This window comes from Pseudomonas protegens, assembly GCF_003732485.1.
GTDB classification, from domain to species: Bacteria; Pseudomonadota; Gammaproteobacteria; order Pseudomonadales; family Pseudomonadaceae; genus Aquipseudomonas; species Aquipseudomonas protegens_B.
Map to the genome: position 1 here is coordinate 106,335 of NZ_MOAK01000013.1, position 52,682 is coordinate 159,016.

42 protein-coding genes and 1 pseudogene are annotated in these 52,682 nt (G+C 63.0%); 28 read left to right on the top strand and 15 right to left on the bottom strand.

All coding sequences use genetic code 11. The features are described 5' to 3' along the window. From rlmB to BLX41_RS01055, 10 genes are all read left to right on the top strand, one after another. The coding region (gene rlmB, locus BLX41_RS01010) for a 23S rRNA (guanosine(2251)-2'-O)-methyltransferase RlmB (protein WP_259744293.1) at positions 1–648 on the top strand (648 nt) is incomplete at its 5' end. Positions 649–896: 248 nt separating this feature from the next. Then, positions 897–1,322 (top strand): 30S ribosomal protein S6, encoded by a 426-nt coding sequence (rpsF, locus tag BLX41_RS01015; RefSeq protein ID WP_011058949.1) that lies wholly within the window; start codon positions 897–899, stop codon positions 1,320–1,322. 28 nt (positions 1,323–1,350) lie between these two features. Continuing rightward, positions 1,351–1,581, top strand: a complete 231-nt coding sequence (gene rpsR / locus BLX41_RS01020; protein ID WP_002551829.1) for a 30S ribosomal protein S18 — start codon at positions 1,351–1,353, stop codon at positions 1,579–1,581. A 36-nt stretch (positions 1,582–1,617) separates the two neighbouring features. After that, positions 1,618–2,511, top strand: coding sequence for a hypothetical protein (locus BLX41_RS01025; RefSeq protein WP_123723404.1), 894 nt, complete (start codon positions 1,618–1,620; stop codon positions 2,509–2,511). Between the two features lie 19 nt (positions 2,512–2,530). Beyond that, positions 2,531–2,977, top strand: coding sequence for a 50S ribosomal protein L9 (gene rplI / locus BLX41_RS01030; protein WP_020299422.1), 447 nt, complete (start codon positions 2,531–2,533; stop codon positions 2,975–2,977). Positions 2,978–3,101: 124 nt separating this feature from the next. Further along, positions 3,102–4,499, top strand: a complete 1,398-nt coding sequence (gene dnaB / locus BLX41_RS01035) for a replicative DNA helicase (RefSeq protein WP_053277211.1) — start codon at positions 3,102–3,104, stop codon at positions 4,497–4,499. 182 nt (positions 4,500–4,681) lie between these two features. Continuing rightward, entirely contained in the window at positions 4,682–6,979 is a 2,298-nt protein-coding gene (locus tag BLX41_RS01040; RefSeq protein WP_123723405.1) for a YgiQ family radical SAM protein, read from the top strand. Between the two features lie 313 nt (positions 6,980–7,292). Next, positions 7,293–10,568, top strand: a complete 3,276-nt coding sequence (locus BLX41_RS01045) for a transglutaminase family protein (protein WP_123723406.1) — start codon at positions 7,293–7,295, stop codon at positions 10,566–10,568. 87 nt (positions 10,569–10,655) lie between these two features. Continuing rightward, complete coding sequence (locus tag BLX41_RS01050) at positions 10,656–13,142, top strand: circularly permuted type 2 ATP-grasp protein (protein ID WP_123723407.1); 2,487 nt, start codon at positions 10,656–10,658, stop codon at positions 13,140–13,142. After that, complete coding sequence (locus BLX41_RS01055; protein ID WP_123723408.1) at positions 13,142–14,032, top strand: transglutaminase family protein; 891 nt, start codon at positions 13,142–13,144, stop codon at positions 14,030–14,032. Before BLX41_RS01050 ends, BLX41_RS01055 begins: the two co-directional genes overlap by 1 nt. A gap of 210 nt (positions 14,033–14,242) precedes the next feature. Here BLX41_RS01055 and BLX41_RS01070 read toward each other — a convergent pair whose 3' ends face one another. Together BLX41_RS01070 and BLX41_RS01075 are read right to left on the bottom strand one after the other, a co-directional pair. Further along, entirely contained in the window at positions 14,243–14,422 is a 180-nt protein-coding gene (locus BLX41_RS01070; RefSeq protein WP_123723409.1) for a hypothetical protein, read from the bottom strand. A 68-nt stretch (positions 14,423–14,490) separates the two neighbouring features. Continuing rightward, the gene (locus BLX41_RS01075; protein WP_123723410.1) at positions 14,491–15,078 is read right to left on the bottom strand and encodes an LOG family protein; all 588 of its coding nucleotides are present in this window, start codon (positions 15,076–15,078) and stop codon (positions 14,491–14,493) included. A 352-nt stretch (positions 15,079–15,430) separates the two neighbouring features. Here BLX41_RS01075 and azu point away from each other — a divergent pair, with 352 nt between their 5' ends. Continuing rightward, positions 15,431–15,877, top strand: coding sequence for an azurin (gene azu / locus BLX41_RS01080; RefSeq protein WP_011058960.1), 447 nt, complete (start codon positions 15,431–15,433; stop codon positions 15,875–15,877). Between the two features lie 154 nt (positions 15,878–16,031). Here the strand turns inward: azu and nadE are convergent, their stop codons facing one another. The 3 genes from nadE to BLX41_RS01095 all read right to left on the bottom strand — a co-directional run bounded on the left by nadE (position 16,032) and on the right by BLX41_RS01095 (position 19,181). Further along, complete coding sequence (nadE, locus tag BLX41_RS01085) at positions 16,032–16,859, bottom strand: ammonia-dependent NAD(+) synthetase (protein ID WP_123723411.1); 828 nt, start codon at positions 16,857–16,859, stop codon at positions 16,032–16,034. Positions 16,860–16,862: 3 nt separating this feature from the next. Beyond that, positions 16,863–18,077, bottom strand: a complete 1,215-nt coding sequence (gene pncB / locus BLX41_RS01090; RefSeq protein WP_123723412.1) for a nicotinate phosphoribosyltransferase — start codon at positions 18,075–18,077, stop codon at positions 16,863–16,865. Positions 18,078–18,278: 201 nt separating this feature from the next. Next, positions 18,279–19,181, bottom strand: a complete 903-nt coding sequence (locus BLX41_RS01095; protein WP_123723413.1) for a LysR family transcriptional regulator — start codon at positions 19,179–19,181, stop codon at positions 18,279–18,281. 171 nt (positions 19,182–19,352) lie between these two features. Here BLX41_RS01095 and amaB point away from each other — a divergent pair, with 171 nt between their 5' ends. The 9 genes from amaB to BLX41_RS01145 all read left to right on the top strand — a co-directional run bounded on the left by amaB (position 19,353) and on the right by BLX41_RS01145 (position 30,375). Then, positions 19,353–20,843, top strand: a complete 1,491-nt coding sequence (gene amaB / locus BLX41_RS01100; RefSeq protein WP_123723414.1) for an L-piperidine-6-carboxylate dehydrogenase — start codon at positions 19,353–19,355, stop codon at positions 20,841–20,843. Positions 20,844–20,930: 87 nt separating this feature from the next. Beyond that, entirely contained in the window at positions 20,931–22,214 is a 1,284-nt protein-coding gene (amaA, locus tag BLX41_RS01105) for an L-pipecolate oxidase (RefSeq protein ID WP_123723415.1), read from the top strand. 364 nt (positions 22,215–22,578) lie between these two features. Further along, positions 22,579–23,715 (top strand): branched-chain amino acid ABC transporter substrate-binding protein, encoded by a 1,137-nt coding sequence (locus BLX41_RS01110; protein WP_123723416.1) that lies wholly within the window; start codon positions 22,579–22,581, stop codon positions 23,713–23,715. Positions 23,716–23,876: 161 nt separating this feature from the next. Then, the gene (locus tag BLX41_RS01115; protein WP_011058967.1) at positions 23,877–24,791 is read left to right on the top strand and encodes an ABC transporter permease subunit; all 915 of its coding nucleotides are present in this window, start codon (positions 23,877–23,879) and stop codon (positions 24,789–24,791) included. A 2-nt stretch (positions 24,792–24,793) separates the two neighbouring features. Further along, a complete protein-coding gene (gene livM / locus BLX41_RS01120; RefSeq protein WP_123723417.1) occupies positions 24,794–26,089 on the top strand; it encodes a high-affinity branched-chain amino acid ABC transporter permease LivM in 1,296 nt (431 codons plus the stop codon). Continuing rightward, entirely contained in the window at positions 26,086–26,958 is an 873-nt protein-coding gene (locus BLX41_RS01125) for an ATP-binding cassette domain-containing protein (RefSeq protein ID WP_123723418.1), read from the top strand. Before livM ends, BLX41_RS01125 begins: the two co-directional genes overlap by 4 nt. Next, positions 26,955–27,671 (top strand): ABC transporter ATP-binding protein, encoded by a 717-nt coding sequence (locus tag BLX41_RS01130; protein ID WP_123723419.1) that lies wholly within the window; start codon positions 26,955–26,957, stop codon positions 27,669–27,671. The genes BLX41_RS01125 and BLX41_RS01130 overlap by 4 nt, the downstream gene beginning before the upstream one ends. Before the next feature lie 874 nt (positions 27,672–28,545). Then, positions 28,546–29,313 (top strand): SDR family oxidoreductase, encoded by a 768-nt coding sequence (locus tag BLX41_RS01140; RefSeq protein WP_123723420.1) that lies wholly within the window; start codon positions 28,546–28,548, stop codon positions 29,311–29,313. Positions 29,314–29,469: 156 nt separating this feature from the next. Beyond that, positions 29,470–30,375, top strand: coding sequence for a cation diffusion facilitator family transporter (locus BLX41_RS01145; protein WP_123723421.1), 906 nt, complete (start codon positions 29,470–29,472; stop codon positions 30,373–30,375). 73 nt (positions 30,376–30,448) lie between these two features. Here the strand turns inward: BLX41_RS01145 and BLX41_RS01150 are convergent, their stop codons facing one another. From BLX41_RS01150 to BLX41_RS01180, 7 genes are all read right to left on the bottom strand, one after another. Further along, positions 30,449–31,588: an AGE family epimerase/isomerase gene (locus BLX41_RS01150; RefSeq protein WP_123723422.1), complete on the bottom strand. Its 1,140-nt coding sequence runs from the start codon at positions 31,586–31,588 to the stop codon at positions 30,449–30,451. 218 nt (positions 31,589–31,806) lie between these two features. Further along, on the bottom strand, positions 31,807–32,379 hold the full coding sequence (locus BLX41_RS01155; RefSeq protein ID WP_123723423.1) for a HupE/UreJ family protein: 573 nt from the start codon (positions 32,377–32,379) through the stop codon (positions 31,807–31,809). 37 nt (positions 32,380–32,416) lie between these two features. Further along, positions 32,417–33,031, bottom strand: a complete 615-nt coding sequence (gene ureG, locus BLX41_RS01160; RefSeq protein ID WP_123723424.1) for an urease accessory protein UreG — start codon at positions 33,029–33,031, stop codon at positions 32,417–32,419. 9 nt (positions 33,032–33,040) lie between these two features. Continuing rightward, entirely contained in the window at positions 33,041–33,715 is a 675-nt protein-coding gene (locus tag BLX41_RS01165) for an urease accessory protein UreF (protein WP_123723425.1), read from the bottom strand. Continuing rightward, entirely contained in the window at positions 33,712–34,212 is a 501-nt protein-coding gene (ureE, locus tag BLX41_RS01170; protein ID WP_102862939.1) for an urease accessory protein UreE, read from the bottom strand. The genes BLX41_RS01165 and ureE overlap by 4 nt, the downstream gene beginning before the upstream one ends. Positions 34,213–34,494: 282 nt before the next feature. Further along, on the bottom strand, positions 34,495–35,127 hold the full coding sequence (locus BLX41_RS01175) for a TetR family transcriptional regulator (protein ID WP_123723426.1): 633 nt from the start codon (positions 35,125–35,127) through the stop codon (positions 34,495–34,497). Between the two features lie 168 nt (positions 35,128–35,295). Further along, complete coding sequence (locus BLX41_RS01180) at positions 35,296–35,763, bottom strand: hypothetical protein (RefSeq protein WP_123723427.1); 468 nt, start codon at positions 35,761–35,763, stop codon at positions 35,296–35,298. Positions 35,764–36,147: 384 nt separating this feature from the next. Here BLX41_RS01180 and BLX41_RS01185 point away from each other — a divergent pair, with 384 nt between their 5' ends. After that, entirely contained in the window at positions 36,148–38,223 is a 2,076-nt protein-coding gene (locus tag BLX41_RS01185; RefSeq protein ID WP_123723428.1) for an AsmA family protein, read from the top strand. Positions 38,224–38,290: 67 nt separating this feature from the next. Here the strand turns inward: BLX41_RS01185 and BLX41_RS01190 are convergent, their stop codons facing one another. Both BLX41_RS01190 and BLX41_RS01195 read right to left on the bottom strand, forming a co-directional pair. Further along, positions 38,291–38,821, bottom strand: coding sequence for a ferritin-like domain-containing protein (locus BLX41_RS01190; protein ID WP_123723429.1), 531 nt, complete (start codon positions 38,819–38,821; stop codon positions 38,291–38,293). Between the two features lie 122 nt (positions 38,822–38,943). Beyond that, positions 38,944–39,867: a LysR substrate-binding domain-containing protein gene (locus tag BLX41_RS01195; RefSeq protein ID WP_185073324.1), complete on the bottom strand. Its 924-nt coding sequence runs from the start codon at positions 39,865–39,867 to the stop codon at positions 38,944–38,946. 125 nt (positions 39,868–39,992) lie between these two features. Between BLX41_RS01195 and BLX41_RS01200 the strand changes: the two genes are divergently transcribed. The 3 genes and pseudogenes from BLX41_RS01200 (at position 39,993) to BLX41_RS01210 (ending at position 41,749) form a co-directional block, all read left to right on the top strand. Beyond that, the gene (locus tag BLX41_RS01200; RefSeq protein WP_123723430.1) at positions 39,993–40,631 is read left to right on the top strand and encodes an FMN-dependent NADH-azoreductase; all 639 of its coding nucleotides are present in this window, start codon (positions 39,993–39,995) and stop codon (positions 40,629–40,631) included. Positions 40,632–40,658: 27 nt separating this feature from the next. Next, positions 40,659–40,739, top strand: a pseudogene (locus BLX41_RS01205) (QacE family quaternary ammonium compound efflux SMR transporter); the annotation flags it as partial. A gap of 119 nt (positions 40,740–40,858) precedes the next feature. Further along, positions 40,859–41,749: an esterase/lipase family protein gene (locus tag BLX41_RS01210; protein ID WP_123723431.1), complete on the top strand. Its 891-nt coding sequence runs from the start codon at positions 40,859–40,861 to the stop codon at positions 41,747–41,749. 3 nt (positions 41,750–41,752) lie between these two features. Here BLX41_RS01210 and BLX41_RS01215 read toward each other — a convergent pair whose 3' ends face one another. Then, the gene (locus BLX41_RS01215) at positions 41,753–42,658 is read right to left on the bottom strand and encodes a DMT family transporter (protein ID WP_123723432.1); all 906 of its coding nucleotides are present in this window, start codon (positions 42,656–42,658) and stop codon (positions 41,753–41,755) included. Positions 42,659–42,754: 96 nt separating this feature from the next. Here BLX41_RS01215 and BLX41_RS01220 point away from each other — a divergent pair, with 96 nt between their 5' ends. The 4 genes from BLX41_RS01220 to BLX41_RS01235 form a co-directional block, all read left to right on the top strand. Beyond that, positions 42,755–43,543 (top strand): AraC family transcriptional regulator, encoded by a 789-nt coding sequence (locus BLX41_RS01220; protein ID WP_123723433.1) that lies wholly within the window; start codon positions 42,755–42,757, stop codon positions 43,541–43,543. Between the two features lie 71 nt (positions 43,544–43,614). Further along, positions 43,615–43,914 (top strand): PsiF family protein, encoded by a 300-nt coding sequence (locus BLX41_RS01225; protein WP_025130517.1) that lies wholly within the window; start codon positions 43,615–43,617, stop codon positions 43,912–43,914. A 243-nt stretch (positions 43,915–44,157) separates the two neighbouring features. Beyond that, positions 44,158–45,861, top strand: coding sequence for a ShlB/FhaC/HecB family hemolysin secretion/activation protein (locus BLX41_RS01230; RefSeq protein WP_123723434.1), 1,704 nt, complete (start codon positions 44,158–44,160; stop codon positions 45,859–45,861). A 35-nt stretch (positions 45,862–45,896) separates the two neighbouring features. After that, positions 45,897–52,682: two-partner secretion domain-containing protein (locus BLX41_RS01235; RefSeq protein WP_259744294.1), on the top strand; the 6,786-nt coding region annotated here is incomplete at its 3' end.

Genomic DNA, 52,682 nt, shown 5'->3' on the forward strand with positions numbered 1-52,682 from the left:
CTGGTGGATCTGGCTGCGCAGAACCGTGTGTCGGTCGGCCAGGCCGAGCGTCGTGAGATGGACGCCTGGGTTGAAGGTGTGCATCAGGGGGTGGTGGCAGAAGTCAGCCCAAGCCAGGTGTGGGGCGAAGCCATGCTCGACGAGCTGCTGGATCGCACCGAAGGTGCGCCACTGTTGCTGGTGTTGGATGGCGTGACCGATCCGCACAACCTCGGCGCCTGCCTGCGTACCGCCGATGCGGCGGGTGCCCTGGCGGTGCTGGTGCCCAAGGACAAGTCGGCCACTCTGACCCCGACCGTGCGCAAAGTGGCTTGCGGCGCCGCGGAAGTGATTCCGCTGGTGGCTGTGACCAACCTGGCGCGGACCCTGGAAAAGCTTCAGCAGCGCGGCCTGTGGATCGTCGGTACCGCCGGCGAGGCTGAGCAGGAGTTGTACGATCAGGATCTGACTGGCCCGACCATCATCATCATGGGGGCCGAAGGCAAGGGCATGCGTCGCCTGACTCGCGAGCACTGCGACTATCTGGTGCGCCTGCCAATGGCCGGCAGCGTCAGCAGCCTCAACGTCTCCGTGGCCACGGGCGTCTGCCTGTTCGAAGCCATGCGTCAGCGCGGCGCAAAAGCCAAGGCCGTCGCCAAGAAAGCCTGACCTATCCCGTAGGAGCCGGCTTGCCGGCGAACCACGCCCTGCCGTCCATTGCCGGCTCGTTGGCTCCTGCAGGTGATTGTTCAAATAATCACCAATTGCCTTGCGCCGCTGTTCCCCCTTCTCTACAATTGCGCCCCTTGCCGTGACGGCAGGCGCATATGTGCCTATCTGTGGCAAGACACACCAGTGTCATTCACTCCTTGTCTGACCGCTTATAGGCGGCAGGCTACAACCCGTAAGGAGCATTCATGCGTCATTACGAAATCATCTTTTTGGTCCACCCGGATCAAAGCGAGCAAGTCGGCGGCATGGTTGAGCGTTACACCAAGCTGATCGAAGAAGACGGCGGCAAAATCCACCGTCTGGAAGACTGGGGCCGTCGTCAACTGGCCTACGCAATCAACAATGTTCACAAGGCTCACTACGTGATGCTGAACGTTGAGTGCACCGGTAAAGCCCTGGCTGAGCTGGAAGACAACTTCCGTTACAACGATGCTGTGATCCGTAACCTGGTCATCCGTCGCGAAGAAGCCATCACTGGCCAATCCGAGATGCTCAAGGCTGAAGAAAACCGCAGTGAGCGCCGTGAGCGTCGTGACCGTCCTGAGCATGCTGACAGCGCCGATGGCGATGACAGCGACAACAGCGACGCCAGCGATAACGCTGACGAGTAATCCACGGACCTTTTGAGGAGCCAATTACATGGCACGTTTCTTCCGTCGTCGTAAATTCTGCCGCTTCACCGCTGAAGACGTGAAAGAGATCGATTACAAAGATCTCAACACTCTGAAAGCCTACGTATCCGAGACCGGCAAAATCGTTCCAAGCCGCATCACCGGTACCAAAGCTCGTTATCAGCGTCAGCTGGCCACCGCTATCAAGCGCGCCCGCTTCCTGGCCCTGCTGGCCTACACCGACAGCCACGGCCGCTGAGATCGGGCAGTCGACAAGTAGTAAGGGATTGAATGCATGCGCGCCTTAGCTGAGTTCATCATGCGCGGTCGTATGCAGGCCACTCTGGTAGTGGCTGGCTGTTCGGCATTGCCGTTGTTGTATTGGTTGGGTGCTGCCGCGGGGAGCCTGGTGCTTCTGCGGCGCGGGTTGAAGGATGCCCTTGGTGTCCTCGCTCTGGGAATGCTGCCGGCTTTGTTCTGGTGGCTGGCGTTCGATGACCCGCGAGCATTTCTGGTGCTGGTGGGGTCTTCGAGTCTTGCGTTGGTTTTGCGCGCAAGCGAGTCCTGGAGCCGCGTGCTGCTGGTCAGCATAGCGATGGGATTGGTGTTTGCTGGAGTCCTGGGTGCGGCTTTCCGCCCTCAGATCGAAGCGTTGTCGCAGGAATTGATAAAGATCCTGCCGATGGCCTTGGGTGAGGTCTACCAGCAGTTATCGGTTGAAGAGCGAGCTCGTCTTGCCACGCTGATTGCACCGATCCTGACCGGCCTGATAGCGGCCTTGTTGCAAGCCATCAGCGTGCTGAGCCTGATTCTTGGGCGTTACTGGCAGGCTGTGTTGTATAACCCGGGTGGTTTTGGTCGCGAGTTTCGCGCCATCAGAATCCCTCTTGGGCCAGCGATGTTGCTGCTGGCGTGCATGTTGGTGGGGCCGAATTTCGGACCTCAACTGGCCATGCTCACGCCGATGTGCAGTGTCCCGCTGGCTTTTGCCGGGCTGGCCCTGATTCACGGGCTGGTGGCGCAAGGGCGACTGGCCAGATTCTGGCTGGTGGGGTTGTACGTCACGCTGTTGCCGTTCATGCAGCTGATCTATCCGTTGCTCGTGGTCCTGGCCATTGTCGACAGTCTGGTTGATTTTCGCGGTCGTTTGGCGCCGAAAGACGCCGATAGCGCGAACGGTGAAGGTTAAAAGTTAAGAGGATTTTCACATGCAACTGATCCTTCTGGAAAAAGTCGCCAACCTGGGCAACCTGGGCGACAAAGTGAACGTTAAGGCTGGTTACGGCCGTAACTACCTGCTGCCTTACGGCAAAGCCACCGCTGCTACCGCTGCCAACCTGGCTGCGTTCGAAGAGCGTCGTGCTGAGCTGGAAAAACTGGCTGCAGACCGTAAAGCTTCGGCTGAAAGCCGCGCTGCCCAACTGGCCGAGCTGGAAGTGACCATCACTGCCACCGCCGGTGACGAAGGCAAGCTGTTCGGTTCGATCGGCACCCACGACATCGCTGATGCACTGACCGCCTCCGGCGTTGAAGTTGCAAAAAGCGAAGTTCGTCTGCCGAACGGCACCATCCGCAACGTAGGTGAATTCGACGTAGCCGTGCACCTGCACGCTGAAGTTGAAGCAACCGTACGCGTTGTCGTGGTGGCTGCTTAAGCAGTACCAAATCGTCTGGCACCTTGTGTGGCTGACGGTTAACATCGGGCACGATCCTGTTTACAGGTCGTGCCCTTTGTCTTTCTGCTGATCCTGATTTTCACCCCCCGAATTCCAAGTGGCCATGAACGATATCTCCGCTCCCGAGCAATACGATCTGCAAACCGCTGCCCTGAAGGTGCCGCCGCACTCCATCGAGGCCGAACAGGCCGTGCTCGGTGGTCTGATGCTGGACAACAACGCCTGGGAACGCGTGTTGGATCAAGTGTCCGACGGCGATTTCTATCGGCATGACCACCGTTTGATCTTCCGCGCCATCGCCAAGCTGGCCGACCAGAACATGCCGATCGACGTGGTCACCCTGTCCGAGCAGCTGGACAAGGAAGGTCAGACTTCCCAAGTCGGCGGCCTGGGCTACCTCGGCGAGTTGGCGAAGAACACCCCGTCGGTGGCCAACATCAAGGCCTATGCGCAGATCGTTCGCCAAAGGGCGACCCTGCGCCAGCTGATCGGTATCAGTACCGAGATCGCTGACAGTGCCTTCAACCCTGAAGGCCGCACCGCCGAAGAGATCCTCGATGAGGCCGAACGGCAGATCTTCCAGATCGCCGAGGCGCGGCCCAAGACCGGCGGCCCGGTAGGGGTCAACGAGTTGCTGACCAAGGCCATCGACCGTATCGATACCCTGTTCAACACCGATAACGCCATCACCGGCCTGTCCACCGGTTACACCGATCTCGACGAGAAGACCAGCGGCCTGCAACCGGCCGACTTGATCATCGTCGCCGGCCGTCCGTCCATGGGTAAGACCACCTTCGCCATGAACCTGGTGGAAAACGCCGTACTGCGCAGCGAGAAGGCGGTGCTGGTGTACTCCCTGGAGATGCCAGGCGAATCGCTGATCATGCGTATGCTGTCCTCCCTGGGCCGCATCGATCAGACCAAGGTCCGTTCCGGTCAGTTGGAAGACGACGACTGGCCCCGCCTGACCTCGGCGGTCAACCTGCTCAACGACCGCAAGCTGTTCATTGATGACACTGCGGGCATCAGTCCCTCGGAAATGCGCGCGCGGACCCGGCGCCTGGTGCGTGAACACGGCGACATCGGCCTGATCATGATCGACTACCTGCAACTGATGCAGATTCCGGGCTCCAGCGGTGACAACCGGACCAACGAGATTTCCGAGATCTCCCGATCCCTGAAAGCCCTGGCCAAGGAATTCAACTGCCCGGTAGTGGCCTTGTCCCAGCTCAACCGCTCCCTGGAGCAACGTCCCAACAAGCGTCCGGTGAACTCCGACTTGCGGGAATCCGGAGCGATCGAGCAGGACGCCGACGTCATCATGTTCGTGTACCGGGACGAGGTGTATCACCCCGAGACCGAGCACAAGGGCATTGCCGAGATCATCATTGGCAAGCAGCGGAACGGCCCGATCGGCTTTATCCGCCTGGCCTTCATCGGCAAGTACACCCGCTTCGAGAACCTTGCTCCGGGCAGCTACAACTTCGACGACGACGAATAACCCGTCCGTCCGCCGGCCATCCGCTTGCCGGCGCCCTGCAGGAGCCGGCAAGCCGGCGACTCGGGCCACAACGAATTCCGACCATTACGGTCGGAATTGGTTATTTTTTGTGCTATATTCCGCGCCCGCGAATTTCCCTGTGAATCAACGCGTCCCTATCCAAGCCAACACCGGTCATCGACATGCAAGCAGCCAAGCCGTTATTTGACTATCCCAAGTACTGGGCCGAATGTTTCGGGCCGGCACCATTCCTGCCCATGAGCAGGGAGGAGATGGATCAGCTCGGCTGGGATTCCTGCGACATCATCATCGTCACCGGTGATGCGTACGTCGATCACCCGTCGTTCGGCATGGCGATCATCGGCCGGCTGCTGGAGTCCCAGGGCTTTCGCGTCGGGATCATCGCCCAGCCCAACTGGCAATCCAAAGACGACTTCATGAAGCTCGGCGAGCCGAACCTGTTTTTCGGTGTCGCCGCCGGCAACATGGACTCGATGATCAACCGCTACACCGCCGACAAGAAGATCCGCTCCGACGACGCCTATACCCCGGGCGGCCTGGCGGGCAAGCGTCCGGACCGTGCCAGCCTGGTCTACAGCCAGCGTTGCAAGGAAGCCTACAAGAACGTGCCGATCGTCCTTGGCGGCATCGAGGCGTCTCTGCGTCGCATCGCCCACTACGACTACTGGCAGGACCGGGTGCGCAACTCGATCCTGATCGACGCCAGTGCCGATATCCTGCTCTACGGCAACGCCGAGCGAGCCATTGTCGAAGTCGCCCAGCGTTTGTCCTACGGCCACAAGATCGAAGACATCACCGACGTGCGCGGCACCGCCTTCATCCGCCGCGACACGCCCAAGGACTGGTACGAAGTGGACTCCACCCGTATCGACCGCCCGGGCAAGATCGACAAGATCATCAACCCCTACGTCAACACCCAGGACACTCAGGCCTGCGCCATCGAGCAGGAGAAGGGCCCGGTTGAAGATCCAAGCGAAGCCAAGGTGGTGCAGATCCTTGCCAGTCCGCGGATGACCCGGGACAAGACCGTGATCCGCCTGCCGTCCATGGAGAAGGTGCGCAACGACCCGGTCCTGTACGCTCACGCCAACCGCGTGCTGCACCTGGAAACCAACCCGGGCAACGCCCGCGCCCTGGTGCAGAAACATGGCGAAGTGGACGTGTGGTTCAACCCGCCGCCCATTCCCATGACCACCGAGGAAATGGACTACGTGTTCGGCATGCCTTATCAGCGCATTCCGCACCCGGCCTATGGCAAGGAAAAGATCCCGGCCTACGACATGATCCGCTTCTCGGTGAACATCATGCGTGGCTGCTTCGGTGGCTGTACCTTCTGCTCCATCACCGAGCACGAAGGGCGGATCATCCAGAACCGTTCCGAAGAGTCGATCATTCGCGAGATCGAAGAAATCCGCGACAAGGTTCCCGGCTTTACCGGGGTGATCTCCGACCTCGGCGGCCCGACCGCGAACATGTACCGCATCGCCTGCAAGAGCCCGGAAATCGAATCCGCGTGCCGCAAGCCGTCCTGCGTGTTCCCCGGCATCTGCCCGAACCTGAACACCGACCATTCGTCGTTGATCCAGCTGTATCGCAGTGCTCGCGCCCTGCCTGGGGTGAAGAAGATCCTCATCGCTTCCGGCCTGCGTTATGACCTGGCGGTGGAATCGCCGGAGTACGTCAAGGAGCTGGTGACCCACCACGTGGGTGGCTACCTGAAGATTGCCCCGGAACACACCGAGGAAGGTCCGCTCAATCAGATGATGAAGCCGGGCATTGGTACCTATGACCGGTTCAAGCGGATGTTCGAGAAGTACTCCAAGGAAGCGGGCAAGGAGCAGTACCTGATTCCGTACTTCATCGCCGCGCACCCGGGTACCACCGACGAAGACATGATGAACCTGGCTCTGTGGCTCAAGGGCAACGGTTTCCGCGCCGACCAGGTGCAGGCGTTCTATCCGTCGCCGATGGCCACCGCCACCGCCATGTACCACTCGGGCAAGAACCCGCTGCGCAAGGTCACCTACAAGAGCGACGGCGTGACCATCGTCAAGAGCGAGGAGCAGCGTCGCCTGCACAAGGCATTCCTGCGCTACCACGATCCGAAGGGCTGGCCGATGCTGCGCGAGGCCTTGCTGCGCATGGGCCGTGGCGACCTGATCGGCCCGGGCAAGAATCAGCTGATTCCGACCCATCAGCCGGCCACCGACAGCTACCAGAGCGCCCGCCGCAAGAACTCGACACCGACCGGCAGCCACAAGGTGGCCAAGGAAACCAAGATCCTTACCCAGCACACCGGCCTGCCGCCGCGTGGCAGTGACGGTGGCAATGCCTGGGACAAGCGTGAGCAGGCCAAGGCCGCCGCCTTCGCCCGCAACAAACAGGCCGCCAAGGAGCGTGCCGATGCGGCCAAGGGCAAAGGCAAGAAGCCAACCCGCAAGCCGGTGGTACCGCGCTAGACAACAGAACGCCAGCTCCTCGGAGCTGGCGTTTTGCTTTGGCTCTCGATAGCGGCGGGAGTCGGATCTTGTTGGCGCTCCGCTGTCAGCGTTGCCGCATTGAGCTAGCGCTCCATTAACAGTGAATGCGAGCGCGGCAGCTTCGGGCCATGCCGTCTGGCACATTTCTGTGCAGTGAGCTGCACAGGGATGCACCGGTTGCGCGGTTTTGGTGCTGTACTGCCCTGAGTCGTTGAACAACCCCCCCGGACTTGGGCCCTGGCACAAGTCTTGCGCGGGTTCATCCACCGCTCAGGCTCGCAGGAGGCACGCCGTGTCGATTCATGTCGCATTGCACCATGTCACGCACTATCGCTACGACCGCGCCGTCGAACTTGGCCCGCAGATCGTCCGCCTGCGCCCGGCTGCCCACAGCCGCACGCGAATCCTCTCCTATGCGCTGAAGGTCCAGCCCGAGCAGCATTTCATCAACTGGCAGCAGGACCCCCAGGGCAATTACCTGGCGCGCCTGGTCTTTGCGGAGAAAACCACCGAGCTGCGGATCGAAGTGGATCTGCTGGCAGAGATGGCGGTGTTCAATCCGTTCGATTTCTTCCTTGAGCCTTACGCGCAGAAGATCCCTTTTGCCTACGCCGCCGATGAGCAGCGTGAGCTGGCGCCCTACCTGGAAACTCTGCCCGTGACGCCGAAGTTCCAGGCCTATCTGGACGGTATCTCACGTACGCCGTTGCCAGCGGTGGACTTCCTGGTGGCGTTGAATCAGCGGCTCAGCGCAGACATCGCTTACCTGATTCGCCTGGAGCCGGGGGTGCAGAGCCCGGAGCAGACCCTGGTCAATGCCTCCGGCTCCTGCCGCGATTCGGCCTGGCTGCTGGTGCAGCTATTGCGCCACTTGGGACTGGCGGCGCGCTTCGTCTCCGGCTACCTGATCCAGCTCACGGCCGACGTCAAATCCCTGGATGGTCCTTCGGGCACCGAGGTGGACTTCACTGACCTGCATGCCTGGTGCGAGGTCTACCTGCCCGGAGCCGGCTGGATTGGCCTGGACGCCACCTCGGGACTGTTTGCCGGAGAGGGTCACATTCCGCTGGCCTGCAGCCCCGATCCCTCTTCAGCAGCGCCCATCACGGGCCTGGTGGAACCTTGCGAGTGTCAGTTCAGCCATGAAATGAGTGTGGAACGGATCTGGGAAGCGCCCCGGGTCACCAAGCCTTACACCGACGAGCAGTGGCTGGCTATCCAGGCCCTGGGCCGGCAGATCGATGTGGACCTGCTGGAAGGCGATGTGCGCCTGACCATGGGTGGCGAGCCGACCTTCGTGGCTATTGACGACCCCGACGGCGCCGAGTGGAACACCGCCGCCCTGGGAGCGAACAAGCGGCGTTTGGCCGGTGAGCTGTTCCAGCGCCTGCGCCAGCGCTACGGGCCTCAGGGGCTGGTGCACTTCGGCCAGGGCAAGTGGTACCCGGGGGAGCAATTGCCGCGCTGGTCGCTGAACTGCCATTGGCGACGTGACGGCGTGCCGATCTGGCACAACCGCGCCTTGATTGCCGATGAACACGAGGACTACGGCGCTGACGCACCACTGGCCGGACGCTTTCTCGCCAGTGTCGCCGAGCGTCTGAAGCTGCCGGGGCGCTTCGTGTTTCCCGCCTATGAAGACCACTTCTACTATCTGTGGCGCGAGGGCAGCCTGCCCCTCAATGTCAGTGCCGAAGACTCGCGGCTGGAGGATGCCCTGGAGCGCCAGCGGTTGCGCAAGGTGTTCAGCCAGGGTCTGGACAAGGTCATTGGCCAGGTGCTGCCCCTGGCCCGTAGCGCCAAGGGCGATCAATGGCAGAGCGGCCGCTGGTACCTGCGGGACAGTCATTGCCGGCTGGTGCCCGGGGATTCACCCCTGGGGTATCGCCTGCCCCTGGCGTCCCAACCCTGGGTGACGGCGGCGGAGTACCCCTTCATTCACCCCAGCGATCCGAACCAGGATTTCCCTGAGCTGCCGGACCCGGCGCAGCTCGCAGAAATCCCTGAACCGGCGGTTCTGGATGAGCGCGTGCCAGGGATCGATCAGTCTGCGGACTGGCTGACCCGTACCGCGCTCTGCGCCGAGGCGCGAGAGGGACGGCTGTACCTGTTCATGCCGCCCCTGGAACGACTCGAGGATTACCTGCAACTGGTCAGCGTGATCGAAGCCACGGCGGCAGAGCTGCATTGTCCGGTGCTGCTGGAGGGCTACGAGCCGCCGGCGGACCCGCGCTTGTGCAACTTCCGGGTGACGCCGGACCCGGGCGTGATCGAGGTCAACGTGCAGCCTTCGGTCAGTTGGGACGAGTTGGTGGAGCGCACCGAGTTCCTGTACGAGCAGGCCCGGCAGACCCGCCTGACCAGTGAGAAGTTCATGATCGACGGGCGCCACACCGGCACCGGCGGCGGCAACCATTTCGTCCTCGGTGGCGCGACGCCGGCGGATTCGCCGTTCCTGCGCCGCCCCGACCTGCTGCGTAGCCTGATCAGTTACTGGCACAATCATCCGTCGTTGTCCTACCTGTTTTCCGGGTTGTTCATCGGTCCCACCTCTCAGGCTCCCAGGGTCGACGAGGCGCGCAACGACTCGCTTTACGAACTGGAAATTGCCTTTGCACAGATACCCGCGCCGGGCGAGGAATGCCCGCCGTGGCGGGTGGACCGCCTGCTGCGCAATCTGCTGATCGACGTCACCGGCAATACCCATCGCGCCGAGTTCTGCATCGACAAGCTCTATTCGCCGGACGGCGCCACCGGGCGTCTCGGGCTGCTGGAGCTGCGGGCCTTTGAAATGCCGCCCCATGGGCGCATGAGCCTGGTCCAGCAGTTGCTGCTGCGGGCGCTGGTGGCGCGGTTCTGGCGCGAGCCATATGCCCCGGCCAAGCTGGCGCGTTGGGGCACCGAGCTGCACGATCGCTTCCTGCTGCCGCATTTCATCGAGCAGGATTTCGCCGATGTGCTGGTAGAGCTCAATGCCGCCGGATATCCGCTGCGGGCCGAGTGGTTTGCCCCGCACCTGGAGTTTCGCTTTCCCAAGGTCGGCGATTACGCGGTCAGCGGTATCGAGCTGGAGTTGCGTCAGGCCCTGGAGCCCTGGCATGTGCTGGGGGAAGAGGGCGGAGCCGGGGGCACGGTGCGCTATGTCGACTCTTCTCTGGAGCGTTTGCAGGTCAAGGTCAGCGGGCTGACGCCGCAGCGCCATGTGCTGACCTGCAACGGTGTGGCGGTTCCCTTGCAGCCCACCGGGCGGGTAGGGGAGTTTGTCGCCGGAGTGCGCTATCGCGCCTGGCAGCCGGCCAACTGCCTGCAACCCGGCATCCCGGTACACGCACCGCTGGTGTTCGATCTGCTGGACAGTTGGATGCAGCGCTCCCTGGGGGGCTGCCAATACCATGTGGCCCATCCTGGGGGACGCAACTACGACAGTCTGCCGGTCAATGCCAATGAAGCGGAAAGTCGGCGCATGGCGCGTTTCTTTCGCCTCGGACACAGCCCCGGTAGCCTCGCGGTGCCGCCTTTGATCATCAATGACGAGCTGCCCATGACCCTGGATTTGCGACGCTTCTAATCCACCTGCGACGCCCGTGATATAGCCATATCCGGGCGTCGGGGCTGTGGGTTAATCTGACTTTCCCTGCCGTCTGCCGAGTGTTCCATGCCTGACTTGCTAGACCGTTACCCGCTGACGGCGGGTACCTACCATGAGCTGCTGGATGACCAGGGTGCGGTCCGGGCGCACTGGCAGCGCCTGCTTGAACAACTGCAACGCAGCAGCCCCGCGCAACTGGCCCAGCGCCAGGCGCTGCTGACCCGGCAGATCCACGAGAACGGTGTCACCTACAACGTCTATGCCGACCCCAAGGGCGCGGACCGGCCCTGGGAGCTGGATTTGCTGCCCCATGTGATCCCGGTGGAGGAGTGGCAACTGTTGTCCGCCGGAATCGCCCAGCGGGCGCGCCTGCTCAATGCCGTACTGGCGGACCTGTACGGCCCGCAGCGACTGATCAGCGAAGGGCTGTTGCCCGCTGAACTGGTGTTCGGGCACAACAATTTTCTCTGGCCATGCCAGGGCATCCAGCCGCCCGAGCAGACCTTTCTGCACCTCTATGCAGTGGACCTGGCGCGCACCCCCGATGGTCGTTGGTGGGTCACTGCCGATCGTACCCAGGCGCCGTCCGGGGCCGGCTACGCCCTGGAAAATCGCATGATCGTGTCTCGGGCCTTTCCGGATCTGTACCGCGACCTGCAAGTGCAGCATCTGGCCGGCTTCTTCCGTGCCCTGCAGGAAACCCTGGCCCGGCAGGCGCCCCGGGATGCCGAAGCACCGCTGATCGTGCTGTTGACGCCTGGGCGTTTCAACGAGAGTTATTTCGAACATCTGTACCTGGCGCGTCAGCTGGGTTACCCGCTGGTGGAGGGCGGCGACCTGACGGTGCGCGATGCCACGGTCTATCTCAAGACCCTCAGCGGCCTGCGCCGGGTGCACGCCATCATGCGTCGCCTGGATGATGATTTCTGTGACCCCCTGGAGCTGCGTACCGATTCCGCCCTGGGGGTGCCCGGCCTGCTGGATGCGGTGCGCCAAGGCCGGGTGCTGGTGGCCAATGCCCTGGGCAGCGGGGTGCTGGAGTCCCCAGGGCTGCTGGGCTTCCTGCCGAAAATCAGCCAGTTCCTGCTGGGGGAGGAATTGCTCCTGCCTTCCATCGCCACCTGGTGGTGTGGCGAGGCGCCCGTGCTGCAACAGGCCCTGGAGAAGCTTCCGGAACTGCTGATCAAGCCGGCGTTTCCATCTCAGAGTTTCACCCCGGTGCTGGGGCGCGACCTGAGTCCCGAACAGCGCGCCAGCCTCGCCGAGCGTATGTGTGCGCGCCCCTATGCCTATGTGGCCCAGGAGTTACCGCAACTGTCCCAGGCGCCGGTCTGGCAGGCCGAGGACGGTCGCTTGCAGCCACGGGCCATCGGCATGCGGGTGTACGCGGTGGCCAGCGACGACGGCTATCGGGTGCTGCCTGGAGGCCTGACCCGGGTCGCCGCCGATGCCGACGCCGAAGTGGTGTCGATGCAGCGCGGTGGCGCCAGCAAGGACACTTGGGTGCTGGGGGAGCGCGCCCCCAGCGGCGAGCAATGGAAAGCCCAGCGCACCATTGGTGTCTATGACTTGGTCCGTCGTGATCCCTACTTGCCGTCGCGGGTGGTGGAGAACCTGTTCTGGTTCGGTCGTTATTGTGAGCGCTGTGACGACAGCGCACGGCTGCTGCGGATCATGCTGGCCCGTTACGTCGATGGCGACGATCCGCGAGCCTTGCTGGCCGCGGTGGACCTGGGGGAAAGCCTGATGCTGCTGCCGGATGAGGGCGAGCTGCCCGAGCGTCTGCTGGCGGCCCTGCTGGGGGAGGACTGGTCGTTCAGCCTGCGCTCCAACTTGCAGCGCCTGCAGTGGGCCGCCTCCCAGGTGCGCGGCAAGCTGTCCCGGGAAAACTGGCAGGCCCTGGTGGAACTGCAACGCGAAGCCCAGGAGCTGGATACCGCGGAGCCGGACTTCGGCGAGCTGCTGGATTTTCTCAACCGTCTGGTGATGTCCCTGGCGGCGCTCTCGGGGTTCGCCCTGGACGACATGACCCGGGACGAGGGTTGGCGCTTCCTGATGATTGGCCGGCGCATCGAGCGCCTGCAATTTCTCAGCAGCAGCCTGGCGGCCTTCCTGCGGGGCACTGCGGTTTTCGATCAGGCTGGCCTGGAGTGGCTGCTGGAGCTGGGCAACAGCAGCATCACCTATCGCTCCCGTTACCTGGCGGTGGCGCAGTTGATCCCGGTCCTCGACCTGTTGCTGCTGGATGAGCAGAACCCCCATGCGGTGCTGTTCCAGCTCAAGCTGGTGACCCGTACCCTCAAGCGCCTCAACGATGACTTCGGCGTGCCCCGTGAGGTGGCGTTGCCGAGGCTGGTGGAGCGCCTGGCCCATTTCGACCTGGGCTGCCTGGAGAACTCGCTGTTTGGCGAGGCCAGCGTGAGAGCGGCCGTGTCAGGGCTGGCGGACCTGCTGCAAGAAATCGCCGAGGTCAGTGGCCAGGTGTCCGATCGCCTGGCCTTGCGGCATTTCGCCCATGTGGATGATGTCAGCCAGCAAACGGTGTCGGTGTAATGAGCGCGCGCTACCAGATTTTCCACGATACCCATTATCGCTACGACAGCCCGGTGTCCCTGGCCCAGCAGTTGGCGCACCTGTGGCCCCGGGCTTGCGCCTGGCAACAGTGCAGCGAGCGGCAGTTGCTGATCACTCCCGAGCCCACCACCCGCCGTGACGAGCAGGATGTGTTTGGTAACCCTTTGACTCGTCTGGCCTTCGAGCGGCCCCATGATGAACTGCAGGTCAACGCCCAGCTTAGTGTCGAGGTGCTGGATCGGCCGCATTTGGACTTTGCCGCGTCCATGGCCTGGGATGTCGCCCGGGGAGCCTTGACCTACAGCGGTCGGCCGTTGCCGGTGGCATTGCTGGAGGCCAGCCGCTATCGCTTCGAATCACCCTATGTGCATCTCAAGCAGCGCTTCGTCGAGTTTTCCGAAAGTTGCTTTGCTCCGGGACGGCCACTGTTGCAGGGCGTCCAGGCCTTGATGGAGAAGATCTTCAGCGAGTTCACCTTCGATGCCGAAGCGACCCAAGTGGCGACACCTTTGGTGGAAGTCCTGGAGCGTCGACGGGGTGTGTGCCAGGACTTTGCCCACCTGATGCTGGCCTGCCTGCGTTCGCGGGGGCTGGCGGCGCGCTACATCAGCGGCTACCTGCTGACCCAGCCACCGCCGGGGCAGCCGCGGCTGATCGGTGCCGACGCTTCCCATGCCTGGGTTTCGGTGTTCTGCCCGGTGCTGGGCTGGGTGGATTTCGACCCTACCAACAACGTGCAGCCGGCACTGGAACACATCACCCTGGCCTGGGGCCGTGATTTTTCCGATGTTTCGCCGTTGCGTGGAGTGATTCTTGGCGGTGGCAGCCATGACCCGGAGGTCCGAGTCACCGTCATGCCCCTGACATGACAGCGCCAATCCAAACCTTGTAGGAGCCGGCTTGCCGGCGAAGAGGCCAGCGGAGATTGCGTGGGGCTGGAGAGCGCTTTCGCCGGCAAGCCAGCTCCTACGGCTAGGCGCGAAATCAAACCTTGTAGGAGCCGGCTTGCCGACGAAGGGGCCAGCGGATATTGCGTGGGGCTGAAGAGCGCTTTCGCTGGCAAGCCAGCTCCTACCGTCTCAGGTCAGGCTTGGGGGCTGAGCCTCGGCGTCATCGACGCTCACTTCACCTTCGGTATCCGGGGGCAGTGTGCTGGCTTCTTCTGCAGCAGCTTTCTTGCGTTGCAGCTTTTCCTCTTTCTTCTGTTCCTTGGCCAAGTCTCGTTGACGTTTGGCGAAGGAGTAGTTGGGTTTAGCCATGGGCGATCCTCTGGGGTCGAAGGTGAGGTTGAGCGGCGCGTATTCTGCCTGTTATCGGGTGCTGACGGTTAACTGGGTTTGCGCTCGGCCCACTTGTCCGCCACTGAGGGCTTCCAGGTGTCCAGGGCATCCAGCAGGCTGGCCGGCGACTCGCTCATTTGCAGCATGTCACGGTGTGGGGCACGGACGAAGCCTTCGCCGACGATATGGTCGAGAAATCCACTGAGTTTTTCGTAGAAGCCGTTCACTTCCAGCAGGCCCAGGGGCTTGTGGTGATAGCCCAGTTGGCCCCAGGTCCAGACTTCGAACAACTCTTCCAGGGTGCCCAGGCCCCCAGGCAGGGCAATGAAGGCATCACTGAGTTCGGCCATGCGCGCCTTGCGCGCGTGCATGCCGTCCACCACTTCCAGACGGGTCAGGCCGCTATGGCCGATTTCCTTGTCTTTCAGGCTTTGCGGGATGATCCCGATGACTTCACCGCCGGCTGCCAGGGCAGCATCGGCCACTATGCCCATCAGGCCCACCGCGCCGCCGCCATAGACCAGGGTCAGTTTGCGCTCGGCCAGGGCACGGCCCAGGGCCTGGGCCGCTTCACGATAGAGGGGATGGCTGCCGGTACTGGCGCCACAAAATACACAGACAGAAGTTAACGACATGCCTTACTCCGAGGTCATTGATGGCCTCAGAGTAAAGGCTGAAAGACCTGACTCCAAGCATTAAACCTCGCGTTGCGGGGTTTCATGGGTACCGCTGGCACCGCAGGCGTAGGCGGCGAGCAAACTGCGAAACAGGCTGTTGAGAGGCATGACCAAGGCTCCGAAAATATACTGATGGGCAGATTTTGGGGGGCGGTCCCGCAGTCGGCTGTTTGATTGTCTTGATCGGCCCGATAGCAGAGAGTTGTATACAATTTTTTGATGCAAATCATAGGAACTTGGTAGAAATTCAGGCAGTCTTCGGTCCCATGGATTCAGATGGATTTTGTTAACCCTGCCTTGGAGATTCACCATGTTTGCCAAACTCGTTGCGGTATCCCTGTTGACACTGGCCAGCAGCCAATTGATGGCCGCCGAATGCAAGGTCGATGTCGACTCTACCGACCAGATGTCCTTCAACACTAAGGAAATCACCATCGACAAGAGCTGCAAGACCTTCACCGTGAACCTGACTCACTCCGGCAGCCTGCCGAAGAACGTCATGGGCCATAACTGGGTCCTGAGCAAAACCGCAGACATGGCTGGCATCGCCACCGACGGCATGGCCGCCGGCATCGACAAGAGCTACCTGAAGGAAGGCGACACCCGCGTCATCGCCCACACCAAGATCATCGGTGCCGGCGAGAAAGATTCGGTGACCTTCGACGTATCGAAGCTGACTGCTGGCGAAAGCTACCAGTTCTTCTGCTCGTTCCCAGGCCACAACTCGATGATGAAAGGCGCTGTGGTCCTGAAGTAAGCATCAGGCCCGGCTGCAACAAGAAAGCGCCCCGAGGGGCGCTTTTTTTGTGTGTGTATGTAGGAGCGGGCTTGCCCGCGAACAGGCCCTTGGGCCTTGTGCCGCATCAAGCGGCCCTTTCGCCGGCAAGCCGGCTCCTACACGGCGTGGTGGGTCACGGGGCGAAGGGCATGACGCGCTTGTGATGGGTCTTGCGGTAGGTGTCGCAGATGATCTTGAAGGCTTCTTCACGCACCGGTTGGCCATGCAGGAAGGCGTCGATCTCGGTGTAGGTGACGCCGTGCGAGGCTTCATCCGGTTTGCCCGGGGACAGGTCCTCGAGGTCGGCGGTAGGCACCTTCTCCACCAGGGATTCCGGAGCGCCGAAGTAGCGGGCAATCGAACGCACCTGATTCTTCACCAGGCCGCTCAGTGGCGCCAGGTCGCAGGCGCCATCACCGAACTTGGTGAAGAAACCCATCACCGCCTCGGCGGCGTGGTCGGTACCTATCACCAGGCCGTGGGCGGCGCCGGCGATGGTGTACTGGGCCACCATGCGTATCCGCGCCTTGGTGTTGCCGAGGACGAAGTCCCGGGACACCGCGTGCTGGCCTTCAAAGGCCGCCACTTCATTGGCCAGGGCCTTGACCGCCGGGCCGATGTTCACGGTGTGGCGTTCGTCGGGGTTGATGAAGTCCACCGAAGCCTGGGCGTCGTGTTCGTCGAACTGGGTCTCATAGGGCAGGCGCACGGCGATGAAACGGTAGTGCTCGTCACCGCTGCGCTCGCGCAGCTCACGCATGGCGCGTTGGGCCAGCAGGCCAGCGGTCAGGGAGTCGACACCGCCGCTGATGCCCAGGACCAGGGACTTGAGCCCGGAATTGACCAGGCAGTCCTGGATGAAACGGATGCGCCGGGCGATTTCCGCCTCCAGGGCTGCATGGTCGGGAAAAGGTGCTTGGACCTTCAGCTGCTGCGCAATCTCACGCTGTACGGCTTGCATGATTCACTCCTTGCCAGGTTGGGCAGGTACTTGGAAAACGTGGCGCAAGTAAGCGACGAAGTTGGGGTCCTTGCAATGGGTCTTGCCCGCTTCATCGGAGATCTTGGCGACGGGCTGGCCATTGCAGGCGGCCATTTTAAGCACGATGCTCATCGGCTCGACACCGGGAATATCGCAGGTCAGGTTGGTGCCGATGCCAAAGCTGACGTTGATCCGCCCCCGCAGCGCCCGGAATATTTCCAGGGCCCGCGGCAGGGTCAGGCTGTCGGAGAACACCAGGGTCTTGCTCATCGGGTCGATGCCCAGCTTGTGGTAGTGGGCGATGGCTTTCTCCGCCCAGAGGATCGGGTCCCCGGAGTCGTGGCGCAGGCCGTCGAACAGCTTGGCGAAGAACAGATCGAAGTCACCGAGGAAGGCGTCGGTGGTGATGCAGTCGGTCAGGGCGATACCCAGCAGTCCGCGGTATTCACGGACCCAGCAGTCGAGGGCGGCGATCTGGCTGTCGATCAGCCGCGGTCCCAGTTGCTGGTGGGCCATGATCCATTCGTGGGCCATGGTGCCCAGGGGCTTCATGTTCAGCTCCCGGGACAGGTGCACGTTGCTGGTGCCGACAAAACGCCCGGGGAAGTCGTGCTTGAGCACGTTCACCACTTCCTCCTGGACCCGGTAGGAAAAGCGTCGGCGGGTGCCGAAATCCGCCACTTGCAGCTCGGACAACTCTTCGCTGCTGGCGTTGGCGCTCAGCCAGTCGAACTTGCGGTACAGCTGCTCCCGGGCCTGCACCAGCTGGATCTCGCGGTAGCGGTAGCGGTTACGCACTTCGCTGATGATGGCCAGCATCGGCACTTCGAACAGAATCACGTGCAGCCAGGGACCGCGCAGACGGATGAACAGCTCGCCGTTCTCGATGCCGGTGTGCACGTAGCGCAGGTTGAAGCGGAACAGCCCGAGAAAGCGCAGGAAGTCCGGCTTGAGAAAGCTGATGCGTTCGAGAAAGCCCAGTTGGTCGGCGCTCAGGCTCAGTTCCGCCAGACGCTCGAACTGATAGCGGATCTCCGCCAGGTACGGCTGCAGATCCTCGCTGTTACGGCAACGAAACTCCCATTCCACTTCCACGTTGGGATAGTTGTGCAGCACCGCCTGCATCATGGTCAGTTTGTAGAAGTCGGTGTCGAGCAGGTTCTGCACGATGCGATCGGCAAACACACTCTCGCTCATAACGGGAATCTCCATGCTGGCCGCAACGGACAGCGGCGGCTTCAGCTCTTTCAATGAATGCGCTAGTGGCGCATAGACGTCCTGCGCTTGACCAGCGTTTTTTGTGGCGGGCCATTCTCCAACTGCAGGAGCCGGCTGGCCAGCGAATGGGTCTTCAGCCTTGTGTAGGGCTCAAGGGCTCCATCGCCGGCAAGCCGGCTCCTACGGGAGGGGGGCGTCGTTGTGTTCCAGCATCCAGCGTACGAAGTCACGGACCTTGGGCACTTCCGCCGAGTGCTCGGGATAGGCCAGGTAATAAGCGTCCTGGCTGGGCATGGCGTATTCCCAGGCGATCACCAGCTTGCCTTCGGCCAGCTCTTCTTCCACCAGAAACCGGGGCAGCAGAGCCACGCCACACCCGACCTGGGCGGCGCGAATGCACATATAGAAGGTCTCGAAGCGCGGGCCATGGTAGCTGTGTTCGGTCTGATAACCCTGCTGGTCGAACCATTCGTGCCAGCCTTGGGGACGCGAGGCATTTTGCAGCAGGACCAGGTCGGTCAGTTGCCTGGGGTCGGTCAAGGGTTCGGCGGGCAGGCTGTCGGGGGCGCACACCGCCACCAGTTCCTCGCTGAACAGCTTCAGGCTCTCGGTGCCGGGACGCGAACCCTGGCCAAAGTAGAACGCCAGGTCGGCGTGGCCCTGAAGCAGTTCGTCCGGTTCCTGCTCGTTGCACAGGTCCAGGTGGATATGCGGATGGCGCAGGCGCCAGCCCTTGAGGCGCGGTACCAGCCAGCGAGCGCCGAAGGTGTAGGGCGTGGACACCCGCAGCACTTCGGTCTCGCCGCCGTAGGAGCGCAGGTAGTGGGTGGACATCTCCACCTGGGTAAGGATCTTGCGCACTTCCACCAGATACAGGTCGCCGGCCGGGGTCAGTTGCAGGCGCCGCCGTACCCGACGGAACAACAGGTGCTGCAGCAGCTCTTCCAGCTGCGCCACCTGCTTGCTGACCGCGCTCTGGGTCAGATTGAGTTCCTCGGCGGCGCGGGTGAAGCTCAGGTGCCGGGTAACGGCCTCGAAGCACTGCAGGGCAGTGATCGACGGCAGGTAGCGTTTGTTGAGCATGGGTGGTCCTTGTTCTTATCGGTGCTGGATGCCGGCTCAGCATGAATAAACGGAATGATATCTCGCTTAAAGGTCGTTTGTTGGCAAGTCTCAGGCCAGCTACAACTACAGGTCTTGATGACCGTCGCAGCGGTCGGTTTTTTTGGCTTTTCATCTGTAAGGAGTGACCCCATGGTTGCCGCATTGCTTGATCGTCTGGGTGTGAACCCGGCCCTGTACCAGTCGGGCACCCAGCCTGTGCATTCGCCGATCGACGGCAGCCGTATCGCCGCAGTGAACTGGCAGGGCGCCGCCGAAGTGGAGCAGCAGGTCAGTCGCGCAGAGCATGCATTCGCCCTGTGGCGCAAAGTCCCGGCCCCCCGTCGTGGCGAGCTGGTGCGGCAATTTGGTGAGGTGCTGCGCGAGTACAAGGCCGACCTGGGAGAGCTGGTGTCCTGGGAAGCCGGTAAGATCACCCAGGAAGGCCTGGGGGAAGTGCAGGAAATGATCGACATCTGCGACTTCGCCGTCGGCCTGTCGCGCCAGCTCTACGGCCTGACCATCGCCTCCGAGCGCCCGGGCCACCACATGCGTGAAACCTGGCATCCCCTGGGGGTTGTCGGGGTGATCAGCGCCTTCAACTTCCCGGTAGCGGTCTGGGCCTGGAACACCACCCTGGCGCTGGTCTGCGGCAACCCGGTGATCTGGAAACCCTCGGAGAAGACCCCGCTCACCGCCCTGGCTTGCCAGACACTGCTGGAGCGCGTGCTGAAGAATTTCCAGGACGCTCCCGAGTACCTGAGCCAGGTGATCATCGGTGGTCGCGACGCTGGCGCCGCCCTGGTGGACGATCCACGAGTGGCCCTGATCAGCGCCACCGGCAGCACCCGCATGGGCCGTGAAGTGGCGCCGAAAGTGGCCGCACGCTTTGCCCGCAGCATTCTCGAACTGGGTGGCAACAACGCCATGATCCTCGGCCCGAGCGCCGACCTGGACATGGCCGTGCGCGCCATCCTGTTCAGCGCTGTCGGCACCGCCGGCCAGCGTTGCACCACCTTGCGCCGCTTGATTGCCCACGAGTCGGTGAAAGAGGAAATCGTCACCCGCCTCAAGGCGGCCTACTCCAAAGTGCGCATCGGCCACCCCCTGCAGGGCAACCTGATCGGCCCGCTGATCGACAAGCACAGCTTCGACGCCATGCAGGATGCACTGGAACAGGCCCTGAGCGAGGGCGGCCGGGTGTTCGGCGGCCAGCGTCAGCTGCAGGAGCAGTTCCCCAATGCCTACTACGTGTCGCCGGCGATTGTCGAAATGCCGGAGCAGAGCGATGTGGTGTGCAGCGAAACCTTCGCCCCGATCCTCTATGTCATTGGCTACAACGACTTCGAAGAAGCCCTGCGCTTGAACAACGCCGTGCCCCAGGGTCTGTCGTCGTGCATCTTCACCACCGATGTGCGTGAAGCCGAGCAGTTCATGTCGGCGGTGGGCAGCGACTGCGGCATTGCCAACGTCAACATTGGCCCGAGTGGCGCGGAGATTGGCGGCGCCTTCGGTGGCGAAAAGGAAACCGGCGGCGGCCGCGAGTCCGGTTCCGATGCCTGGCGCGGCTACATGCGGCGCCAGACCAATACCGTCAACTATTCCCAGGAACTGCCACTGGCCCAGGGCATTACCTTCGATTGACCTGGTATCGCCGGTAGGAGCCAGCTTGCTGGCGAACAGCGGCAAACGCGCTTCTTCGTTTGTGGTGGGTTGATTCGGAGTCTGGCAATGGCGTTACGTGAAGAGTGTCTATGGGAAAAACTGACTCCGCAAAGGCCTGACAACGCGCCGCTCAAGGGTGAGCTGACGGCGGATGTGTGCATCATCGGCGCCGGCTTCACCGGTTTGTCGGCGGCCGTGCATCTGCTGGAGCAAGGCAAGCGGGTCTGTGTCGTCGAGGCTCACCGCGCCGGGCAGGGCGGTTCGGGGCGCAATGTCGGCCTGGTCAACGCCGGCCTGTGGATTCCCCCGGACGAGATCGAGGCCGGTTTCGGCGAGCAGGTGGGCAGCCAGCTCAACCGCATGCTCGGCGCCGCGCCGTCCCTGGTGTTCAGCCTGGTGGACAAGTACCGGATCGATTGCCAGTTGCGCCGCGAAGGCACGTTGCACATGGCCCATAACGCCCGGGGCGAAGCCGACCTGCGCAGCCGTGAAGAACAATGGAAGCGCCGTGGTGCGCCGGTGGAACTGTTGACCGGTGCCGCCTGTGAAACTGCCACCGGCACCCGGAAGATCGCCGCGGCCTTGCTCGATCGGCGCGCCGGCACCCTCAACCCGATGGCCTATACCACCGGGCTGGCCAAGGCCGCGATCAAGCTCGGCGGCCAGTTGTTCGATCATTCCCCCGTCACTCGCCTGGAACGCCAGGGCCAGCGCTGGTCGGTGCAGACCGACCAGGGTTCGGTGCTGGCCGAGCAGGTGGTGATCGCCTCCAACGCCTACACCGAAGGCGACTGGACCGAGCTGCGGCGCAACTTCTTTCCCGGCTACTACTATCAGGTCGCCTCGGCGCCGCTCACCGAAGAGGCCGCTCGGCAGATCCTGCCCGGAGGCCAGGGCTCCTGGGATACCCGCCAGGTGCTGAGCAGCATTCGACGGGATGCCGATGGCCGCTTGTTGCTGGGCAGCCTGGGCAACGGCAACCAGAAACCCCTGTGGTTCCTCAAGGCCTGGGCCGACCGGGTGCAGCAGCATTACTTCCCCTACCTCAAGCCGGTGGAGTGGGAATCTACCTGGACCGGCTGCATTGCCTTTACCCCCGATCACTTGATGCGTCTGTTCGAACCGGCACCCGGCCTGGTGGCTGTCACCGGTTACAACGGCCGTGGCGTGACCACCGGCACCGTGGTCGGCAAGGCCTTCGCCGACTATCTGTGCAACGGCGACCCCCAGGCCCTGCCGATTCCCTTCGCCCCCATGCAACCCCTGGCCGCAGTGGGGCTGCGCAGTTGTCTGTACGAGGCCGGATTCTCCCTCTACCACGCGGGCCAGTGCCTGCGGATCGTCATCTGAACAAGGAAATAAACAGTCGGGGACGACGCTTTTCGATGCAGCGACTAGCCTGTAATGGTGCGGCTCGTAGCAGTCTCGCACCAGCAGTGTGCAGTTCGGTGACGCGGGCTGTTACAGCAGGGTTGCACGTTGAATTGTGTCGCGGTTGCAATGATGGCACGCATGGGTTGCGCCCATTAAAAAGCAGGGTTTCACCTTCCGCGGTTTAGACGGTTGCACGCCCAATAAAAATGGGCTCGAAACAGTCGAAATAACAATAAGACAGCGACTTTTTTCAGAATAAAAAACCACTGGCACGGCGCTTGCTCTGAGCAATTCTAGTGAAGTCGCAGTGCCAACTAAAAAAACCTTGGAGCACCACCTCATGTCCCAGACGTTTTACAAGAAAGGCTTTCTGGCCCTCGCAGTGGCAACTGCGCTGGGTGTTTCTGCGTTTGCTCAAGCCGACCTGAAGATCGGCGTAGCGGGTCCCATGACAGGCGCCAATGCGGCATTTGGCGAGCAGTACATGAAGGGTGCACAGGCAGCGGCTGACGAGATCAACGCCAAGGGCGGGGTCAACGGCGAGAAGATCGTCCTGGTCAAGGGCGACGACGCCTGCGAACCGAAGCAGGCCGTGGCCGTGGCCAACCGCCTGGTGGACCAGGACAAGGTGGCGGGCGTCGTCGGGCACTTCTGCTCCTCGTCGACCATTCCGGCTTCCGAGGTGTACAGCGACGCCGGTGTGATTGCCATCACCCCGGGCTCCACCAACCCCCAGGTCACCGAGCGCGGGCTCTCCGCGATGTTCCGCATGTGCGGGCGTGACGACCAGCAGGGCATCGTCGCCGGCGACTACATCGTTGACGTGCTCAAGGGCAAGAAAGTCGTGGTGCTGCACGACAAGGACACCTACGGCCAGGGCCTGGCGGACGCCACCAAGGCACAGCTGACCAAGCGCGGCGTGACCCCGGTGCTGTACGAGGGCCTGACCCGTGGCGAGAAGGATTTCAGCGCCGTGGTGACCAAGATCCGCGCTGCCGGTGCCGACGTGGTGTACTTCGGCGGCCTGCACCCGGAAGCCGGTCCGCTGGTGCGCCAGCTGCGCGAGCAGGGCCTGAAGGACGTCAAGTTCATGTCCGACGACGGCATCGTTACCGACGAACTGGTGACCACCGCCGGTGGCCCGCAATACGTCGACGGCGTGTACATGACCTTCGGTGCCGACCCACGCCTGCTGCCGGACAGCAAGGCGGTGGTGGATGCCTTCCGCAAGGCCGGCACCGAGCCTGAAGGCTATACCCTGTACGCCTATGCCTCGATCCAGGCCCTGGCGGCCGGCTTCGGTGGCGCCAAGTCCAACAAGGGCGAAGACGCCGCCAAGTGGCTCAAGGCCAACCCGGTGAAAACCGTGATGGGCGAGAAGTCCTGGGACGCCAAGGGCGACCTGAAGATCTCCGACTACGTGGTCTATCAGTGGGACAAGGACGGCAAGTACCACCAGCTGGAAAAACAGAAGTGACATGAGTCCGAACGAACCGGTGCCACCCCCTGGTACCGGTTCGTACTCGTGCAGTACTTGCCTTTTCTCGTAGAGCTGCACAACGGACGTGTTGCGCGGACCGGTGATCCCTGTCCGTCGCTGACGCCCTGTGCCGTCTCTCAAGTCCGTGAGATTGCGTTATGGATGGTATTTTCCTGCAGCAACTGATCAATGGACTGACCCTCGGGTCTGTCTATGGTCTGATCGCCATCGGCTACACAATGGTCTATGGCATCATCGGCATGATCAACTTCGCCCACGGCGAGGTTTACATGATTTCCGCTTACCTCGCGGCAATCAGTCTGGCTCTGCTGGCCTACTTCGGCATTGAATCCTTCCCGCTACTCATTCTCGGCACCCTGATCTTCACCGTGGTGGTGACGGGGATCTATGGCTGGGTCATCGAGCGCGTGGCCTACAAACCCCTGCGCAACTCCACCCGATTGGCACCGCTGATCAGCGCCATCGGTATCTCGTTGATCCTGCAGAACTATGCGCAGATCAGCCAGGGCGCCAAGCAGCAAGGGGTTCCGACCCTGTTGGCCGGAGCCTGGAAAGTCGATATCGGCACCGGCTTCGTGCAGCTCACCTACACCAAGATCTTCATCCTGGTGGCGGCGTTCGCCGGCATGGCACTGCTCACTTACATCATCAAGTACACCAAGCTCGGGCGCATGTGCCGGGCCACCCAGCAAGACCGCAAGATGGCCTCGATCCTCGGGATCAACACTGACCGGGTGATCTCCTACGTGTTCGTCATCGGCGCGGCCATGGCGGCCCTGGCCGGTGTGCTGATCACCATGAACTACGGCACCTTCGACTTCTACGCCGGCTTCGTCATCGGCATCAAGGCGTTCACCGCAGCCGTGCTCGGCGGCATTGGCTCGCTGCCCGGGGCGATGCTCGGCGGGATCATCCTCGGGATCTCCGAGTCGCTGTTCTCCGGCTTGATCAACTCCGACTACAAAGATGTGTTCAGTTTCTCGCTGCTGGTGCTGATCCTGATCTTCCGTCCCCAAGGCCTGCTGGGTCGCCCACTCGTGGCGAAGGTATAAGTATGTCTGCTGCCAATAAACCGATTGATATCAAAAAGAGCGTCATCGACGCCGTACTGGCCGGGCTGATCTCGCTGATCGTGTTCGGCCCCATCGTGGGTGTGGTGCTCGATGGCTACAGCTTCAACCTGGAGCCGACCCGGGTCGCCTGGCTGGTGGCGATCGTCATGGCCGGCCGCCTGGCCCTGAGCCTGTTCCTGCAAACCCCCAAGGGCCTGAAGATTCTCCAGGGCTTCGAAAGCACCGGCTCCGGCGTGCATGTGCTGGCTCCTGACTACAAGTCGCGCCTGCGCTGGATCATTCCGGCGCTGATCGTGATCGCCATCGTGTTCCCATTCTTCGCCAACAAGTACCTGCTGACCGTGGTCATTCTCGGGTTGATCTACGTACTGCTGGGCCTGGGGCTGAACATCGTGGTGGGGCTGGCGGGCCTGCTGGACCTGGGTTACGTGGCGTTCTACGCCATCGGCGCCTACGGCCTGGCCCTGGGCTACCAGTACCTGGGCTTGGGCTTCTGGACCGTGCTGCCCCTGGCGGCGATTGCCGCGGCCCTGGCGGGGTGCATATTGGGCTTCCCGGTGCTGAGGATGCACGGCGACTACCTGGCCATCGTGACCCTGGGCTTTGGTGAGATCATCCGCCTGGTGCTCAACAACTGGCTGTCCTTCACCGGTGGTCCCAACGGCATGCCGGTGCCATCGCCGACTTTCCTGGGCCTGGAGTTCGGCCGCAAGGCCAAGGACGGCGGGGTGCCGTTCCATGAGTTCTTCGGCATGGAGTACAACCCCAACCTGAAATTCCTGTTCATCTACATTGTGCTGTTCCTGGTGGTGCTGCTGGTGCTGTACATCAAGCACCGGCTGACCCGCATGCCCGTGGGCCGGGCCTGGGAAGCCCTGCGTGAAGACGAGATCGCTTGCCGCGCCATGGGCCTGAACCACGTGCTGGTGAAACTCTCGGCCTTCACCATCGGTGCCTCCACCGCCGGCCTGGCCGGGGTGTTCTTTGCCAGCTACCAGGGCTTCGTCAACCCATCGTCCTTCACCTTCTTCGAGTCGGCGCTGATCCTCGCCATCGTGGTGCTGGGGGGGATGGGCTCCACTGTCGGCGTGGTGATCGCCGCGTTCGTGCTGACGGTGGCGCCGGAGCTGTTGCGCAGCTTCTCCGAGTACCGGGTGCTGCTGTTCGGCATCCTCATGGTGTTGATGATGATCTGGCGACCGCGGGGGCTGATCCGTATCAGCCGTACCGGGGTGACGCCACGCAAAGGTGCTCTGACTGAGGGGAACGCGCCATGAGCGAATACATTCTTTCGGTCGAAAACCTGATGATGCACTTCGGTGGCATCAAGGCCCTCAGCGACGTCAGCCTCAAGGTCAAGCGCAACTCGATCTTCGCCCTGATCGGCCCTAACGGCGCCGGCAAGACCACGGTGTTCAACTGCCTGACCGGTTTCTACAAGGCTTCTGGCGGGCGTATCGAGCTCAGTACCCGGGGCCAGCAGACCAACGTCATCAAGCTCTTGGGCGAGCCATTTCGTGCCACCGACTTCGTGTCACCGAAAAGTTTCGCCAGCCGCCTGTACTACAAGATGTTTGGCGGCACCCACCTGGTGAACCGTGCCGGCCTGGCGCGGACCTTCCAGAACATTCGCCTGTTCAAGGAAATGTCCGTGGTGGAGAACCTGCTGGTGGCTCAGCACATGTGGGTCAACCGCAACCTGCTGGCGGGCATCCTCAACACAAAGGGCTACCGCAAGGCGGAAAGCGCCGCCCTGGACCACGCCTTCTACTGGCTGGAAGTGGTGGACCTGGTGGACTGCGCCAACCGCCTGGCCGGCGAGCTGTCCTACGGCCAGCAGCGGCGCCTGGAGATCGCTCGGGCCATGTGCACCCGGCCGCAGATCATCTGCCTCGACGAACCGGCCGCCGGCCTCAACCCTCAGGAAACCGAAGCGCTGAGCGCGATGATCCGGCTGCTGCGCGACGAGCACGATCTGACCGTGGTGCTGATTGAACACGACATGGGCATGGTGATGAGTATTTCCGACCACATCGTGGTGCTCGACCACGGCAACGTGATCGCCGAGGGCGGGCCGGAGGCGATCCGCAATGATCCGAAAGTGATTGCCGCCTACCTGGGTGCCGACGAAGAGGAGCTGGCATGACTCAACCTATCCTCGAACTCAAGGACCTGGACGTGTACTACGGCCCGATCCAGGCCCTGAAGAAAGTCTCGCTGCACATCAACGAAGGGGAAACCGTGAGCCTGATCGGCTCCAACGGCGCCGGCAAGTCGACCCTGCTGATGTCGATCTTCGGCCAGCCCCGGGCCGAGTCCGGACAGATCCTCTATCGCGGCGTGGACATCACCCACAAGTCGTCCCACTACATCGCCTCCAACGGCATCGCCCAGTCCCCGGAAGGGCGCCGGGTGTTCCCCGACATGACCGTGGAAGAGAACCTGCTGATGGGCACCATCCCCATTGGCGACAAGTACGCCAGCGAAGACATGCAACGCATGTTCGAACTCTTTCCACGGCTCAAGGAACGGCGTACCCAGCGGGCCATGACCATGTCTGGCGGTGAACAGCAGATGCTGGCCATCGCCCGGGCGCTGATGAGCCGGCCCAAGCTGCTGTTGCTGGATGAACCCAGCCTGGGGCTGGCGCCGATCGTGGTGAAACAGATCTTCGCCACCCTGCGGGAACTGGCGGCCACCGGCATGACCATCTTCCTGGTGGAGCAGAACGCCAACCACGCGCTGAAGCTCTCGGACCGCGCTTACGTGATGGTCAACGGCGAGATCCGCCTGAGCGGCACCGGCAAGGAACTGCTGGTCAACGAGGAGGTGCGCAACGCTTACCTGGGCGGTCACTGACGGTCCGGTCTGTGGATAAACCATGCCCCGTCGGTTCACGCCGTCGGGGCATTTTTTATCCACAACTCCACCCGCCCTGTAGGAGCTGGCTTGCCAGCGAAACGCCCCTCCCCGATGGCCACTTATTCAGATGCTGTTGTGTGTTCGAGGTTCGCCGGCAAGCCGGCTCCTACGCGCTTGACGCGCGCATGGACAAGGGTGCGTCCGACAATTGTGGAAAACATTATTCGCAAGCTGGCAAAGCGCGGCATAAAGACGCTGCAAACAGTTGTTTTTCCACCGTTTTGACTTGTCCCCGTTTGCTGTGGAGCGGGCTGTGGGTAACGTGGGAGTAGCTGGCTGGAGGCCTTTGATTACGTGGCCTGCAAGCAATTGATTGTTTTTTGATCATGGCTTTTTGGGTAACTCGAAGACGCGCTTGTCAACCTTTTTATTGTCGCAGCCGTACCGGTAAAAGACCCTGGACAAGCCTGTGGATAAGTCTGTGACTAAACTCTGGAAAGACTGCTCTGGGCAGCGTCGTTACTGGCCTCTGGCCTTATGCACTTTGACCGAGCGGTCATCTTTTTCGTCGCCACCTGCATGGACCGCCTCTGCGGGTCAAGCAAAAAACTTCCCATGATTCGCTGCAAGCCCTGTGTACAGCGGCTTTGCGAGATTTGTACTTGCCCCCAAAGACTGTGGACCGGCCTGTGGATAAGGTGCGGGCATATGGCTGTAGGCCTTGCCGGCCATGGCTTTCAGGCATGTGAGCGTTTTTTGTACAGTGACGTGGGATATCCAGCGCTTCTGTTGCCGCCCAGAGCCGGGCCGGGCATGCTGCGAAACGCTTTTTTATCGTAACGGCGGCTCGCCACCCAGCAAGGAGAACACCATGACTTCCACACTGTTCATTACGGGCGCGACTTCCGGTTTTGGCGAAGCCTGCGCCCGGCGTTTTGCCGAGGCCGGCTGGTCGCTGGTGCTCACCGGTCGTCGCGAGGAGCGCCTCAATGCGCTGTGCGCAGAGTTGTCCAAACAGACCGAAGTGCACGGTCTGGTGCTCGATGTGCGGGACCGCAAGGCCATGGAAGCGGCCATCGCCAGCCTGCCGCCATCCTTCAGCAAGCTGCGCGGCCTGATCAACAATGCCGGCCTGGCCCTGGGCGTCGATCCGGCGCCCAAGTGCGACCTGGATGACTGGGACACCATGGTCGACACCAACATCAAGGGCTTGATGTACAGCACCCGTCTGCTGCTGCCGCGGTTGATCGCCCATGGCCGCGGCGCCGGGATCGTCAACCTGGGTTCCATTGCCGGCAACTACCCGTACCCGGGCAGCCACGTCTATGGTGCGAGCAAGGCCTTCGTCAAACAGTTCTCCCTGAACCTGCGTTGCGACCTGCAGGGCACTGGTGTGCGGGTTACCAACATTGAGCCGGGCCTGTGTGAAAGCGAGTTCTCCCTGGTGCGCTTCGCCGGTGATCAGGCGCGCTACGACGCCACATACGCCGGTGCCGAACCGATCCAGCCCCAGGACATTGCCGACACCATCTTCTGGGTCCTCAACACGCCTGCCCACGTCAACATCAACAGCCTGGAGCTGATGCCGGTGAGCCAGACCTGGGCCGGTTTCGCCATTGAGCGCAACGCCAAGTCCTGAAGCTGTCACCTTGGGCGACTACAGTTGGTTGTACTCGGAAACACATAAGCTGATTCGTTTCAGCTGAAGGTCAGCCCTGGCACGGTAGAATTCCGACCCGATATTTCGCTGCCGCCTCACTCGAGGCGGTGTTCTTGAAGTTCGATAGGAGGAATTGTGAGTAACCGAGGTGAGCAGGCTCTGCTCAAACAATCGACTGTACTGATGTTCGCCGTGGCGATCGCCGGTATCGTCACGGGTTTTGTTTCTGGCGCCCAATCCATTTTGTTCGATGGATTTTTTTCCCTGATCGCGACCTTCATCAAGGTCCTGATGCTGATCACTGCCAAGCTGATCGCCAAGCAAAGCAACCAGCGTTTCCAGTTCGGTTTCTGGCACCTGGAACCCATGGTGCTGCTGATCGAAGGCAGCTTCCTGCTACTGATCGCGATCTACGCCTTTCTTAACGGTGTGTTCGGCATCATCAATGGTGGCCGGGAGATCGAGCTGGGGATGGTGATCTTTTACGCCGGGTTCTTTGCGGTAACGGAGTTCGCCTACTTCTTCTATGTGCGCCGGCGTAACCGCAAACTCAAGTCGTCGCTGATCCAGTTCGACAACATCAGCTGGCTGGTAGACGCGATGCTCTCGGTGGGGCTGCTGGTGAGCTTTATCATTGCCTTGCTGCTCAAGCAGTACGGTCATGGCCAGTGGGCGGTGTATGTCGACCCGGCGATCCTGATCCTGCTGGCCCTGAGCATGTTGCCGCCGGCGCTGAAGATCCTGCGTCCGGCCTTGCGTGATGTGCTGGGGATCGCCCCGGACCAGTTGGACGAAAAGGTTCGCAACGTGATGGAGCAGGCCAAGGCCACCCATGGCTTTGACGACTACATCAGCTATGTGCAGAAGCACGGTCGGGCGCGGTTCATCGAGATCCATATCGTCTTGCCGGCGGACTATCCGCTGCAGGATGTGGCGACTCTGGACCGCCTGCGCGAGGAGATTTCCAGCCAGTTGGGAGAGGCCGATGCAGCGCGCTGGCTGACCATCAGCTTTACCGGGGATCGCAAGTGGATCGCTTGATGGGCGGCGCCTGTTTCGCCTGCAAGCAGGCTCCTACAACACCGCGTAGGAGCCTGCTTGCAGGCGAAGGGCTTCAGGCAAAATATTCCGCCAGCCCGCGATAACAGGTCGCCAGGTGATAAGGCGTGGTCGACGGCATATCCCGCCGGCTGACCACGCCGCTGGCATCCAGGCATTCATTCCAGCCCCCGGCATGCAGAAAATGCGCTTGCAGTGCCTTTAGCTGTCGCAGCAAGGGGGCCTGGCTGTCCGCACGCAAAGTCAGGGCGCGCAGGTACTCGGCCTGGGCCCAGATACGCCGGGTGGCGTCCTTGATGGGGGCGCCCGGTTGCAGCTCGAGCATGGCGTACACGGCGCCGCTCTGCGGGTCGACGCCAAGCTGCTCGGTAAAGGCAAAGGCGCGGCTCAATGAGGCGTGCAGCGGGTTGTTGCGCAGCAAGGGCGAAGAGTCGAGCAGGAAGAACCACTCGAACTGATGCCCTGGCTCGAACCAGTTATCCACAGCCCCCAGGGGCTTTTCCAGCATCACCCCGTGCTGCGGGTCGATGAACTGCTGCTGCATGGCCTGGCACAGCTGCAGCAGTGCGGCTTGTACCGCGGCGTCTTTGCGTACTGCCAGGATCGCGAGAAAGGCTTCGGCCAGATGCATCAGCGGATTCTGCAGGGGACCCGAACCCAGTACGGACCAGTCCTCGGCGAGGCTGGCTTCGTAGAGGCCGTTACCCCGGGCGAAGCGCTGGGCCACCACTTCCAGGGCGGCGTTGAGCACCGACTCCACCAGCGGCTCGCGGACCTTGGCCCAGTAGTGAGCACAGGCGAAGAGGATAAAGGCGTGGGTATAGAGATCCTTGCGGCGATCCAGCGGCGCGCCTTCAGGGTCGATGCTGTAGAACCAGCCACCGTGCTCGGCGTCGTGGAAGTGCCGCTGCAGCGAGCGAAACAGCGCGGCGGCACGCTCCTCGGCAAAGGGGGCGGCGGCATCACCGATCAATTGGGAGAACAGATACAGCTGCCGGGCACAGGCCATGGCTCGATAGCGCTGCGGGGGCAACGGCTGTTGTTCGGCATCCAGCGCTTCATAGGGCAGCGCCAACTGCGGATTCCAGCCCGGGCCTTGCCACAGCGGCACTATCACCTTGTGGAAATGCTGCTGCATGGCGTTGAACAGAGCGCTCGATTCAGGCGAGGTGGCGGAGCGGGATACATCGGGCATTGGCTGGCGTCGTCACGGCAGTTTTGAATGCGCGACATGTTACCAGAGAAGCCCCCACGAAGCGGCTTACCCGTCGAGCAGGACGTACTGATAGGAGCTGGCTGCCAGCAAAGACGGCTGAAAGATCACCTCCGTCTTGTAGGAGCTGGCTTGCCAGCGAGCGAGGCCCGCAAGACCGCCTTCGCCGGCAAGCCGGCTCCTACAGAAGAGGGCAGGGATCAGCCTGCCAGCAACCACACGCCCGTAGCGGCCGAGGCCGCGCCGGCCACGCGCACCAGCGGCGCCGCCGCCTGAGGCAGTACCCGCACCACGGCATAACCGGCGGCATGCAGGGCCGCAGTGGCCGCCACAAAACCGGCGGCATAGGCCCAGGGGCTGGACATGTCCGGCAGTTCCAGGCCGTGGGCCACGCCATGGAACAGGGCAAACAGAGCGGTGGCGGCTATTGCCAGGCTCAGCGGCGGACGCACCGCCAGGGCCACGGCCAGGCCCAGGGCCAGTACCGAAGCGGCAATCCCGCTTTCCAGGGCCGGCAGGTTCAGCCCTTCGAAGCCCAGCAGGCCGCCGATCAGCATGGTGCCGACAAAGGTGCAGGGCAGCGCCCAGCGCGCCGCACCTTGTTGCTGGGCGGCCCACAGGCCGACAGCGACCATGGCCAGCAAGTGGTCGAGGCCGCCGATGGGGTGGCTGATACCGGCCATCAGGCCATTGTCGCCGTGGCCCGGGTGAGCGAAGGCCAGGGCCGGGGTCAGCAGCAGCGCCAGGGCGCCGAAGAGAGATTTCAGGGTCATGAGTGGCTTCCTTGTTGAGCTTTTTTCAGGTTCGGTTTCAGGCAGCGGTCAGCAGCCCCTGACGTTCGATGAAGGCGATGATTTCTTCCAGGCCCTGGCCGGTCTTCTGGTTGCTGAAGACGAACGGCTTGCCGCCGCGCATGCGCTGGGTGTCGCTGTTCATCATCTCCAGGGAGGCGCCCACCAGCGGCGCCAGGTCGATCTTGTTGATCACCAGCAGGTCGGATTTGCAGATGCCCGGGCCCCCCTTGCGCGGCAGTTTGTCGCCAGCGGAAACGTCGATCACATAGATCGTCAGGTCCGACAGTTCCGGGCTGAAGGTGGCTGAAAGGTTATCGCCGCCGGACTCCACCAGGATCAGATCGAGCCCCGGGAAGCGCCGGTTCAACTGGTCCACCGCTTCCAGGTTGATCGAAGCGTCTTCGCGGATCGCCGTGTGCGGGCAGCCGCCGGTTTCCACGCCAATGATCCGTTCCGGCGCCAGGGCTTCATTGCGTACCAGGAAGTCGGCGTCTTCGCGGGTGTAGATGTCGTTGGTCACCACGGCCAGGTTGTAGCGTTCGCGCAGAGCCAGACACAGGGCCAGGGTCAGGGCGGTTTTTCCGGAGCCCACCGGGCCGCCGATGCCGACGCGCAGAGGTTGTGCGTTCATGAGTTTCTCCTAGGAACGGAACAGGCGGCTGTACTGGCGCTCGTGGGCCATGCTCGCCAGGGACAGGCCGAAAGCGGCGCTGCCAAGGTGGTTGGGGTCAAGGTGGGTGGCGTGGCGCTGGGCTTCTTGCAGCAGCGGCAGCAGCTCGCTGGTCAGGCGCTGGGCCGCCTGCTGGCCCAGGGGCAGGGTTTTCATCAGCACTGCCAGCTGGTTCTCCAGCCAGCTCCAGAGCCAGGCGGCCAGGGCGTCTTCGGGGTTGATGTGCCAGGCGCGGGCGGCCAGGGCCCAGCCCAGGGCCAGGTGCGGTTCGTCCTGGTGCGCCAGCAGTTCCCGGGCGCCGCTGTCCAGCTCCGGCAGGCCTTCGAGCAATTGCTTGAGGGAATAGCCCATCTGCCGGCTTTCCTGGTACAGCTCGCGGGTTTCACGGCTGGCCCGATGTTCTTCGCAGAGTTGCTGCAGCCTGGTCCAGTCCTGATCCGCGGCGGCCTGACAGTGGGCGAGCAGCAGTGGAGCCTCGAAGCGCGCCAGGTTGAGCAGCAACTGATCGCTGATCCAGCGTCTGGCACTGTCCGGGTCACTCACCCGTTGTTGTTCCACTGCCATCTCCAGCCCCTGTGAATAGCTGTAGCCACCGATCGGCAGCTGCGGGCTGGCCAGGCGCAGCAGGGCCCAGGCTGGGTTCATTGACGGACGCCGAACTGATGCAGGCGTGGCGGGTAGTTGAAGTCTTCATCGCCGTGGCGGGAATGATGGTGGCCGCCACCGTAGGCGCCGTGTTCGGGCTGGAACGGCGCCTCGATGGTTTCAGTGCTGGCGCCCAGTTGTTCGAGCATGGCCTTGAGCACGTAGTCATCGAGCAGACGCAGCCAGCCATCACCCACTTGCAGGGCGACGTGGCGGTTGCCCAGGTGATAGGCGGCGCGGGTCAGTTCGAAGGCATTGCGGCAGGTGACATGGAGCAGGGTTTCCGGGCGGGCGCAGACCTTGACGATGCGTCCGTCCTCGGCCACCAGGAACTCGCCGTCGTGCAAGGGGGGCTGGCCGCGCTCCAGAAACAGGCCGACGTCTTCGCCTGTGGCACTGAAACAGCGCAGACGGCTTTTGCTGCGAGCCTCATAGGTGAGGTGCAGTTCGGCGGACCAGGTGGCTTGGGGTTCGGTTCTGCGGTGGATCACCAGCATCGGAAAGCTTCCAGCTATGAGCGATGCACAAGCCAGAGCAAGGGCCTTGCCAATCGCCCGAAGGAGAGGAAAAACCCTTTGTCGACACCGGAACTGCGCCTGAAAAAGGGGCAAAACCTTGTATTATCTTGTTACAAAATGGCACGCTGAGCTGATTTATAGCACTGAGTTGGTGCGCTGGAAATATTTTTGCTGCAATCCGGTGCCGGGCCGACGAGCAGGCGCAAACGCACCGCCCAGAGCGGGGCACGCCGATTGATAGGGGGAGAGGGGCAGGCCGTGTTACTCGGTGCTGCCCAGGCCTTGCCAGTGCTTGAGGCCAATGAAGATGAAGCGCAACTGCTGGGTGATCTTCGCCTGCGGCGTCAGGTGTTCAGGCAGGGCCTGGGCCGGGGGATCGATGATGTCCGGCAGGGTGGCGAACACGCTCTTGACGATCAGGTCGGCCATGACGCCGAGGTCGGCGGCATTCAGATGCTGCAACTTGGGCATCAGGGTCAGGTCGGCAGCCAGGTCCGAACTGATATTCTCGCGCAGGGTGGCGATGGCCTGGCGCACCGGCAGCGAGCCGCCGTATTGCTCACGGGCGAGAAACAGGAACTGCGCGCGCTTGGCTTCCACGACATCGAGGAAAATGCGCACCGAGGCGTCGATGATGCCGCCCATGACGAATTCGTTGTGGCGTACCAGGCGGATGGTTTCGCGGAAGGTCTGGCCGACCTCGCTGACCAGTTCCAGTCCCAGTTGGTCCATGTCGCTGAAGTGCCGGTAGAAACCGGTGGGGACAATGCCGGCGGCTTTGGCCACTTCCCGCAGGCTCAGGCTGCCGAAACCACGACCACACTCCATCAGATGCCGGGCAGCATCCATCAGGGCATTGCGGGTCTGTTGCTTCTGTTCGGCGCGGGGCAGCATCGGCGGGGTGTTCTTTGCTCAATGGGAGCGGCGCACTCTAGCAAATCAACTTTGCCGGAGTCGAACTGGAGTCAGGCGAAGGCGTGAGGTGCAGTGGGGAAAATGCAGCGGCTATAAAAGTCAAAGCCCGATCCGGGGATCGGGCTTTTTTCCAGGGCCAGCATGGCCTCAGCTCGCAGCTTGATGACGTTCAGCCAGGCGATCGGCACCGCCTTCGGCAACGGTCTGACCTTGAGGTGTGCGGCTGTAGCCGTCTTCAACCAGACCTTTCTCTTCCAGGCGATCACGGCCGCCTTCAGCTACGTTCTGGCCTTGTGGGGTGCGGTCGTAGCCGTCTTCGGCAACGTTCTGACCTTGTGGAGTACGGTCGTAGCCATCTTCGGCGACGTTCTGGCCTTGTGGGGTGCGATCATAGCCGTCTTCGGCAACGCTCTGGCCCTGTGGAGTGCGGTCGTATCCGTCGGCAGCGACTTTGTTGCGTTCGATCAGACGGTCCGAACCGCCTTCAGCCAGGGTCTGGGAGAATACGCTGTGGCTGGCCTTGACCTGCGGAGTGGCCTGTTCGGCGGCGGGCAGGGCGTAAGCGTTGGCGGCCAGGATGGATAAGGTCAGGCTCAGTAAGATGTGGCGTTTCATGATGAGGTGCTCCTTGGGAGGGCGATAAATTGGGTACGGAGCTAATGTTACCGCCGCTAAATCGATATAAAAGTTCATAAACACAATGGTAATAATCAACGGAATTGATTGTTTGGTCGCAAGGCTCTAGCACGGGCATTTGCGCCGATGGCTTTTGCACCGGGGTGGGTATTTTCGACCCATCCATGCTTCACGAAAGGGCGGGAGGAGGTAACACAAAGCTGCCTGAGTGATCAGGAATCCGGGTTTTTTCGCCCGAACGGGCTCCCGGATTAAACCTGCGGGGGCTTTGTCAGTCGTAGTTTTCATGGCCGGTGATTTTCCATCGGCATTTCATCGATGCGTCGCGGTTTGACGCTCAGTTGTCTTCAGGAGCCTCGTGCAATGACGCGCACTCGTAAAATCCTCGCCTGGTCCGTCGCCAGCCTGATCCTGCTACTGGCCGTGCTGGTGCTGGTGATCGCGTTCTTCGACTGGAACCGCATCAAGCCGACCCTCAACGCCAAGGTGTCCGAGGAGTTGCATCGGCCCTTCGCGATCAATGGCGACTTGTCCGTGGCCTGGCAGCGCGAGCCCGACGAGGGTGGCTGGCGGGCCTGGGTGCCCTGGCCTCACGTAGTGGCCCAGGACCTGACCCTGGGCAACCCGGACTGGTCCAAGGCGCCGCAGATGGTCAGCCTCAAGCGGGTCGAATTGCGTATCTCGCCCCTGGCCCTGCTGGCCCAGCGGGTGAGCATCCCGCGTATCGATCTCACCGAGCCCGATGCCGCGCTGCAGCGTCTGGCGGACGGTCGCGCCAACTGGACCTTCAAGTTCGACCCCAAGGACCCCGAGGCCGAGCCCTCCAACTGGACGGTGGACATCGGTGCCATCGGTTTCGACAAGGGCCACGTGACCCTCGACGACCAGACCCTGAAGACCCGGCTGGACCTGCAGGTGGAACTGCTCGGCAAGCCGATTCCGTTCAGCGACATCGTCGGTGAAAGCGAAGCGAAGAAGGTCGCCGAGAAAGGCGCTGAAGCCCAGGCCTATGCCTTCGCCCTCAAGGTCAAGGGCCAGTACCACGGGCAGAAGCTCGCCGGCACCGGCAAGATCGGCGGCCTGCTGGCCTTGCAGGACGGGCGCAAGCCGTTTCCACTGCAGGCCCAGGCGCAGATCGGCGACACCAAGGTGGAGCTGCGGGGCAGCCTCACCGACCCACTGAATCTGGGCGCCCTGGACCTGCGCCTGAAATTGGCCGGCACCAGCCTGGGCAATCTCTATCCGCTGACCGGGGTGACCCTGCCGGACTCGCCGCCCTATGCCACCGACGGTCATCTGACCGCCAAGCTCCACGACCCGGCAGGCGCGACCTTCACCTACCAGGACTTCAACGGCAAGATCGGCGACAGCGATATCCACGGCAACCTGACCTACGTGGCCAGCCAGCCGCGACCCAAGCTCAGCGGCGCCTTGGTCTCCAACCAGTTGCTGATGAGCGACCTGGCGCCGCTCATTGGTGCCGACTCCAACGCCAAGCAAAAGGCCCGGGGCGGCGAGAGCAGGCAGCCGGCGGACAAGGTACTGCCGGTGGAGGAGTTCCGCACCGAGCGCTGGCGTGACATGGACGCCGATGTGGAGTTCACCGGCAAGCGCATTGTCCACAGCGCTGAGTTGCCGTTCACCGATCTCTACACGCACCTGGTGCTCAACGACGGCCAGCTCAGCCTGGAACCCCTGCGCTTCGGCGTAGCCGGGGGCAAGCTGGACGCCCAGGTGCGCCTCAATGGTCATACCACGCCTCTGGAAGGCCGGGCCAGGCTGACGGCGCGCAACTTCAAGCTCAAGCAGCTGTTTCCCACCTTCGAACCGATGAAGACCAGCTTCGGCGAACTCAACGGCGATGCCGATATCGCCGGGCGCGGCAACTCGGTGGCAGCCTTGCTGGGCAGCGCCAACGGCGACCTGAAGATGTTGATCAACGATGGCGCCATCAGCCGCAGCCTGATGGAAATCGCCGGGCTCAACGTCGGCAACTATGTGGTCGGCAAGATGTTTGGCGACAAGGAAGTGAAGATCAATTGCGCCGCCGCCGACTTTGGCATCAAGAGCGGTCTGGCTACGTCAAGGCTGTTTGTCTTCGATACCGAGAACGCCATCATCTACATCGATGGCACCGCCAATATGGCCTCCGAGCAACTGGATCTGACCATCACGCCGGAGTCCAAGGGCTTGCGTCTGTTTTCCCTGCGTTCACCGCTTTATGTGCAGGGCAAGTTCATCAAGCCCAGTGCCGGGGTCAAGGCGGTGCCGCTGGTGCTGCGCGGTGCCGGGATGGTGGCGCTGGGGCTGATCGCCGGGCCGGCGGCAGGCTTGCTGGCGCTGGTGGCGCCCAGCGGTGACGAGCCCAATCAGTGCGCGCCGCTGCTGCAGCAGATGCGCTCGGGCAAGGCGCCGGTGACGGTCAAGCCGAGCAAGTAAGAGGGGGCAGGGGCTTCGCGGGCGAGCCCGCTCCTGCGGTAGGCAGGGGCGGGCTTGGAGGAGGGGATTACAGGTCGTTGAGGATGTCCGCCATGTCGTCGGCGTGTTCCTCTTCCTGGGCCAGGATCTCTTCGAACAGACGGCGAGTGGTGGGGTCCTTGTCGCCGATGTACTGGATGATCTCGCGGTAGCTGTCGATGGCGATTCGCTCGGCTACCAGGTCCTCGTAGACCATTTCCCTCAGGGTGTTGCCGGCCACGTACTGGGCGTGGGAGTGCTTGGACAGCAGGTCCGGGTTGAACTCCGGTTCGCCGCCGAGCTGGACGATCCGCTCCGCCAGTTTGTCGGCGTGTTCGGCTTCCTGGGTCGCGTGTTCGAGGAACTCGTCGGCCGCCACGCTGGCCTTGAGGCCGTTGGCCATGAAGTAGTGGCGCTTGTAGCGCAAGACACACACCAGCTCGGTGGCCAGTGATTCGTTGAGCAGCCGCAGCACTTCCTCGCGATCGGCGTTGTAGCCCTCGGTCACGGCACCGTTCTCCACGTGTTGGCGGGCCCGTTCGCGCAGGGTGTTCACATCAGATAAATGCTTGTCGCTCATGTCGATCTCCTGGAGGCTAATCCGTTTTGCGTCAGGCTCTGCCGACCTGATCACTACCTGAGTTGTGAGTCCCGGGCGCAGCAAAAAGTTTTATCGGATGTGCCCGGTGGTCTGCGCCGGGGTCAACTGCGGACCAGGGGCGGATGCCCGGCCAGCAGCGCCTCCTGTTGCAGCCATTTAAGAAAGGCCCGCACCGGAGGGTGCCGCTCCCGTCCCGGCACGCACAGGGCGCTGTAGCCGGCACCGTCCACCTGGACCTCCGGCCGGTAGGCCTGCAGCAGGCCGTTGGCCACGCTCTGGGACACCAGGATGTTGCTCGCCAGCACCAGGCCCTGACCGGCGATGGCGGCTTGCAGGGCGTACTGCTCCTCGTCGTAGGAACGGATTTGCGGCTGAGCGTCGAGCCAGTTTTCCCCGGCCTGGGTACACCAGGCCTGCCAGCCATCGGCATACAGCCTGGAATTGCGCCAATGCACGCTGATCAGGGACGGCGGCTGCTGCCGGGCCAGGGCCACCTGCTGCGGCGCGCCATAGACCGCAAAGCGCTCGTCGAACAGGCACAGGCCATGGAGATTCAGGTAGCCGTCCTGGCTGTAGCGGATCGCGACGTCGATGCTGGCGTCCTGTTGCAGGTCCACCACCTCGCACTGAGTGTCCAGGCGCAGGTTGATGCCAGGGTGCCGGGCGTAGAAGCGCCCCAGGCGCGGCACCAGCCACAGGGCGGCGAAGGCTGCGGTGGTGGAAACGGTCAACTGCGCCGCGCTGGGACTGGGTCGCAGGGTGTCGACGCTCTGGGCCACATCCAGCAGGGCGCCATGCAGGCTGTGGAACAGTCGGCGGCCGGACTCTGTCAGGCGCACCTGACGGGGTAGGCGTTCGAACAGTCGCACCCCCAGCCAGTGTTCCAGGCTGCGGATCTGGTGGGACACCGCGGTGGGGGTCACCGACAGGTCCTCGGCGGCGGCCTTGAAGCTCAGCAGGCGCGCGGCGGACTCGAAGGTACGCAGGGCGGTAAGGGGCAGGTGGGCGAACATGATGGGCTCCATGGATGAGACTAATTCACCCAAGTGAATTTCTGCTCATTTGTTGATGAGGTGCGGTGACTCTAGCTTTAACGTGAAACAGATGCGGCTTCAAGGCCGTTATAGTCAATCCGCACACGAGAAAGCAGATGAATACAGTTCTTGCTATTCACGGCAGCCCACGGGGCGAGCGCTCCCACAGTCGGCGTCTGACTGATGACTTTCTACATGCCTGGCAACAGGCCAATCCCGGGGCAATCCTGACCCGGCGCGAAGTCGGGCGGGGCTCCTTGCCTCATGTCAGCGAAGCCTTTATCGCGGCGGCGTTTTATCCACAACCCGAGGCCCGACCGCTATCGATGCAGGCCGATCTGGCCTTGAGTGACGAGTTGGTCGGCGAGTTGCTCGGCCATCAGCGCCTGGTGATCTCGGCGCCGATGCACAACTTCAACGTGCCCAGCGGGATCAAGGCCTGGGTCGATCACATCGTGCGTTTGGGGCTGACCTTCAACACCCAGCAGGACAACGGCGTGGCCCAGTACCAGCCGTTGGTGCAGGGCAAGAAGGTGTTGATCGTTACCAGCCGTGGTGGCGGTGGTTTTGGCCCCGGGGGCGAGCATGAAGCGATGAATCATGCCGATCCATGGTTGCGCACGGCCCTGGGATTTATCGGGATCGAGGATGTGACAGTGGTCGCGGCGGAGGGCGAGGAGTCGTCCCCCGAGCGTTTCGCGGGGTCCTGTGGCGAAGCCCGGCAGCGCCTGCTGGCCCTGGCGCAGACCTTCTGAGGAGGCCGCACCATGGCCTGGATGTTCCTGCTGCTGGGGGAAAGCCTGACGGCGGCCAAGCTGGTGTCGGTGGGGCTGATCGTGGCGGGTGTGGTCGGGCTGAAGTAGCCGGCGGGGGCAAGGGCTGTCATCGGTTTGTCGCCAAAGCGTCACGGGGGCTGACGACGGCCTTGGTTATGGTCTAGCTTTCAGCCAGCCCCGCCGCCTTCGCACAAGGATGTCCCCGCATGTCCCAAGAGCTTGCCACGCGTTACCCCCTGGTACTGGTGCCCGGCATGCTCGGTTTTGTCCGTCTGCTGCTGTATCCCTACTGGTACGGCATCATCCCGGCCTTGCGCCAGGGTGGGGCACAGGTGTTTGCGATACAGGTGTCGCCGCTCAACTCCAGCGAGGTGCGCGGCGAACAACTGCTGGCCCAGGTCCAGCGGATCATGGCCGAGACCGGTGCGCCCCGGGTCAACCTGATCGGCCACAGCCAGGGCGCGCTTACCGCTCGTTACGCGGCGGCCAAGCGCCCGGACTGGGTCGCCTCGGTGACTTCGGTAGCAGGCCCCAACCACGGTTCCGAACTGGCGGATTACCTGGCGCGGCATTCGCCGGCGCACAGCCTCAAGGGGCGTGTCCTGAGCTGGCTGTTGCGGGGCGTATCGGCCTTGATGACGCTGCTGGAAACCGGCTATCGCGGGCCGAAACTGCCGGTGGATATCCACGCTTCGCATCAGTCGCTGACCACCGAGGGCGTGACCCTGTTCAACCGCCAATACCCTCAAGGGTTGCCGTCCACCTGGGGCGGCCAGGGCGCGGAAGAGGTCGGCGGTGTGCGCTACTACTCCTGGTCCGGCATTTTGCAGCCGGGCAAGACCAATCGCGGACGCAACCTGTTCGACGGCACCCACCGCAGTTGCCGCCTGTTCGCCCGCACCTTCGTCCGCGAAGCCGGCCAGTGCGACGGCATGGTCGGGCGCTACAGCTCGCACTTGGGGCAGGTCATCGGCGACGACTACCCCCTGGACCACTTCGATATCGTCAACCAATCCCTGGGGCTGGTGGGCAAGGGCGCCGAACCGATCCGCCTGTTCGTCGAACATGCCCGGCGCCTCAAGGCCGCCAACCTGTAACCCTCACTGTTGCCCTGTAGGAGCCGGCTTGCCGGCGAACGACCCCAGCGCCGTGGTCCAGCGCTCCGAAAGAACCACCCCGCCCAGGGTCAACAACCCCCCCACCAGGTGGAACCAGGCCAGTTGCTCATGCAGCACCACCGCGGCAATCAGCGCCGTGATCAACGGCAGCAGGTTGAAAAACAGCGTGGTCCGGCTTGGTCCCAGGCGCACCACCGCCTGCATCCAGGCCAGCGGCGCCAGCATCGAAGCCAGCAGGCAGGCATAGAGCACCAGCGGAATGTTCTGCAGGGTCGGGCCGACCTTCGGCGAAGCCAGGAACAACGGCAGCAGCACCAGCACGGCCACCAGCACCTGCAGGTACAGCAGCACCAGCGGCGGCAGGCGCAGTTGCCACTTCTTCAGCAAGGTGCTGTAGATCGCATAGGCCAGGGTGGCGATCAGCATCATCGCGTCACCCAGGTTGACCCCGTGCTGCAGCAGCGCGGTGAGGCTGCCGGAAGACACCACCACCAGCACTCCGGCAAAGGACAGCACCGCCCCCACCAGGGCCCCGGCGGTCAGGCGCTGGCCCAGGGCGGCAATGGCCATGGCCAGGGACATCAGCGGCATCAGGGAAAGAATGATGCCCATGTTGGTGGCCGAGGTCAGGGTCGCGGCGAAGTAGGCCAGGCTCTGATACACCGCCATGCCCAGCACCCCGAGGACGAAGATCCGGCCCAGGTTGGGGCGGATCACCGGCCAGTGCCGCAGCACCGGCTTGAGCATGAACGGGGTGAACAGCAGGCCCGCCAGCAGCCAGCGGTAGAAGCCGATCTCTGCCGGGAAGATCGCGCCCACGGCGAGTTTGTTGATCACTGTATTGCCGGCCCAGATAAAGATGGCTAGCAGTGGATAAGCGTATTGCATGGAAACAACCAGAAAGTTGATGAGGGCTGATTATCCTCCTGTCCGGATCAATGCCTATACTGCGAACCGGACAACCTGCCCCGACATCCGGACAGCATGAGCAAAAAACACATCGACCTCCTGGATTTCCACGGCCTGCCTGCGCCGGTGTACTTCCGTTATGCCGACTTCGCCGCCCACAGCCACGCCCTGGAGCACAGGCATCCCTGGGGCTGCCTGGAGTATTCGGCCCACGGCGTGATGCACATGGAGATCGCCGGCCAGCGCTTCATGTCGCCGCCACAGTACGCAGTCTGGGTGCCGCCGCAGACCGCCCATAGCTTCTACACCTCGCAGCCGCTCAACTACCGGGCGGTGTTGCTGGCGCCGGAGTTGTGCACGGACCTGCCGGAGCAGGGCAGCACCCTGGCCATCAGCGAGATTCTCAAGGCTATCCTCAAGGACTTCGCTGCCCGGGATGTGCAGATCCCCCGGGGCGAGGCCGATCAGCGCCTGGCCCAGGTATTGCTGGATCAGTTGCGCCAGGCTCCGGTGCATACCTGTTATCTGCCCTATGCCAGCAACCCCGATCTGTTGCGGGTGCTCCAGGCATTGCAGGCCGAGCCGGGCAACAACCAGCCCCTGGCCCACTGGGCGCAGCAGGCCCATGTCAGTGAACGGACCCTGGCCCGGCAGTTTGTTCGCGAGCTGGGCATGAGCTTCGGTGAATGGCGCCAGCGCCAGCGCTTCCTCGCGGCCATCGAGGCCCTGGAAAGCGCCCGCAGCGTCCAGGAAATCGCCTTCGACATGGGCTATAGCAGCGCCTCGGCGTTTATCGCGATGTTCCAGCGCCAGGCCGGCTGCACCCCCGAGCAGTACCGCCGGGCCAGCCTGCAGAACAGGTGAAGGTGTAACAGGCTTTGTCTACACTGCGCAGGAGGCCGTGCCCGTCGGTGCGGTGACCAGGAGAAAACTCCATGAAGATGTTGCGTATCCCTTTGTTGATGGTGGGCCTGCTGCTCTGCTCCCAAGGTTTTGCCGCCACTGCCCAGCAAAACAAGATGACCACCTGTAACGCCGAGGCCACCGCCAAGACCCTCAAGGGCGACGAGCGCAAGGCCTTCATGAGCACCTGCCTCAAGGCGGCTCCGGCCGCTGCAGCGACACCTTCCACCCCCCAGGAAAGAATGAAATCGTGCAACGCCACGGCCACTACCCAGGCCCTCAAGGGCGATGCGCGCAAGGCGTTCATGAGTGATTGCCTGAAGAAAAAGTGAGCCTGAATCGATGGGGCCAAGGTATCCGGGCCGGTACAGGGCCTTGGTCCGCATCGGTTTTCAAGGCTCCACGATCACAAAGCTATTTAATTTCAATGAGATAAATCAGGTATTTACCATTCGTCGCTTTTTTTTAATGTCATAAATTTTACATTTAGACTTTATTCCCTTCGAAAACAGGTGCCGGGATGCACCGCGCGGCCGCTCTAGTACCGGCGTCTGCGACTCAAGGGAATGCAAAGCATGTCGCGTTTTGGCTGGTTCAGGCCTGTAGTAGCGTTTTGTGCTTTATCTGGCTCGTTTGCCCTCGTCGCCGCCCCGCTGCAGACGCCGGGCGACCGCGATCTGATTCGTGATCGCCAGCAGCAGTTGCTGCAAGAACAGCAAAAGCGCCTCGACGAACTGCAGCAACTGCCCGGCAAGACCTTGCCCCCCGAGCCTGCTCCGCAACCTGGCGAGCAGCGCTGTTTCACTATCAAGACCGTGGTCCTCAAAGGCGCCGAACACCTCTCGGCGGCCGATCAGGAGCGCCTGGTGGCGCCCTATCGCGACCAGTGTCTGTCGGTGGCGCAGATCAACACCCTGCTCAAGGCCATTACCCACCACTACCTGCAACAGGGCTATGTCACCACTCGCGCCTATCTGCCTGCCCAGGAGCTGGCGTCGGGGCAATTGATCATCGTCATCGTCGAAGGTCGCCTGGAAAGCCTGGACAGCTCGGCCCTGGCCAGTTCCCGGGAGCTGGCCATGGCCTTTCCCGGCACCACCGGCGAAGTGCTCAACCTGCGGGAGCTGGAACAGTTGGTGGACCAGCTCAGCCGCCTGCCTTCGCGCCAGGTCGAGTTGGAGCTTTCCCCGGGGGAGAAACTGGGTGACAGCCGTGTCGGGCTCAAGGGCCAGCGCTCGAAGCCGTGGCACGGGTCGGCGACCCGCAACAACAGTGGCGACAAGAGCACCGGCGAGCAGCAGATGGGCGTCGGCCTGGACTGGGACAGCCCCCTGGGGCTGGCGGACCAGTTGAGCCTGCGGGCCAACCAGGATGCGGTCAGCGATCGCTGGCGCCATTCCGACAACCAGAGCCTGTACTACAGCCTGCCCTGGGGTTGGTGGACCTTCAATTACTCCTACAGCCAGAGCTACTACCGCACCCGCAATGACAGCACCGGCTTCGACTTCAGCATGGACGGGGAGAGCAAGAACCAGCAACTGCGGGCCGAGCGGGTGCTGCACCGCGACAACCTGAGCAAGACCGGCATGAGCCTGGGGCTGAGCCACTTGCGCACGCGCAACTACATCGACGACAACCTGATCGATGTTTCCAGCAACCGCATCACCGAAACCCAGCTGGGCTTCAACCACGGGCGGCGCATCGGCAATGCCCTGGTCAACGCCGACATCGGCTGGCAGCAGGGCATCGGCGCCCTGGACGCCCAGGGCAGCGGCAATCCCCACGGCAGCGAGCCGGTATCGCGCTACAACAAGTACAGCCTGACCCTGAGTTACCTGCAGCCCTTTCGCCTGTGGAACGAGAACTTCAGTTTCGACAGCCTGGCCACCGGCCAGCGCAGCGAGGACGTGCTCTTCAGCCCCCAGCGCATCAGCCTTGGCGGGCTCAATTCGGTGCGCGGCTTCCAGGACCAGACCCTCTCCGGCAACAGCGGCGGCTACTGGCGCAACCAGCTGCGCTGGCGCCGTGCCGTGACCTGGCAGGCGCTGCAACCCTTTGTCCAGGAATACGGCCTGGCCTTTGCTTATGACGTTGGGGTGATCAAGGCCGATCGCTACAACCATGACGCCAAGGGCCGCATGAGCGGCAACGCCATCGAACTCAACGCCCGTGGCCAGTACCTGGCCGCGTCAGTCAGCTTCGCGCGCTCCCTGGAGCGACCGGACATTATCGAGAAACGAGAGCATCCGGTGTACTTCCGAGTAGACCTGTTCTTCTGACCCGACCCAAACGCTAGTGGATGGATGATTCGCATATGGACGTACGCAAGCCCTTTGCCCAATGCATTGCCCTGTCGTTGTCGGGGATCCTGTTTCTCAATCCGATCGTCAGTGTCGCCGCCGGCCTGACCCTGGACCCGGCCGCCGGGGGCAATGCCACCATCGGCGCGGCGGGCAACGGCGTACCCATCGTCAACATCAACGCGGCCAATGGCAGCGGCTTGTCCCACAACAAGTTCAGCGAATACAACGTCGGCAGCAACGGCCTGATCCTCAACAACGCCACCGGCTCGACCCAGAGCACCCAGCTGGGCGGCTACATCCTCGGCAACCCCAACCTCAAGGGGCAGGCGGCGCAGGTCATCCTCAACGAAGTCACCGGCAGCAATCGCAGCAAGCTGGCGGGGTACACCGAGGTGGCCGGGCAGGCCGCCCGGGTGATTGTCGCCAACCCCCATGGCATTACCTGCAACGGCTGCGGTTTCATCAACACCCCGCGCGCCACCCTGACCACTGGCAAGCCGATTATCGAGGGCCAGAAGCTCGATCGCTTCCAGGTCGAAGGCGGCGATATCAGCATTGAAGGTGCCGGCCTCAACGCCAGCAATATCGATCAGTTCGACCTGATCACCCGCAGCACCAAGCTCAACGCCAACCTGTATGCCAAGAACCTCAACGTCATCACCGGGCGCAACGACGTCAAGGCCGATGACCTGAGCGTCACGGCCCGGGAAGCCGATGCCAGTGCCAAGCCGGAACTGGCCATCGACAGTGCGGCCCTGGGGGGCATGTACGCCGGGGCCATCCGCCTGGTGGGCACGGAGAAGGGCGTGGGCGTGAACATGTCGGGGGAGATGGCGGCCAGCACCGGCGACATCCAGATCGATGCCAACGGCAAGGTCACGGTGGCCGGCATGGGCGCCAATCAGGCAATCGCGATCAAGGCCCAGAGCATCGACCTCAAGGGCAAGGCCTATGCAGGGACCGAGGCGACCCTGCAGGCCAAGGAGCAGATCGAGGTCCACACCAGTCTGGCGGCGCGGGATCAGGTGCGGGTGGTGGACGCCGGGCAACTGGTCAACCACGGCATCATCGAGGCCGGGGTCAACAGCGACAACAGCCGCAACGATCAAGGCGTAGTCAAGCTGAACGCCGACAACCTGGAAAACCGCGGCGATGTGCTGGCCAGCCGCACTCTGCAACTGACCGCACGGCAGACCCTGAACAACCAGAACGGCGTGATCCAGGGGCCCAAGGTCGAGGTCAAGGCTGCACGCCTGGTCAACCAGGGCGGGCAGGCCCGCGTGCTGGCGCACAATGAGCTGGTGCTCACCACCCCGGCCATCGCCAACCTGGGCGGCCTGATCCGCTTTGGCGACCGGCAGGACGCGACTCTGAGCCTGGACAGCCTGAACAACAACGGCGGGCGCCTGGAAGTGGCGGACGCCGACCTGACCCTCAACGCCCGTGAGATCAGTAACCAGAAGGGCTCGATGATCGCCGACAAGGTTGCGATCAGCGCCGAGCGGCTGGACAACCAGCAGGGCCTGATCGGGTCCAGCCAGGATAGTGCCACCTTCAAGATCAGCGAGCAGTTGAACAACAACGGCGGCCGGCTCCAGGCCCAGACCCTGCTGGAAACCCAGGGTGGGGAGTTGCTCAATCAGGGCGGCAAGCTGCTAGCGGACCAGATCAAGGTGACCGGCAAGCGCCTGGACAACAGCCAGAAGGGCCTGATCAGCGCCGAGCAGGGCGCGTTGCAAGTGAGCCTCGATCAGGACCTGATCAATGCCGGTGGCAAGCTGCAGGCCACTTCGCTCCTGAACCTCAAGGCCGGCAGCGTGGACAACCGCGGCGGTACCCTGATCGCCCCGCAACTGATCCTCAATAGCGGCGGCAAGCTCGGCAACCAGGGCGGCACCCTCACCGCCGATGACCTGGAGCTGCACACCGCGGACATCGACAACCAGGGCGGCCTGCTGCAAGGCAAGGACAACCTGCTGCTGGACGCCCGGGGCCTGGCCAACAACCAGGGCCAGGTGATCGGCAATGTGCTCACCGCCAACCTCGACAGCCTCAGCCAGAACCAGGCCGGGGTGTTGAGCGCCGAGACCGGCAAGCTCACGCTGACGGTCAAGCAGCATCTGAACAACGCCCTGGGCCACCTGCAGGCCAAGACGGGCGACGTGCAGATCGTCTCGGGCAGCCTGAACAACCAGGGCGGTGTCGTGGTGGGCAATCACTTGCTGCTGACCAACACCGGCCTGCTGGATAACCGTGGCGGGCAATTGGCCGGTGATCGGCTGACCGTCAGCACCCAGCGTCTGGACAACCAGGCGTCGGGCCTGCTGGCGGCCGGCAGCGATGGCCTGCAGTTGACCTTGACGGCCGACGGCGCGGCAGCGGGGCAATTGCTCAACAGCCAGGGGCGCCTGCAAAGCGACGGGCATCTGCAGATTAACGGCGGTCAATTGAACAACAGCGGCGGTGTGCTGCTGGGCCGCAGCGTCGGGCTCGATGCAGCCGGCCTCGACAACAGCGCCAAGGGCGCGGTGGTGGCCAACCAGGGGACGCTGGATCTGAAGCTCAACCACGGCGCACTGAACAACAACGCCGGGGTCATCGACGCCGGTGAACAGGCGCTGCGAGTGACCCAGGGCGGGCAATTGGACAACCTGGGCGGCACCCTCAAGGGCAAGCGTCTGGAGGTCGGGGGCGTAGCCCTGGATAACCGCCAGGGACAACTGCTGGCCGGCAACGACGGTTTGAACCTGGTGGCCGGCGGCCTGAACAACGCCGAAGGGATAATCCTGGCCAAGGACAGCCACGGCGAAGTGGCGCTGGGCCAGGGCACCCTGGATAACCGTGGAGGCACCCTGCAGGGCGCGACCCTGGGGATCACCGCAGGGGCTGTGGATAACAGTGCCTTGAACGGCAAGGCCGGACTGATCAGCAGCCAGGCCGGAGCGCTCAAGCTGGTGGTCGATCGCCTCACCAACCAGGCGGGCAAGCTCTACGCCAATGGCCTGCTCAGCAGCACCGGACAGGTCCTGGACAACCGCTTTGGCGGTGAAGTCAGCGCCCGGCAGCTGGACCTGAACGTCGCGGCCAACCTCTATAACCAGGGCGGGCTGGTGGAGTCGGGCAACTCGCTGCTGCTGGTGGGCGGCAACCTGGACAACAGCGCCGGGGGCCGGGTACGTGCGGTGGGTGGCGAGCAAAGCCGGATCACCCTGGGCGGCGTGCTGAACAACCAGGGTGGCACCCTGGCCCTGGGCTCCAGCGCTTTTGCCTTGAATGCCGGACAACTGAACAACATCGGCGGCGGTATCGAGCACGCCGGCAGCGGCCTGTTCAAACTGGACCTGGGGGCGCTGTCCGGCTTCCAGGGACGGATCACCGGCCTGGGCCGTGGCGACTGGGATGTCGCTGCGGTGGATCGCAGCGGCCTGATGCAACTCAACGGTACGCTGGATCTGAGCACCGGGGGCGACCTCAATCTGAGTGCCGGCGACCGCATCGCCAGCGCCACGGGCCTGCGAGTGGGCGCGGCGACCCTGAACAACGCCGGGGAACTGGCCAGTGACGGTTACCTGACCCTGGACCTGGGGGGCAACCTGAACAACAGCGGGCTGCTGTCGTCCGGGGGCAAACTCACGGTGGGCGCCGGCGACCTCAACCAGAACGGCGGGCGCCTGGCCAGTGGCGGCGACACCGAGCTCAACCTGCGCGGCACCCTGGACAACCTGGGACGCTTGATCGCCAGCCAGAACCTCTATGTGTCCGCGGCGCAGATCAACAACCGCGGCACCCTCGGGGCCTTGGGGCAGATGCAACTGCGCTCCGGCAACGGCATCACCACCTCGGCCGACACCCTGATCTACAGCGGCGGCGACATGCTGCTGCGGGGCAACGGCCTGGCCAACAGCTACGGTGATATCTACAGCGCCGGCAACCTCAGCTTCGCCGCCCTCGACGGCGGCCGCGCGGTCCTGCTGAGCAACCGCTCCGGGACCATCGAAAGCGAGGGCGACATGAACCTCAACGTGGCGTCGCTGCAAAACGCCATGGACCAGTATCAGGTCGGCGAAACCATCACCCAGCGCAATATCGTGATCAATTGCACCGACTGTTCCGGCGATTACCACACCGCCACTTACATCGTTAACACCACCTATGAAGGCACCATGGGCGAGCACTCCGCAGGCGCCCGGCTGGTGTCCAACCGTGACCTGACCATCAATGCCGACACGGTGGAGAACGACCAGAGCCTGATCGCCGCCAACCGCGATGTCTCCATTACGGCCAACAATCTCTACAACCGCGGCCTGACCCTGGACAAGCGGGTCGAGAGCATCAGCTATTTCCTGCATGGGGTTTCCAAGCGCGCGTTCCGCGCCGCCGAGCGAGCCACCATCGCCTGGAACGCCGCTAACGCCAATCGCGCGCCGGGCCAGCAGGACCCGCTGCCGACCGTGGTGACCCAGTACCCGATCTACGAACCCGCCAGCCACACGGTGATCACCCCGGGCACCCAGACCGCCTACGCCTCCACCTTGCAGGCCGGCCAGCGCCTGCACCTGCAGGTCAGCGGCACCATCGAGAATGGCGTGCAGAGCGAACAGAGCCGCGCCCAGCTCACCGGGCAGACGCTGCAAAACAACCTGTCCCAGGTGGGCGGCCAGGTGATCACGGTCAACGCCCAAAGCTCCGCGGCGGCCAATCAGGTGGCCAAGGATGTACAGCGCATCGAAAAGGTCGCCGCCGACGGCACGACCCAGGTCAGCTTCGTGCCGGTGGACTTCTCCGGCGTGCCGTTCGCCGCGGTGGACCCCACATCGCTGTCGAGCTTCCGCGTGCCTCAGGGCGAGTACGGCCTGTTCGTCAAGAGCCAGAATCCCCAGGGCCGCTACCTGATCGAGACCAACCCGACCTTCACCGACCTGTCGCGCTTCATGAGCTCGGACTACATGCTCGGCAACCTCAACTACAACACCGACCAGACCTGGCGCCGCCTGGGCGACGGCCTGTATGAAACCCGCTTGATCCGCGATGCGGTGCTGGCCCAGACCGGGCAGCGTTTCCTCGCGGCGGGGCTGACCAGTGATTACGACCAGTATCGCTATCTGATGGACAACGCCATCGCTTCCAAGGACCAGTTGCAGCTTAGCGTCGGTGTGTCCCTGACCCCGGCCCAGGTGGCCTCGCTGACCCACGACATCGTGTGGATGGAAACCCGCGAAGTGCAGGGCGAGAAGGTGCTGGTGCCGGTGCTGTACCTGGCTCAGGCAGAAACCCGCAACCTGCGCGGCGGCAGCCTGGTGCAGGGGCGCGACATGACCTTGATCGCCGGTGGCGACCTGACCAACGTCGGTACCTTGCGGGCCAGCAACGACCTGAGTGTGAATGCCGGTGGCAGCCTGTACCAGGGCGGCCTGATCGAAGCCAACGAACGGGTCAGCCTGATGGCCCAGGACAGCGTGCGCAACGCCCTGGCCGGTGAGATTCGCGGCAATCAGGTCAGCGTCACCTCGATCAAGGGCGACATCATCAACGACCGCACGGCGGTGGCCGTCGGCTACGGCTCGGGCAATCGCACCATCCTCGACCAGGGCAGCCAGATCACCGCGCGCCAGCAGCTGGATGTCAGCGCCGGCCGCGACCTGAGCAACCTCGGCCAGCTCGCCAGTGCCGGCGATGCCAAGCTCAGCGCCGGTCGCGATATCGACCTGCTGGCGGTGCAGGACCACACCTTCACCCAGAGCGCGATCCGTCGCGGCCTGGTGACCAACGACACGGTGCAGACCCTGGGCTCCAGCGTCACCACGGGTGGCAACCTGGAACTCAATGCCGGGCGTGACCTGGCCGTGGTGGCGAGCAAGGTCGATGCCGGTCACGATCTGTCCCTGAACGCCAAGCGCGACATCGTCATCGCCTCGGCCCAGGACGAGCAGTCCTCGACCTTCTACCAGAAGAAGAAAGGCTCCTGGGGCAAGAGCAAGACCACCCGCAGCGCCGACTCCTCGACCACCAACGTGGCCTCCGAGATCAGCGCCGGGCACGACCTGATGGTCAATGTCAGCCAGGACCAGGACGGCCGTATCAGCCTCAACGGCGGGCGCGACGTCACCGTGGTCGGCAGCCAGCTCAAGGCCGGCAACGACCTGCTGGTGGGCGCTACCCGGGACGTCAGCCTGGTCTCGGCCCAGGAGCAGCAGGACAGCGCCTACAGCCAGAAGAAGAAAGGCAGCTTCGGCCTGAGCAAGAGCGGCAACAGCCGCACCTCCAGCAGCACCACCCAGGTGGGCAGCGAGCTGAGTGCCGGCAATGACGCAGTGGTGATCGCCGGGACCAACGTCAACCTTTCGGCCAGTTCCATCGAAGCCAAGCGCGATGCCGAAGTGCGCGCCGGGTTGATCGACAAGAACGGTGACATCAACCTGATGGACGCCGCCAACACCTCCAGCAGCCAGAGCGACAAGTACAAGAGCAAGGTGGGGTTCTCCAGTTCCGGCAGCTTCACTTCGATTGCCTCGGCGAAGAAGTCCGGCCAGGAAAACACTCAGTCCCAGAGCGTTGGCAGCGTGGTCAGCGGCGGGCGTGACACCACGTTGCAGGCCTCCCGTGACGTCAACATGATCGGCAGCACGGCAGCGGCCGAGCGCAACCTGAATGTGGGGGCGGGACGCGACGTCAACGTCCTGGCCGGCAGCAACAGCTCGGACCAGAGCAACTGGAAGTCCGAGAAGCATGTGGGGCTGTCCCTGGAGAGCGATCGCAATGGCGTCACCGCGTTCCTGGGCAGCGAAGCCCTCAAGCAG

Bases quoted from the DNA above. Each gene is read 5' to 3' on its own strand.
- rpsF (WP_011058949.1), top strand. From the start codon at position 897: ATGCGTCATTACGAAATCATCTTTTTGGTCCACCCGGATCAAAGCGAG.
- rpsR (WP_002551829.1), top strand. From the start codon at position 1,351: ATGGCACGTTTCTTCCGTCGTCGTAAATTCTGCCGCTTCACCGCTGAA.
- BLX41_RS01025 (WP_123723404.1), top strand. From the start codon at position 1,618: ATGCGCGCCTTAGCTGAGTTCATCATGCGCGGTCGTATGCAGGCCACT.
- rplI (WP_020299422.1), top strand. From the start codon at position 2,531: ATGCAACTGATCCTTCTGGAAAAAGTCGCCAACCTGGGCAACCTGGGC.
- dnaB (WP_053277211.1), top strand. From the start codon at position 3,102: ATGAACGATATCTCCGCTCCCGAGCAATACGATCTGCAAACCGCTGCC.
- BLX41_RS01040 (WP_123723405.1), top strand. From the start codon at position 4,682: ATGCAAGCAGCCAAGCCGTTATTTGACTATCCCAAGTACTGGGCCGAA.
- BLX41_RS01050 (WP_123723407.1), top strand. From the start codon at position 10,656: ATGCCTGACTTGCTAGACCGTTACCCGCTGACGGCGGGTACCTACCAT.
- BLX41_RS01055 (WP_123723408.1), top strand. From the start codon at position 13,142: ATGAGCGCGCGCTACCAGATTTTCCACGATACCCATTATCGCTACGAC.
- BLX41_RS01070 (WP_123723409.1), bottom strand. From the start codon at position 14,422: ATGGCTAAACCCAACTACTCCTTCGCCAAACGTCAACGAGACTTGGCC.
- BLX41_RS01075 (WP_123723410.1), bottom strand. From the start codon at position 15,078: ATGTCGTTAACTTCTGTCTGTGTATTTTGTGGCGCCAGTACCGGCAGC.
- azu (WP_011058960.1), top strand. From the start codon at position 15,431: ATGTTTGCCAAACTCGTTGCGGTATCCCTGTTGACACTGGCCAGCAGC.
- nadE (WP_123723411.1), bottom strand. From the start codon at position 16,859: ATGCAAGCCGTACAGCGTGAGATTGCGCAGCAGCTGAAGGTCCAAGCA.
- pncB (WP_123723412.1), bottom strand. From the start codon at position 18,077: ATGAGCGAGAGTGTGTTTGCCGATCGCATCGTGCAGAACCTGCTCGAC.
- BLX41_RS01095 (WP_123723413.1), bottom strand. From the start codon at position 19,181: ATGCTCAACAAACGCTACCTGCCGTCGATCACTGCCCTGCAGTGCTTC.
- amaB (WP_123723414.1), top strand. From the start codon at position 19,353: ATGGTTGCCGCATTGCTTGATCGTCTGGGTGTGAACCCGGCCCTGTAC.
- amaA (WP_123723415.1), top strand. From the start codon at position 20,931: ATGGCGTTACGTGAAGAGTGTCTATGGGAAAAACTGACTCCGCAAAGG.
- BLX41_RS01110 (WP_123723416.1), top strand. From the start codon at position 22,579: ATGTCCCAGACGTTTTACAAGAAAGGCTTTCTGGCCCTCGCAGTGGCA.
- BLX41_RS01115 (WP_011058967.1), top strand. From the start codon at position 23,877: ATGGATGGTATTTTCCTGCAGCAACTGATCAATGGACTGACCCTCGGG.
- livM (WP_123723417.1), top strand. From the start codon at position 24,794: ATGTCTGCTGCCAATAAACCGATTGATATCAAAAAGAGCGTCATCGAC.
- BLX41_RS01125 (WP_123723418.1), top strand. From the start codon at position 26,086: ATGAGCGAATACATTCTTTCGGTCGAAAACCTGATGATGCACTTCGGT.
- BLX41_RS01130 (WP_123723419.1), top strand. From the start codon at position 26,955: ATGACTCAACCTATCCTCGAACTCAAGGACCTGGACGTGTACTACGGC.
- BLX41_RS01140 (WP_123723420.1), top strand. From the start codon at position 28,546: ATGACTTCCACACTGTTCATTACGGGCGCGACTTCCGGTTTTGGCGAA.
- BLX41_RS01150 (WP_123723422.1), bottom strand. From the start codon at position 31,588: ATGCCCGATGTATCCCGCTCCGCCACCTCGCCTGAATCGAGCGCTCTG.
- BLX41_RS01155 (WP_123723423.1), bottom strand. From the start codon at position 32,379: ATGACCCTGAAATCTCTCTTCGGCGCCCTGGCGCTGCTGCTGACCCCG.
- ureG (WP_123723424.1), bottom strand. From the start codon at position 33,031: ATGAACGCACAACCTCTGCGCGTCGGCATCGGCGGCCCGGTGGGCTCC.
- BLX41_RS01165 (WP_123723425.1), bottom strand. From the start codon at position 33,715: ATGAACCCAGCCTGGGCCCTGCTGCGCCTGGCCAGCCCGCAGCTGCCG.
- ureE (WP_102862939.1), bottom strand. From the start codon at position 34,212: ATGCTGGTGATCCACCGCAGAACCGAACCCCAAGCCACCTGGTCCGCC.
- BLX41_RS01175 (WP_123723426.1), bottom strand. From the start codon at position 35,127: ATGCTGCCCCGCGCCGAACAGAAGCAACAGACCCGCAATGCCCTGATG.
- BLX41_RS01180 (WP_123723427.1), bottom strand. From the start codon at position 35,763: ATGAAACGCCACATCTTACTGAGCCTGACCTTATCCATCCTGGCCGCC.
- BLX41_RS01185 (WP_123723428.1), top strand. From the start codon at position 36,148: ATGACGCGCACTCGTAAAATCCTCGCCTGGTCCGTCGCCAGCCTGATC.
- BLX41_RS01190 (WP_123723429.1), bottom strand. From the start codon at position 38,821: ATGAGCGACAAGCATTTATCTGATGTGAACACCCTGCGCGAACGGGCC.
- BLX41_RS01195 (WP_185073324.1), bottom strand. From the start codon at position 39,867: ATGGAGCCCATCATGTTCGCCCACCTGCCCCTTACCGCCCTGCGTACC.
- BLX41_RS01200 (WP_123723430.1), top strand. From the start codon at position 39,993: ATGAATACAGTTCTTGCTATTCACGGCAGCCCACGGGGCGAGCGCTCC.
- BLX41_RS01210 (WP_123723431.1), top strand. From the start codon at position 40,859: ATGTCCCAAGAGCTTGCCACGCGTTACCCCCTGGTACTGGTGCCCGGC.
- BLX41_RS01215 (WP_123723432.1), bottom strand. From the start codon at position 42,658: ATGCAATACGCTTATCCACTGCTAGCCATCTTTATCTGGGCCGGCAAT.
- BLX41_RS01220 (WP_123723433.1), top strand. From the start codon at position 42,755: ATGAGCAAAAAACACATCGACCTCCTGGATTTCCACGGCCTGCCTGCG.
- BLX41_RS01225 (WP_025130517.1), top strand. From the start codon at position 43,615: ATGAAGATGTTGCGTATCCCTTTGTTGATGGTGGGCCTGCTGCTCTGC.
- BLX41_RS01230 (WP_123723434.1), top strand. From the start codon at position 44,158: ATGTCGCGTTTTGGCTGGTTCAGGCCTGTAGTAGCGTTTTGTGCTTTA.